Here is a 53,867-nt window from a genome sequence, read left to right as displayed (position 1 = left end):
AGGGCGGGCAGGATGGCGACAGCGGTATAGCGCAAGTGGCGCAACAGCCAGGGAGGCATCGGGCGATCCCCGACGAGGCCGATAAAGACAAACCGCAAACTATAACTGCCAATGGCAAGTCCAATGATGATGGACCAGATCGTGACCGGATCAACAGGGGTCATGATGCGGCCTTTCTGCGTTCGGCGAACAATTCGGCCTGAGCACCGGCCATCATGCCGGCACATCCGGCAATCAGCAGGCCCAGATTGTATGGGATGCCAGCGGTCATCAAAGAAACGACAATGGCGACCAGCGCAGCCACCACATGGGGCAGGGTGCGCATCATTGGCCCGATCATTGCCAGAAATGTAATCGGCAAGGCAAAGTCAAGCGCCCAGCTTTCGGGAATGCGCGTGCCAAGAACCGCGCCCAGATAAGTCGCAAATATCCATAGCGGCGTGATGGGGGTGACCGAGCCCACGAAATAAGCCATGCGCTGGGGCACTGTCATCCTGGGTTCTTTTTCAAACTGCACAATCGAACAGGCATAAGACTGATCGACAGTCAGGTAGGCGGCACAGGCCCGCTGCCACATCGGCGCAGCCCCCAGATAGGGCGTCAGTGACGCTGAATACATCGCCATCCGCAGGTTCACCGCCAGGGCAGAGACAAGAATAATGGCCGTCGGCGTCTGATCCTGCAGCAATTGCAGCGCGGCAAACTGCGCAGCACCCGCAAAGACAGTGGACGTGAAGGCCATGGTTTGCACGATATTCAACCCGGCCTCGGTCGCGAAGACGCCGAACAGGGTGCCAAACGGGATCGCCACAAAAATGAACGGGGTCCCGTCGCGAAAACCCTTCCAGAAGTATGACTTGGATGTGGTGTCTGCCATGGCTAAATCCTATGGTGATCCCCGCAGCAGTAGCGGTCTTGGGAAAGGGTTGCAATTGGCCACGGAACAGAACCAGTCAGGCTACATCATCGCCCCAGATCCCGGTGCGCCCCGCCTGACCCGCGCCGTTGAAGGCGTGGACCAGAATGGTGAGGTCAGCGAGATCTCGGTGGTCGAGGAACGCCCGCTGACGATTTTCTTGAATTCGCAAGAGATCGTGACGGCGATGACGATCGGTGACTACCCCGAGTATCTGGCGCTGGGGTTCCTGCGCAATCAGGGGATGCTGCTGGTCGATGACGAGATCACCCGCGTCGATTACGATGAAGATCTGGAAACCGTAGTGGTACGTACCGCGCGCGAGACCTCGTATGAGGACAAACTGAAGAAAAAGACCCGTACCAGCGGCTGTGCAGTCGGCACGGTGTTCGGTGACATGATGGAAGGATTGGAGAACGTGCGCCTGCCGCAGGTCTCGGTCCGCACGTCGTGGCTCTATGATCTGGCGGCCAAGATCAACCGTACCCCGTCGCTGTATCTTGAGGCTGGGGCGATCCACGGCACTGTGCTGTGCCGCGAGAACCGCCCGTTGGTCTATATGGAAGACGTGGGCCGCCACAACGCTGTCGACAAGATCGCGGGTTGGATGCTGTCCGAAGGTGAGGGGGCTGAAGACAAAATCCTCTACACCACCGGACGCCTGACCTCGGAAATGGTGATCAAGACCGCGATGATGGGCATACCAGTTCTGGCGTCGCGATCGGGCTTCACCGCATGGGGCGTAGAGATCGCTCGCGAAGTCGGACTGACACTGATCGGTCGGATGCGTGGGCAGCGCTTTGTATGTCTTTCAGGTGAGGACCGTCTGGTGCGTGATGTGGATCCTGCTACTGTGGCGGTCGAAGATAAGAAGCACAAAAGGAAAAGTTCCCAGTCCTGAAATCCGTTGGGTAACCAGTCGTTCTGAGAAAACTCTGCAAGTTCCAGAAGATATACACTAAGGTGGAGCAACTCAGAGTGGAATTTTGGATGGTTGCCACGTAGGGAAGCTATGGAATTAATCAGTTTAATAGCACCGGTCTTCGCGGTGATCTTGACGGGGTACGTGTTTTCTTGGACGAAACTTCTGGGTGAAGACACGTCAGAAGCTCTGGTGCAATTTGCGGTTTACGTCCTGATCCCCGCCATCATGTTTTACCTGATTGGTCAGGAGGAGTTTGAGAACCTTCTAAACTACGGTTTCTACGTGTCGTATGGCGGTACGATACTGGCTCTTTTTGCCGTCCTGTTCATCGGTTTGAAGGCGCTGACGAGTTTTCAGGTCGGATCAGCAACCGTTTTGGCCTTTGCTGGCGTTGCTTCGAACACAGCGTTGGTTGCGCTACCCATCCTCCATGCGATTTTTGGATCAAAGGGGGCGCTGCCGGCCGTATTGGCAAATCTGGTGGTCGCCATTTTGCTGTTGATCATGACCACCATTCTAGAGACCTCGGCCGGGCACAAGGCAAGCGCCAAGACACCCATTTACAAGATCCTTCTGAATGTTTTGAAAAACCCGATAATCGCTGCAACGTTGTTGGGCGTTCTTTACTCTTTCACAGGTATTGGGTTTTCTGACGCCGTCTCGGATTATTTAGAGCTTATGAGCCAGGCGCTTGCAGCTGTTGCGCTGTTTGCGATCGGGTTTACCACAAGTGTTCGCACAATTGTTCAGACTGGACCGATGATCCTGTTCTTGACGGTAGTAAAACTTCTCGTTGTTCCGGGGGTGGTGCTGCTTGCTGGGCATTTGATTGGGCTGGATCCGCTTTGGATCATTGCGGCGACGGTCTCTGCAGCAGCGCCCACGGCAAAGAGCATCTTTTTGCTGGCCAAACATTATGATCAGGAGCCGCAACTCGCCGCTCACATCGTGTCGGCGACCTCGTTCCTGGCGGTCGGGACTTTGATCCTGTGGCTGTTTGTCCTGCATCATCTGCATCCTACCGCGTTCCAATTGAATTGAGTTCGCTCTACAAAGTTGCGATCTATTGATCACTTGGACGCAAGCAACAAGGTGCAGCAATGAACACCCCTTTGGGCGTAATCCTCGCAGGCGGCCTCGCCACCCGTATGGGCGGCGGCGACAAGGGTCTGTTGCAGATCGGGGGGCAAAGCCTGCTGTCTCATGTCATTGACCGGTTCGGCCCGCAGGTAGACGGTCTGGCGCTGAACGCCAATGGCGACCCCGAACGGTTCGCCGATCTGAACCTGCCGGTTCTGCCCGATACCATCGAAGGTTTCGCCGGGCCTTTGGCGGGTGTGCTGGCGGGGCTCGACTGGGCTGCTAAGCAAGGCGCCTACAGCATAGTCACAGCCGCCGCTGACACGCCGTTTTTTCCACGCGATCTTGTGGCACGGCTGACCGACGCTGCCCAAGGGCAAACACATCCTCTGGTGCTGGCCACCACGCCGCGCACCGGGGATGAAGCTCTAAAGTCCGGCGGCGGCAAGCGGGTCAACAGGCATCCGACATTTGGGCTCTGGCCTGTCGCCCTGCGCGATGATCTGCGGGATGCCTTGAATGACGGGCTGCGCAAGGTTGTGCTGTGGACCGACAAACATGACGGTCGTGAAGCTTTGTTTCCCGCGGAACCTTTCGATCCCTTCTTCAACGTCAACACGCCCGACGATTTGGCGCGGGCGCAAAAGCTGCTGGAACAGGCATGAGGGTCTTCGGCGTCACCGGCTGGAAAAACGCAGGCAAGACCGGCCTAGTGGAGCGGTTAGTGACCGAGATTACAGGGCGCGGCTTTTCAGTTTCGACGGTCAAACATGCCCATCACGCGGTCGATGTCGACCAGACCGGAACCGACAGCTTCCGCCATCGAGAAGCCGGTGCGTCCGAGGTGCTATTGGCATCCGGCAAGCGTATTGCCGTGATGCAAGAACTGCGCGGGGCACCTGAGCCGCCTTTGGCTGATCTTCTGGCTCGGCTGCTCCCGGTCGATCTCGTACTGATCGAAGGGTTCAAACGAGAAAGCCACCCCAAGGTCGAAGCGTTTCGTGCCGAGGCCGGCAATGCGTTGATGGCCCCGGACAACAGTACGATCCGCGCTGTCGCCAGCGATACGCCCCTGCAGGTACAGGTTCCGGTGTTTGATCTGGACAACACCGCCGCAGTCGCGGATTTCATCTTGAAAGAGGTCGGATTATGACGCCGCCAAACATCACGCCTCCGCCCCTGCGAAATGATTGTTTTGCCTTGCCTGCCGGGGTCAACTGGACACCTGTGGACGACGCGCTGGCCTTGTTGCGATCTCGGTTGACGGTGGTGACTTCGGTCGAAACGGCTCTGATCGGGCAGGCTGTGGGGCGGATACTGGCAGAAGACGTTTTTGCGAAACGTTCAAACCCGCCGCAACCGAACACGGCCGTGGATGGTTATGGGTTTTCCGGGGCCGCCCCCGAGGGTCCCCAAGTGATGCCGCTGCAGGATGGGCGCGCTGCGGCTGGTATTCCGTTTGATGGCGCGGTGCCACACGGCAAGGCACTGCGCGTGTTGACCGGCGCAGCGCTGCCTACCGGTGTGGATACGGTCATACTGGAAGAAGACGTGACCGTTCAGGATGGTCACATCGCCTTTCACGGCCCGCTGAAACAGGGCGCCAATACCCGCAAAGCTGGCGAAGACGTTGCCGAGGGCGATTTGGTTCTGCCTACCGGGCGCAGATTGACCCCTGCTGACATGGCCCTTTTGTCGGCCACCGGGATATCCGAGGTCGCGGTACGCAAGACGCTGCGCGTTGCGGTTCTCTCGACCGGGGATGAGCTGGTCGAGCCTGGAAACTCTGCCGGACCCGGCCAAATATTTGACGCCAACCGTCCGATGCTGTTGTCGATGATCGCGCGACTGGGCTATGAGCCGGTGGATATGGGGCGCGTGTCCGACGACCGGGAAGATCTGCGTGACAGGCTGGACAAGGCGTCAGAACAGGCCGACGTCATTCTGACCAGCGGCGGCGCGTCCGCCGGGGATGAGGATCACGTCTCGGCCCTGCTGCGAGAGGCCGGTGCGATGCAGGAGTGGCGCATTGCGCTAAAGCCCGGCCGCCCCTTGGCGTTGGGTATGTGGAACGAAACGCCCGTATTTGGCCTGCCGGGTAATCCCGTCGCTGCCAAAGTCTGTACGTTGATCTTTGCCCGCCCTGCGCTGGGTCTGATGGCGGGCGAGGGCTGGTCTCAGCCGCTGGGGTTCGACCTGCCAGCCAATTTCGAAAAGCGCAAAAAACCGGGGCGGCGCGAGTACTTGCGGGCCCGTGTCCGAGACGGTCGGGTCGAGGTTTTTGCCTCGGAAGGGTCGGGTCGAATCAGCGGCCTTAGCTGGGCCGAGGGGTTGGTCGAGATTCAGGATGGCGCATGTCACATCAGACTGGGCGATCTGGTGCGGTTTATTCCCTATGGCAGCTTTGGGCTGTGATCAATCGAAGGTACCTGCGACACGCCCCAGCAGCATGAACGCACGGGCAGTTCGCGTGTCGCCCAAAGCGGTCAGGTCCGCGTCGCTGGCAACCGGTTCGAATTCAACGATCATGTGATCAAAACGGCGTAGGAAATGATGCACGGCGTCCCGGAATATCGGGTCCTGCTTCATCCGCGCTGCCGTCAGTGCCAGCGAAGACCGGTCCCTGATCCCGCCCAACGCGGCAACCGCGCGGCCGCGCGCGCCCTGTGCGAACTGTCGCCAGATTTCGGGACGCGCCATATCCGGGCGCAGATCGTCCATATAGATGCCTTCCTGGCTCAGCAGTGTAAGCACGTCCTGCGAAGCCTGCACCAGTTGAGCGGTCTTGCGATCTCGTAGCGCCAGCCTAAGGGCGTCGAACCCTTCAGCATCATCCTGCGTTTCCGGGAAATTCAGCGCTCGAATGAAGGTATCGGTCGTCAATGGTGGCGCGATTTCTTCGGCCGGGGTGCCCAGTTCCAAAGACGTCTGGTCGCCTGTGGCAACAGATGCTTCGCCGCGAACCGGCTCGGTCCGTTTCGACGAAAACGTCGCCAGCGCGGTTTCTGCTTTTTTGGTGGCCTCGGCGATTTCGTTCAGCTTTTTGCTGACACCGGGTTCTTGCAAGCTGGCGGCGCGCTGTTGCTGAATCACGTAAGCCTGACGGATCGCATCTATCGCTGTCTGCAGCCGAGCGCTTTCCTCGCGCATGACGCGACTGGCACGCATCGCCATAGCGGCGACCCAAATCATCGCCACCGGCATGAAAACAGCCAGCAGAGTCACGACGAATCCGCCGCCATCGACCTCGTCGGGAAGCACCAGAAACACAATCGACACAATCAGCCAAACCACGCTAAGCGCGACGGCAACGATCTCGATCTCGGTTACCGAAGGATGTGAAGGCTTATCATATATACCCAAAGGGGTCGGCCGTTCGGGATCTTGTTCGGGATTGGGCTCTGACATGGTCAAGGCTCCGGTCAGGCATACTCGATACTTAGAACTTCATAGGACCGCACACCGCCGGGGGTGCGTACTTCGACACTGTCGCCTTCTTCCTTGCCGATCAATGCCCGCGCGATGGGGGATTTGATATTCAGCAGGCCGTTTTCAATGTTGGCTTCGTATTCGCCAACAATCTGCCAGGTCTTTTCCTCGTCAGTGTCTTCATCCACCAGGGTGACCTTTGCGCCAAATTTGATCGCGCCGTTCAGTTTGGCCGGGTCGATCACATCGGCAAGCGACAGAATGCCTTCCAGCTCTTTGATGCGACCTTCGATGAAGCCCTGCTTTTCGCGGGCCGAATGATACTCGGCATTCTCTTTCAGGTCGCCCAGCTCGCGCGCTGTTGCGATGGCTTCGATGATCGCCGGGCGCTCGACGGACTTGAGGTTTTTGAGCTCCGCCCCAAGCGCGGCATTACCCGCAGGCGTCATTGGAATTTTTTCCATGTTCTTGTCGTCCACGCATAAATTGGTTCGCCCCGCCGCATGAGACACGCGTCGGGGCGATTTGATGGGTCGTCAATTAACTGACCCAAATGAGGCGTGAATTGCAAGGGGGCTTGGTCGCACAACGCGCGGATTACGGCCTATGGTATTCGGGAAAAGTTTGAATCGCCAATACCCTGCCACGCTCGTGGCTCTCGGGGCATTGGCAATGAAGAATCTATCGGGTGTTTCCCAGAACTCCTTAATCGTAGCTAATCACTTCGAATTCGATGTCATTGTCGTCATTGAAATAGAACCGCCGACCCGGTTCATAATCAGCATGGGACTTGGGCTTAAAACCGGCGTCGATCACCTTCTGCTCGGTCGTGTCGATGTCTTCGACCAGAACGCCCACGTGGTTCAGCCCTCCGACGATGTCATAGCTGCTTTCCCCGGACGGTTGTGGATCGCTGGGCGCGTAAAGCGCCAGATAGGTGTGCTTGGAGCCCACGTGAACCGTGTAACCGCCTGCAATTGCCGGGCCTTCCCAGCGTGTTTTCCAACCGAACACCTTGTGCATCCACGCAGCCGAGGCCTGCGGGTCGCGAACGGTGAAGTTGGTGTGTTCAAGTGTCGCCATCATGGGATCTCCTTCGTGTTTTGAGGCTTGTCCCGACTCACCATAATTCCTAAACCTAACTTTAGATCAAGGGATTTTTCAGGAGGATGTGATGGCGGCTTCGGAAGGGTTGGCAATTGGCGCATTGGCCCGACGCACAGGCTTGGCCGTTTCGGCGATCCGGTACTATGAGGCGCAAGGTCTGATATCGCCCTGGCGCAATGCGGGCGGGCAGCGGCGATATCAGCGCGCAGATATCAGGCGCCTGAGTTTTGTGATGATTGCGCAGCAGTTCGGCCTGACCTTGCCCGAGATCCGCGAGGTCCTGTCTGGCCTGCCTGGAAACCGCACGCCAACACCGCAGGATTGGCAGGACATCAGCAAGGGGCTAAGGGCCCATCTGGACCAGCGAATCGATACCCTGACGCGCTTGCGCGACAATTTGGATGGCTGCATTGGCTGCGGATGTCTAAGCCTGCCGAAATGCGCCCTCTACAACCCGGATGACCGCGCAAAATCCAATGGTAGCGGTCCCAGGTACCTGATGGGGGACTCACCAGAGGCATAACTGCCGCATTGCAGCAAAGTTACGCCGTGTTTTGATTGACCAAGGTGTTTGCGACCATGTAATCAGCCGTGAAACAAAATTGCGCAGAGCATGCAGTGAAAGCGCCAATTCGGAAAGTTAGCTAGGGAGCCCGCGATGGCCGAGATTGAACGCGAAGCGATGGAATACGACGTGGTGATCGTGGGCGCAGGCCCCGCGGGCCTGTCGGCGGCCATCCGTCTGAAACAGCTGGATGCCGACCTGAACGTCGTGGTTCTGGAAAAGGGCTCGGAAGTGGGCGCGCATATCCTGTCGGGCGCGGTTCTGGACCCTTGCGGGCTGGACGCACTGATCCCGGACTGGAAAGAAAAAGGCGCGCCGCTGAACGTGCCGGTGCACGAAGACAACTTCTACATGCTGGGCGAGGCGGGCAAGATTCGCATTCCCAACTTCCCAATGCCGCCGCTGATGAACAACCACGGCAACTACATTGTTTCGATGGGCAATGTCTGCCGCTGGATGGCTGAACAGGCGGAAGAGCTGGGCGTGGAAATCTTCCCCGGCATGGCGTGTTCGGAACTGGTTTATGGCGACAATGGCGAAGTCAAAGGCGTCGTCGCCGGTGTCTTCGGCCTAGAGCCTGATGGATCATACGGGCCGCAGACCGAGCCAGGTATGGAACTGCATGGCAAATACGTCTTCCTGTCGGAAGGTGTGCGCGGTTCGCTGTCCAAGGAAGTGATCGCCAAGTATGACCTCTCTGCTGGCAAAGAGGTGCAGAAATACGGCGTCGGCATGAAAGAGATCTGGGAGATCGACCCGGCCAAGCACAAGGAAGGCTCGGTCACGCACACCATGGGTTGGCCGCTGGGTAGCAACGCGGGCGGCGGGTCGTTCATCTATCACCTTGAAAACAATCAGGTCTATGTCGGTTTCGTGGTTCACCTGAACTACAAGAACCCGCATCTGTATCCGTACATGGAGTTCCAGCGCTTCAAGCATCACCCGATGGTGGCCGAGCTGCTGAAAGGCGGCAAGCGCGTCGCTTACGGCGCCCGTGCAATTACCGAGGGTGGCTATCAGTCGATGCCCAAACTTGTCGCGCCGGGGGTGGCTCTGTTGGGCTGTTCCGCAGGCATGGTCAACGTGCCGCGCATTAAGGGCAACCACAACGCGATGTTGTCGGGCAAAGCGGCGGCTGAAGCGGCATTTGACGCGATCAAGGCCGAGCGTTCGGGTGATGAGCTGACCGCCTATGAAACCGACGTGCGCGAAGGTGCAATCGGCGCAGACCTGAAGAAGGTGCGCAACGTTAAGCCGCTGTGGTCAAAATACGGTCTGACCGCCAGCCTGATGCTGGGCGGTATGGACATGTGGACCAACACGCTGGGCTTTTCGCTGCTGGGCACGCTGGGTCACGGCAAGAACGATGCTGAATCGACTGAAGAGGCCAGCAAGCACAAGCCCATCGATTATCCAAAGCCCGATGGCAAGCTGTCCTTTGATCGTTTGACCAACGTGTCCTTTGCGATGACCAACCATGAGGAAAGCCAGCCTTGTCACCTGAAGCTGGCCGATCCGGAAATCCCGGTCAAAGTAAACATGCCCAAATACGATGAACCGGCGCAGCGCTATTGCCCGGCGGGCGTGTACGAGATGGTCGAGGATGAAGATGGCGCGCGATTCGTCATCAACTTCCAGAACTGCGTCCACTGCAAAACCTGCGACATCAAGGACCCCAGCCAGAACATCACATGGACCACGCCGCAGGGCGGGGATGGACCGAACTATCCCAACATGTAAGCGAAAACATGGGCAATGGCGGGGTCGTGAAGGCTCTGCCATTGCCTCTTTCCGGTCAAAGCCCTAGCTTGTTGTCCAGTCAACGATAGCAAGGCAGGATTTTGGTGGCTTCCCTCGTTCGTCGCGCGGCATTTGCCGCGCTGTTAACCTCGTCATTTGCATTCCCGGCGCTGTCGGACTCTGGCTCTGGGTCGTATCTGGCCGGGCGTCAGGCAATTTATCAAAGCGATTATATTTCTGCCGAGAAATATTATGCGCAGGCCCTGCGCGCCGACCCTGAAAATGGCAAACTTCTGGAAAACGTCGTCGTAGCGCGTCTTGCATTGGGTGAGATTGAGCGCGCGCTGCCGGTTGCGCAGTCAATTGAGGCGCTCGAACTGCCAAGCCAGGCGGCAAAGATGGTCATCATGGCCAACCTGATCGACGACGGAAAGCTGGATGAACTGCTTGCACGTGATCCTGAAACTCAAGGCGTTGGGCCACTAGTAGATGGTTTGGTTCTGGGTTGGGTCTATGTGGCGCAAGGTGCCATGACCAAAGCGATGGAAAAGTTCGACGAAGTCGGCACCCAAGAGGGGCTTCTGGAATTCGCGCTTTACCACAAGGCGTTGGCGCTGGCGTCGATTGGTGACTTCGAAGGGGCCGAAGAGATTTTTGCGGCAAACAACGGAGCGGTGTCGCGGTTTTCGCGCCGTGCGGCCTTGGCCCGGACCGAAGTATTGTCGCAGCTGGACCGCAACGAAGACGCCCAGCAATATCTGAAAGACGTATTTGCGGCGGGCAGTGACCCATCCATTGAAGGTTACGTGGCGCGTTTGAAGGCGGGTGAAACGTTGCCGTTTACACACATACAGTCGGCGCAGGACGGTATGGCTGAAGTGTTCTTTTCTGTCGGCGCCGCGCTCAGCAGTGAGGCGTCACAGGATTATGTGCTTCTCTATGCCCGGATTGCCGCGTTCCTGCGCCCGGACCACGTGGACGCAATCCTTCTAAGTGCCGAATTGCTGGACGCGCTGGAACAATATGACCTGGCCGTCGAAGCCTATCGTATGGTGCCGTCCACCAGCAGCGATTATCACGCGGCCGAGTTGGGCCGGGCCGAGGTTCTGAGCCGTTCGGGAAAAACGGACGCTGCGGCCGAAGTTTTGCAGAACCTCGCGGCGCAAAGCCCCAGCCTGCCCAGTGTGCATGTGGCCCTGGCTGATTTGCAAAGACGGCAAGAAAACTATGTCGATGCCGTTGGGACCTATGACACTGCTATCGAACTGACCGAGCAGGGTGTCAGCGGCAACTGGTTTTTGTATTACGCCCGCGGTATCTCGCATGAACGTCTCAAGCACTGGGAAGCGGCTGAGGCCGATTTCCGTCGCGCGCTGGAACTGAACCCCGATCAGCCACAGGTTTTGAACTATTTGGGCTATTCGCTGGTCGAACGGCAGGAAAAGCTGGACGAAGCACTGAACATGATCGAACGCGCTGTCGCGGCGCGCCCTGACAGCGGCTATATTGTCGACAGTCTTGGGTGGGTTTTGTTCCGACTGGGCCGCTATGACGAAGCCGTCGCGCATATGGAGCGCGCGGTCGAGCTGATGCCGGTTGATCCCGTAGTAAATGACCACCTTGGCGATGTATATTGGGCCGTGGGCCGCGCGCGTGAAGCTGAATTTCAGTGGAAGCGTGCTCTGTCCTTTGTTGACCCCGACGACACGGATGGTGAAGCCGACCCCGAGCGCATTCGTCGCAAGATTGAGGTGGGCCTGGACGCGGTCTTGGCCGAAGAAGGCGCCGATCCCCTGAAAGTCGCCAATGGCAATTGAGGGTTTTGCGCCCGCCAAGATCAACCTGACCCTGCATGTGACCGGCCGACGCGATGATGGATATCATCTGCTGGACTCTCTCGTCGTGTTTGCAGATGTCGGGGATAAGCTGGAATTCACGCTGGGGTCAGAGCTGTCGATGTCAGTGGCCGGTGAACACGCCAAGGGCGTTCCGGCGGACGACCGAAATCTAGTCTGGAAAGCTGCCGCCGCCGCTGGATGGACCGGGCATATCAACCTGAACAAAGCGCTGCCCCACGGTGGTGGCATTGGCGGCGGATCATCCGACGCCGCGGCGACACTGCGCATGATCGTAGATCAGGGTGTGGCTATCCCTAGCGAAACTGCCCTGACCCTTGGTGCGGATGTGCCGGTATGCATGATGGCAAGAGCCACCCGGATGCGCGGCATCGGCGAACGTTTGCAGCCACTCTCACTGCCGCAATTGCCAGCGCTTTTGGTCAATCCTGATGTCGAAGTCCCAACCGGCGCCGTATTCTCTGCCTTGCAGAGCCGCGACAACCCGCCAATGCCTGATGAAATCCCGGTCTTTGAAACGCCCAAGGCATGCGCGGATTGGGTGCAGGAACAACGCAATGACTTGGAGCCACCGACAAAGGGCATCGCACCCGAGGTTGCCCGGGTGCTGGATGATCTGTCGGATACGAAAGATGTTCTGCTGGCTCGGATGTCAGGTTCGGGTTCGACCTGTTTTGCGCTCTACCCAACCATGAAAGCCGCCCATTTCGCAGCTTACGAGATTGGCGCGGCGCACCCCGATTGGTGGTGCCGCGCCACGCAGCTTAATTGAGGCGCGAAACCACGTAGTCGGCCAGATCGCGCAGCAACGACCGGATCTCGTGATCCGGCAGCGCGTCCAGCGCGGTCTTGGCTTTGGTGGCCCAGCCAAACGCGTCCGACCGTGTTGCGTCCAGCGTGCCGTATTTGTTCATCAGGCTCAGCGCATGGTCCAGATCGCCGTCTTCCTGACGGCCTCGACCAATTGTACGCTCCCAAAAGGCGTGCTCTTCCGGGGTGGCCTGTGCGATAGCCTTGATGACGGGCAAGGTCAGTTTGCGCTCGCGGAAGTCGTCGCCGACATTCTTTCCGGTCGCCTTGCTGTCACCCTGATAATCCAACAGGTCATCGGCAATTTGGAACGCAATTCCCAGCGCATCGCCGTATTCGTATAGCGCTTTAACCTGATCCTCAGCCGCGCCAGCAATCACGCCGCCCACTTCGGTTGCGGCGGAAAACAGCGCGGCGGTCTTGCCGCGCACGACCTGCAAATAGATTGCCTCGGTAGTGCCCAGATCGGTGGCAGCGGTCATCTGCAACACTTCGCCCTCGGCAATGGTGGCCGAGGCATTGGCCAGAATGTCCAGCACCCGCAGCGAACCGGTCTCAACCATCAGTTGGAAACTGCGAGAAAACAGGTAGTCGCCGACAAGAACGCTGGATTTATTGTCCCACAACAAGTTCGCCGTGGGGCGGCCACGCCGCTGTGCGCTTTCATCAACGACATCGTCGTGCAACAGGGTCGCAGTGTGGATGAATTCAACCGTCGCGGCCAGGCGCACGTGATGATCACCCGGATAGTCAAACATCCGGGCCGCCGCCAGCGTCAGCATTGGGCGCAGACGCTTGCCGCCTGCTTCAACCAGATGCGCAGTCACTTCCGGGATGCGCGGAGCGTGTTCCGAGGCCATGCGCGTGCGGATCAACTGGTTTACGGCGTCCATTTCGCCGTCCAGAATCTCGGCCAGGCGCTCATGCGGTTTCGAGATCGTGTCGATGTTCATCACTCTCCTGATACAAGGCTCGACTTCCGCCTTGCCTTGCCCTTACATCCATCCCCATGAAAGAACTTTTGCGCAGCACCGATCCGACGATTCTGGCCTTTGCTTCCGCCCTTCTTGAGGGCGAGGATATAGACTGCTTTCAGATGGACGTAAATATGAGCATCCTCGAAGGAGGCATAGGAATCTTTCCGCGCCGCCTGATGGTGCGGGCCGATGACCTGACCCGCGCAGAACGGGTAATGCGTGACAACGAAATCCCGCTGGGCAGATGAACCTGTTTTCCGATAGTGAATTGACCCAAAATGATTTTCTGGGCGGGCGTGTGCGTTTGTTGCAGCCGCGCGCAGGATATCGCGCGGGGGTTGACCCGGTCTTGCTGGCAGCGGTCGTCCCGGCGACACGTGGTCACACCGTGTTGGAACTGGGCTGTGGCGCGGGTGCCGCGATTCTGTGCCTGCTGGCCCGCGTGCCGGGTCTGCAGGCCGTTGGGGTCGAGTTACAGGCAAGCTATGCAGAATTGGCAAGCCGAAACGCCGCGGAAAATGACGCGCCGCTGGAGGTAGTCGAGGCCGATATCAGTGCATTGCCAGCTACGCTCAAACAGCGGCAATTCGATCATGTACTCGCAAACCCGCCTTATTACCGTGCTGGCGCGCATAGCCCGGCCGATGACACGGGGCGTAGTATTGCGTTGGGCGAGCAAACGCCTTTGGAGACATGGATTGACTGCGCGGCCAAGCGCCTCGCGCCTCGCGGGTACTTGCATATGATCCAGAAAGCCAACCGTCTTCCCGACATATTGATCGCATGCGAAGGGCGGTTGGGATCGGTTGAAATTCTGCCACTGGCCGCCAGAGCCGGTCGCAAGGCAGAATTGGTAATTTTACGGGCCAGAAAGGGTGGGCGCGCCGATTTTCAGCTGCGTGCGCCAGTCGTATTACACGACGGGGATCGGCACGAACGTGATGGGGAAAGCTATACGCCACGGGTCTCAGACGTGTTGCGCAAAGGGGCCTCGCTGCCTGGGTTTTCTGATCAATAGGCATTAACCAGCCGAATTTGTCGGATTTATTACAGATTCTGTGCGTCTGCGGCGTGACAGGCTGGAAACGATGTGGTCAACTTCTTACGTGAACCTGAGACACCAACGAAGGAGTATCGCCATGAGCGTGAGCGCACATCTGACCGAACTGAAGAAAAAGCACGAAACTCTCGGTCTTGAAGTTGAACAAGCCCAACGCGCGCCAGGTATCGATGATCTCCATATCGCTCAACTCAAAAAACAAAAACTAAGGCTAAAAGAAGAGATCGAACGCCTGTCAGCCTAGGTTTTCATACTCGCCCGCGCGGCAATGGCCGCGCCGCCAGTAATCAATAGGGCCGCGATCGCCAGACCCCAGGACGGGGCGGCGATCCCGGCCACAACCAAAGCTAGCGTAGACAACAAGGGTGCCGCGTACGACGCCGTCCCCAAGAGTTGTATGTCGCCTTGCTTGACCCCAATATCCCAAACATAGAACGCCAACCCCACCGGTCCCAGGCCCAGTGCGATCACGGACGTCCAGCTAAAGGCGCTGTCAGGCCAGACGGTGTCTTCGACAGCAAGGTGCAGCAAACCGGATGCTATGGCGGTCGCAATGCAGAAAACGGCGACTGAGCTGGTTGGTGTATCGCCCAGCCGACGCGACAGGACCGAGTATCCAGACCATGTCAGCGCGCATAACAAGGCCAACGCGTAGCCGGGCATGTGGTCGGTCTGAAACCCGGTGCTGCCACCCCCGGCGATGATCACGGCAGCCCCTGCAAACCCAAGGCACGCGCCGAATAAATGACCGATGCGCAGGTGTTCGCCCGGCAATAGTCCGGAAAACAACACGATGAGCAATGGCCAGAGATATGCGATCAGACCAGCCTCGGCCGCCGGGGCCATGCGCAGGGCTGAGAAATATAGCGCGTGATAGCCGAACAACCCGACTGTGCCGAACAGATAGGTGGTCCACGGCACGTCCCGCAATTGCTGCAACCCTCCGCTGCGCCAAGTCCAGATCAGGCCAAGTGTTCCACCAATCGAAAAGCAGATTGCATTCAGCAACAGTGGCGGCGTGGGGGATGACCCGACGGTGAACAAGGCCAGCAGCGACCACAGCAAGACGGCGGCAAACCCGATGGCTGTAGCGCGCGATTTGGTCATGGGCTTTGAATCTCTTCGACCGGGATGATGTTGAAATCGTCCGAGATATGCGCGGTCTTTTCGATCTCAGCCATGAACCAGTCGCGGAAAGCGGCGATTTGGGGCCTGTTTTCTGCACCTGGCAAGCACAGAAACCGAAACCGGCCTTGTGTTTCGATAGCCGTTTTGAACGGAGCAACAAGACGCCCCTCGGTAAGGTCCTTCAAGATCATAGCCCGACGACCCAGTACCACGCCCACGCCCGCAACCGCAGCATCAATTGCGTGGTCTGCGTTCGAAAAATGCGCTCCATGTGTTGGGGCATAATCCACTCCGACCGCGCGGAACCAGGTTGGCCAATCGCTGGGCGGTTGCAGGAACGCAATCGAATCGTCAAAGATCAATGGTGCGTCCCGCAGGCTGTCGGGGGTGGGGAATTGCTCGGCCAGATCTGGTGTCATTACCGGGGTCAGCCATTCCTTGCGAACTTGTAGGGAATACAGCCCTTCATCGCCACCGTAACCAAACCGAATGGCGACATCCACGTCATCACGTTCAAGGTCCATAATCCGCAATGTTGCCGAGAACTTGAGATCAATCTCGGGATGCGCCCTTGCAAATTCATACAGGCGCGGTGCCAGCCACTTGGCTGTCAGCGCCGGGCCTGCTGTCACGGTCAGCGAGGTATCGTTGCCCTGTCGGCGCGCAGCTTGCCACGCCGTCTGCAATGCGGCGAATCCATCGGCCGCGCCGGGGGCAAGGGCGCGTCCGGCCTCGGTCAGCTCAACAGCGCGGTTCAAGCGGTGAAACAAGGGCCGGCCCAGATGTTCCTCCAGTGATTTGATCTGGAAAGACAGGGCTGCCGGGGTCACGCGCAACTCCTCTGCGGCTTTGGCAAAGGACATGTGGCGTGCTGCGGCGTCAAAGGCACGCAGGGCGGTGAGTGGGGGAAGATAGTTGCTCATCAATACACAAGAATATCTTAACTGAAACCCAAAGAAAGCTCGTTTGCCGTCTTGATTGATAAGGCGCATATTGGGTTCAAGTCAAACACAGCTGAACTGAAAGGAAGACTGCCATGATCGAAATGACGACCAACCCCGCAGCTGCCCGAGCCTTTCAGCGGGCGCATGCCGAACGCGGCAAGATGATCAAACACGCCATTATGTGGCTATTCGGTTCCCGCTGAGCGCCGCGCGCGCGTTCTTACGGGATAAAAAAGGGCCGGTCCGAAATGGACCGGCCCGTTGTCTTTTCTACGCTTCAGATCAGACGAAGAATTGCGCACCGTTGGCCGAGATGGTCGAGCCATTGATGAACTGAGAATCGTCGGATGCCAGGAACGCCACGCAGCGCGCGATTTCTTCGGGCTCACCCAGGCGACCTGCTGGGATCTGGCCGATAATGGATTCGCGGACTTTTTCGGGAACAGCCATCACCATCTCGGTTGCGATGTAGCCGGGGCAGATCGCGTTGGCGGTGATACCAGCGCGCGCGCCTTCCTGGGCCAGCGATTTGACGATGCCCAGATCGCCTGCCTTGGTCGCGGCATAGTTCACCTGAGCGAACTGGCCCTTCTGGCCGTTGATCGAGCTGATGACAATGACGCGGCCAAACTTACGCTCGCGCATGCCGTTCCAGACGGGGTGCACGGTGTTGAACACGCCGGTCAGGTTGGTGTCGATGACCTGGTGCCACTGTTCCGGGGTCATCTTGTGGAACGGTGCATCGCGGGTGATGCCCGCGTTGGCGACCACGATGTCGATGGGGCCGACTTCAGATTCGACTTTTTCAATTCCGGCTTTGGATTCGTCGTAATCAGCGACGTTCCACTTGTAGGTGGCGATGCCGGTCTCTTCGGTGAACTTCGCGGCGGCTTCGTCGTTCCCCGCATAGGTGGCTGCAACATTGTACCCTTCGGCCTTGAGCGCCTTGGAAATTGCTGCGCCGATGCCGCGGGAGCCGCCGGTAACGAGTGCTGTACGTGCCATTTAGGAATCCTCCAATTTAAGTCGTCTTGGTAATGCTGTTACTTTGAGAGGTGATCGTGCGCAATATTGTTTCGTCATGAAATTTGATTTTCCGCTTGGCAATATCGTCGCATCTTTGGGTTAAGGACCCAATGTAACAAAAAAGGGCGCCCAATGGACGCCCTTTTTTATTTGGTTATCAACGCACTTAGTCGCGCTCCACGCACAGGGCGACGCCCATGCCGCCGCCGATACACAGGGTCGCCAGACCCTTTTTCGCGTCGCGACGCTTCATTTCGAAGAGCAGCGTGTTCAGAACGCGGCAGCCCGAAGCGCCGATCGGGTGACCGATGGCAATGGCGCCGCCGTTCACGTTCACGATCGATGGATCCCAGCCCATGTCCTTGTTCACGGCGCAAGCCTGTGCGGCAAAGGCTTCGTTCGCCTCGACCAAATCCAGATCGTCAACGGACCAGCCCGCTTTTTCCAGCGCTTTGCGCGAGGCGTAGATCGGGCCCACACCCATGATCGACGGGTCCAGACCGGCAGTTGCATAGGATGCGATACGGGCCAGGGGCTCGATTCCGCGCTTTTCAGCATTCTCGGCCGACATCAGCAGCGTCGCCGCCGCGCCGTCGTTCAGGCCAGAAGCGTTTGCGGCCGTGACCGAACCGTCCTTTGCGAAGGCCGGACGCAGCTTTGCCATCGCTTCCATGGTCGCGCCGTGACGGATGTATTCGTCGGCGTCCATCACAATATCGCCCTTGCGGGTCTTGATGGTGAACGGTGTGATTTCGTCGGCGAATTTACCGGCCTTTTGCGCGGCTTCAGCTTTGTTCTGCGAGGCGACAGCGAATTCGTCCTGCATATCGCGGCTGATCTGCCATTTCTCGGCGACGTTTTCAGCGGTCTGGCCCATGTGATAGCCATTGAACGCATCCCACAGGCCATCGCGGATCATCGTGTCGATGTATTTCATGTCGCCCATCTTTTGACCGGCACGCAGAGCGGCCGCATGGGGCGAAAGAGTCATGTTTTCCTGACCACCGGCAGCAACGATATCGGCGTCGCCCAGTTGGATGTGCTGTGCGCCCAAAGCAACGGCCCGCAGACCCGAGCCGCAAACCTGATTGATACCCCATGCCGCACTTTCCTGCGGCAGACCGGCGTTGATATGTGCCTGACGGGCGGGGTTCTGACCCTGAGCTGCCGTCAGCACCTGTCCCAGAATGGTTTCGCTGACTTCGCCCTTTTCCACGCCTGCGCGTTCGACTACGGCCTCCAGTACGGCGGCCCCGAGATCATGCGCGGGTGTGTTTGCAAACGAGCCGCCAAAGCTACCCACTCCGGTGCGCGCGGCGGATGCGATTACTACGTTGGTCATTTAGACAATCCTTTACCGTCAAGGTCCTGCGGGATATTCGACGGCGCGGATCGCACAGAGACAACTCTGTGGCAGTAAGAGCGCCTCATGTTCCCCGCTCCAACTCCACATGGCATAGCGCAACGCTGCAGTTGCAGCAACGGTCAGCTTGCCTCAGGTCGGGCGTGGACCGGATAAATCACTCTAACTGGCTGTATGTTTGCGCTTTTCCGCCCTCCACGGGGCGGAAACGGTAGGGGCGCCAAACAGGAACCCCTGCAGGCAGTCGACGCCGTTGGCAATTAGGAATTCGGCATCCTTCTGTGTTTCGACTGATTCGGCGGTCACCAGAATCTCGAATTCTCGCGCCACGGCGATCAGAGCCCGTACCAAAGCCTGATTGTCCCGATTTTCGCCGATTCCGTGGATGAACTGGCCGTCGATCTTGGCAGCATCAAAGAAAAACTCGCGAAAATTGCGAAAGCTGAAATTGCTGGCCCCAAAGTCGTCAAGCGCAAAGGCGATGCCGCGCGGCTGCAGCCGGTCCATGAAATCGATCACCAGCTCAGGCACCGTCATAGCCGAGCTTTCTGAGATTTCCAAAATCAGCCTTTCGCCAATATTGGGGTCTTTCTTCAGAAACCGCTCCAGCACACGTGACCATCGCGCGTAACCGATCGAACGGGCAGACATGTTGATGGACAGGCGAATGTCGGGGTTTTTGGTCAGCGTCCGCAATCCCATTTCAAGCGCGACACAGTCCAGTTCGCGCCCGATTGGAGTGTTTTCCAGTTGTGGCATGAACTCGCGCGCGGGGATGACCCGACCGGTTTCATCCAGCACTCTGATGAACCCTTCATAGAAAGCGACGTCATGCTGCCTGTTCGCTTGCATCACAGGTTGAAAGGCCAGTTTGCACTGTTTGTGCTTCACCGCCTCGGTCGCCATTTCAATCGTCGAGGCATCGCGGGATTTGACAGCCGCGTTCAAGGGGCTGTCCCCACCTTCGGGCAAATCTGCCAGTACCTTCTTCCGCATGTGCAACCCGTTTCCCTTAACGCCGCCGGTCCGGTGACGATTTCAGAGGAAAGGTGTGAATCTGCGGTTAAGACAAACGCAATTGATTGAAGTCAGGTTTGGGTCAACGAGTCGTTTCCCAGATGCGTCCCAGCGCTGCAAAGCCGCCGACCACCGCACCCATGAACCCCAAAAGCATCATACCAAAACCCAACGCGACAATCCCGGTCGCACCGCCAGCCAGCGCTGTCAACATAGCGAGCACCACTCCGGTAAGACCCATAACGGTGGAAAGGGTTGTCAGTCTGGTCATGTTGCCTCCGGTTACTCGCACTGCACACATCGATTTGATATGGGACGCGAGGGCCGGATTTCAAGAAACGGGTCGATTGGGTCGGCGGTATCAGGCCTGTTTTGCTTGCGTATTAGGCTGTTTGGTGTCGAATTGTTCGAATCCGGGCGTTCCACGATCTTCCGGGTGGCGGTCCAGATGCTTGGCCTTGATCTGTTCGGAATTGTCCCGGCTGCCATCATGGCTGTAGCCCGGCGGTGCAAAGCAATAAGCCAGTCGCTGACGTATTGTCAGGCCCGGTTGTGTCGCGTCGCGCCAGATTCCAACCCATTCGTGAAAGGCCACGCGCAGCGGGTTGAAGGTGCCGATATTGTGCACCAGCCCATAGTCGACGCGGTCATCTTCCTGTTCGGGGACAAATGTTCCGAACAGCTTGTCCCAGATGATGAAAACGCCGGCGTAGTTGCAGTCCAGGTAGCGTGCATTGCGACCATGATGGGCGCGGTGGTGGCTGGGCGTGTTCATCACCGCCTCGAACCAGCGGGGCATCTTGCCGATGGCTTCGGTATGAATCCAGAATTGGTAGATCAGGTTCAGACCACCGACGAACAGCACCATCGCCGGATGGAAACCCAATAGGATCAAAGGCGCGCGAACCACCATCATGAAGGTAAACGTATAGGTCCATGTCTGACGCAGGGCGGTGGTCAGGTTGTAGTGTTGCGAGCTGTGGTGGTTCACGTGGCTGGCCCAGACCCAGCGAATGCGGTGACCAAAGCGGTGCACCCAGTAATAGCGGAAATCATCCAGCACAAAACACAGAAGGATAATAGGGATAGAGGTGCCCAGGTTCAGCGGCGTGATCTGCCACAGCCACATGAAGAATGCATAGGCGATGAATCCCAACAGAAAGCCGGATGCGATGTTGCCTGCCCCCATGATCAGCGATGTGACAGCGTCCCGCGTCTCATAGCGGCCACCGCGTCCTTTGACGGCGATCCACAGAAACTCGGCCAGAATGGCAGCTATGAAAAAGGGGACGGCCCACTGCACGGCGTCCGGGAAAGTCACGTGGTCGGTCATGCGGGCTCCATCAGGTGCTGCCAGTGGCGGCGTTCGCGTTCATCAAGGTGGATTATGGCTTTGGGCGTTCCAAAGTCGTGGAATTGAACCTCGAACCCTTGCGGGTGATCCAGCAGATCAAAGTCCAGCAGGTGCCGGGCGACGGTGTCTGCGCCAAAAGACCACAGCAGACCATTTCCTGTTTCGGTTCGGATCAGGGCCGCGTGCCCGTCATGTGCAACGGTGACATCGATGATCGCATCATCCGGCGCATGGCGCAGCCATTCTGACCACGCCAATTCGGGCGATAGCACGCGCAATCGGGATCTACCTGACAGGTGCAGCAACAGGGTTATCCCGGCGATGCCTCCGACCACCAGAACCAATAGAATTTCAAGCGGCATTCCGTCCTCCTGCGCGGCAGAGTGCAAAGCGGCAGGCAGGCTGTCAAAGGTGGCGTCGCGTCAGCTATGTTCCAAACTGTCCAGAACCTCATACTGGACAACTCGCTGGACAAACGGCACCAACCCGTCCGGCCCCGAGGCGCGATCCTTTAGGTGAATACAGATATCGGGCCTGCGCGCCGCGATGATGCCCACCATCTCGCCGCGTATCCTGTCATCAAGACCGGCACCCATGATCGCGCAGGCGATGCGCGGCTCTTCGTCCAGTTGCCGTTTGACTTCTTCCTGATCATGCGCGCCAAGCCATTGGATCGGAAGGTGATCCAATTGACGCGCAACATCACCGATCACGTTGGGCAATTTTCCAATCAACAGAACTACCGGTTTCATCGTCGTCTCCCCTTCCTTCAGGTTGCAAACGAAAACCGGCCCATCTGGGCCGGTTTCAGCATAGCACAAAACGTTCAGGAAGGCCTGATGCTTCAGCTGTTGCCCTCGACAAGGGTTGAAACGATGGCCTTGGCGCTGTCCGAATTCCACTCGGCATCGCCAATCAATCGAGCAATCTCGTTGCCGTCGGGGTCCAGAATGACGGTAATTGGCAGGGCGATCACGCCCATTTTGCGTGCAACTGCCGATTGGGGATCCTGATGACGTGGCAGGTTGTCGATGCCGTTTTCCTCGAAAAACTTCTTGATCCCGGCTGGCGAGTTGCGCCCGGTGGCCAGTGTTACGACCTCGAACTTGTCGCCGCCGAATTCTTCTTGCAGTTCTGCGATCTGGGGCATTTCCTTGCGACACGGCGCACACCAGGTGGCCCAGAAGTTCAACAGAACATACTTGCCCTTGTAATCCGCAAGCGTCGCGGTGCCGCCGTCATCCTCAAGCTGAAATTCAACTGCTTCGACTGGCTTTGGCTCTTTGTGCAGGATCAGCCGTTTTAAGGAGTCCTCCCGCAGCGGTGCCAGAGTTTCGGCATCCGTGGCCAAAGCCGCGTTTGCACCCAACGCAAGGGCCATATAAAGGGGGATCAGACGAAATAGGCGCATATCAACTCCGGGTTTTCTTACATGACCGATCAATCTTCGAACCAGATGTGGGGCGGCCGCTTTGCCGCCGGTCCAGACGCGATCATGGAGGCGATCAACGCCTCGATCGGGTTCGATCAGCGGATGGCAGCCCAGGACATTGCAGGCTCGCGTGCCCATGCCGCCATGCTGGCTGCCACAGGTGTTATTACTGATAGTGATGCGCAGGCTATTCGGGAAGGGCTGCTCACCGTTTTGTCAGAAATCCAGAACGGAGAATTTCAGTTCTCGACCGCGCTGGAAGACATCCACATGAATGTCGAGGCGCGCCTGAAAGAGGTGATTGGCGAACCCGCTGGTCGTTTGCATACAGGCCGGTCGCGCAATGATCAGGTGGCGACCGATTTCAAACTTTGGGTCCGCGATCAGTTTGATGCGGCTGAATCCGGCCTGTTGGCTCTGATCCGCGCGCTTTTGGCGCAGGCTGAGGCTGGCGCTGATTGGGTCATGCCTGGCTTTACCCATCTGCAGGTGGCGCAGCCGGTGACATGGGGTCATCACATGATGGCCTATGTCGAGATGTTTGGCCGCGACCTGTCCCGCGTCCGCGATGCCCGCGCGCGGATGAACGAATCCCCTCTGGGGGCCGCCGCGCTGGCCGGCACTTCCTTCCCCATCGACCGGCACATGACGGCGGAAGCCTTGGGTTTTGACCGCCCCGCCGCCAATTCGCTGGACGCCGTCAGCGACCGCGATTTTGCGCTGGAGTTCCTGTCGACCGCCTCGATCTGCGCCGTCCATCTGTCGCGCTTTGCCGAGGAACTGGTGATCTGGTCCTCGGCCCAGTTTCGGTTTGTCACCCTGTCTGACCGGTTCTCGACCGGCTCGTCGATCATGCCGCAGAAAAAGAACCCTGATGCAGCGGAACTGATCCGGGCCAAGGTGGGCCGCATCTATGGCGCCAACACGGCACTGATGATGGTGATGAAAGGCCTGCCGCTGGCTTATTCCAAGGACATGCAGGAAGACAAGGAACAGGTCTTTGATGCTGCCGACAACTGGATGCTGGCGCTGGCGGCGATGGAGGGCATGGTCAAGGACATGACCGCCAACCGCGACAGCCTGGCCGCCGCAGCTGGGTCCGGGTTTTCAACCGCCACCGATCTGGCCGACTGGCTGGTTCGGGTGCTGGGCCTCCCATTCCGCGATGCGCACCATGTGACCGGATCGCTGGTGGCGATGGCCGAAAGTAAGGGCTGTGATCTGCCGGACCTGTCGCTTGAGGACATGCAATCGGTTCATGCGGACATCACGGATGATGTCTTTTCTGTTCTTACGGTCGAAAACTCGGTAAACTCGCGCCAATCCTATGGTGGCACTGCACCGGATCAGGTGCGTGCCCAGGTCAAGCGGTGGAAGGCGCTGGTGTGATGCAGATACTACGTGTGGTCCTACTATTCGCGGCCGGGGTTGCCCTGGCAGGCTGCGGAGCGGATGGCGAACCCATCCAACCCACGATGAGCGCAAATATCGGTGTCGGCAGCAGCGGCACGTATGGCGGTGTCGGGGTCGGCCTGCGACGCGGTGGGCTGGGCGTTTTCCTGGGGCTGTAATCGTCGATGGCAATCTCGCATAACCATGCCTATTTGAACGGCATATTGGCCGAGTGCCAAATTCAAAAAAGAAGTCAAGACAATGAAAATCATCGGCCTGATCCTCTCGCTTGTCGTACTGGCAGCTTGCGACCCCACATATAAACCCCGCCCCGAGCCCGCAGAGACATCAACCGGGAACGGCATCAAAATCTCGGGCTATGGCCGGGTCGGTGTTTCCACATCGAACTGATCTTGCGCGGAATCCATTGATCCGCGTAGCCATTTTGGTCTAAGCGCGCAGTCATGGATCACTTTCTCTACCGCGACGGCGCGCTATACGCCGAGGATGTCCCGATTTCCGAAATCGCAGCTGCGGTCGGAACACCATTCTATGTTTACTCCACCGCGACGTTATTGCGGCATTTCCAGCTTTTCGATGATGCGCTGGACGGCATGGATCATCTGGTCTGTTATGCGATGAAGGCGGCCAGCAATCAGGCGATCCTGAAGACGCTGGCACAGGCCGGTGCGGGGATGGACGTGGTCTCGGGCGGGGAATACCTGCGTGCCAAGGCGGCTGGCGTGCCGGGCGACAAGATCGTGTTCTCGGGCGTTGGCAAGACCGCGGATGAGATTCGCGCTGCGTTGAGCGGCGGTATCCGCCAGTTCAACGTGGAATCCGAACCTGAGATGGAAGTGATCAACGCCATCGCGTTGGAACTGGGTGTGGTCGCGCCGATCACCGTTCGGGTGAATCCGGACGTAGACGCCAAGACCCATGCCAAGATCGCGACTGGCAAGTCTGAGAACAAGTTTGGGATCCCGATCGCACGCGCATCTGAGGTTTATGCCCACGCAGCCAGCCTTCCGGGGCTGGAGGTGATCGGTATCGACGTCCATATCGGCTCGCAACTGACCGAGTTAGAGCCGTTCGAGATAGCCTACACCAAAGTCGCCGAACTTACCGAAAAGTTGCGGTCCGAGGGACACAATATCCGACGCCTTGATCTGGGCGGGGGATTGGGCATTCCATACACCCGCGCCAATGACGCACCACCGTTGCCGGTGGAGTATGGCGCGTTGATCAAGAAAACGCTGGGCCATCTGGGCTGCGAGATCGAGATCGAACCTGGCCGCCTGATTGCCGGAAACGCCGGTCTGATGGTCAGCAAGGTAATTTACGTGAAATCTGGCGAGGGTCGTGACTTCCTGATTCTGGATGGCGCGATGAACGACCTAATCCGTCCGGCTATGTACGAGGCACATCACGATATCGTTGCCGTGCAGGAACCCGCTCCGGGCGTTGAACAACAACCCTATGACATAGTTGGCCCTGTTTGCGAAAGCGGTGATACTTTTGCAAAGGAACGCAACATGCCGCCCCTTGCGCCTGGCGATCTGGTCGCCTTCCGCAGCGCCGGGGCCTACGGCGCAGTGATGTCCAGCGAATACAATACCCGCCCTCTGATCCCCGAGGTTCTGGTGCATGGGGATCAATTTGCAGTTATTCGTGAACGGCCAAGCTTTGACGAAATCATAAACCGCGATACCATACCTGAGTGGCTTTGACGCGATAGGCGCGTGGGCCCGATCAGGAGGCCCGCTTTGCGCGTAAAACACAACCTGCCGATCCCAAGACTGTCCCTGTGGCTGACGCACGCAGGGATGCTGGCCGAGCAGTTTTTGCGCGCGTTTTGGCCGTTTTTCTCGGTTTTGATGGCGATTCTGGCGGCTTTGATGCTGGGCTTGCAGGACGAGGTCCGCGTTGAAATCGTCTGGGGCGTGGGCGCTGTCGCACTGTTGGGGCTGGCCGCTACGCTGTTTGTTGGTGCAAGGCGATTCCATTTCCCTTCACGTGCCGAAGCGCTGATGCGGCTGGATGCGGCTATGCCGGGGCGGCCTATCCAAGCTTTGATAGATGATCAGGCCATCGGCGCGATGGACGCGGATTCTGTCGCGTTGTGGCGTGCGCACCAGAATAGGATGGCGCGACGTGTTGCGCAGGCCGAACCTGTCAAACCCGATTTGCGGCTGGCGGATCGCGACCCTTATGCGCTGCGTTATTCGGCGTTGCTGGCGCTGGTGATCGCGGCGATGTTCGGGTCGTTCTGGCGCATCGGCTCGGTGGCCGAGATGACGCCGGGCGCCGCCGTGGCAGGGCAAGGTCCAAGCTGGGAAGGCTGGGTTGAGCCGCCCCGTTACACCGGGCTACCGACACTGTATCTGGCTGATCAATCCGATCCGACGTTGTCCGTTCCGCAGGGCAGTCGTATCACTCTTCGCTTCTACGGGGAAATCGGCGCGCACAGTTTGACGGAAACCACCACGCCTTTGGGCACTGAGGCGGCCACCGAGCCGGAGCAGGATTTTGTCGTCGAACGCTCGGGCCAGTTCAAAATCGACGGCCCATCGGGCCGCGACTGGGCGCTGAACGTTATTGCGGATACCCGCCCACAGGTGGCCGTGGCCGGTTCCGCCGAGTCCGAGGCCGGCGGTCAGATGAAACTGCCATTTGCTGCCAGCGATGATTATGGCGTGGTATCCGGCTCGGCTGTGATCGAATTGGATCTGGCCTCAGTCGACCGGCAGTATGGTCTGACGGCTGCGCCTGAGCCGCGCGAGGTCATAACGGTTGAACTGCCCATGCCGATCACCGGCGACCGGGCGGATTTCACCGAAGATCTTATCGAGGATTTTTCACAGCATCCATGGGCGCATTTGCCGATAAAAATCACTTTGATGGCCCGAGACGCGGCGGATCAAGAGGGGCAATCCGAGCCTTATGCGACTGCGCTGCCCGCCCGTCGGTTCTTTGATCCGCTGGCGGCTGCCGTAATCGAACAGCGCCGCGATCTACTATGGACGCGCGAAAACGCGACCCGGGTTTCGCAGATGCTGCGGGCGGTATCGCACCTGCCCGAAGAACTTTTCCGGTCAGACACTGCCTATCTGCGCCTGCGCGTGATCCTGCGTCGGTTGGAGATGTTCAACGAGTACGGCCTGAAACCGGAACAGCAGGCAGAAATCGCCGAGGCGCTTTGGGAGCTAGGCGTTCTGATAGAAGACGGCACCCTTGCCGACGCGCTGGAACGCATGCGCCGCGCGCAGGAGCGCCTGACAGAGGCGATGAAAAACGGTGCCACGGATGAAGAGATCGCCGAGTTGATGCAGGAACTGCGCGAGGCAACGCAGGACTACATGCGCCAATTGCAACGTCTGGCGCAGGAAAACGGCGAGTTCGACGAGAACCAGCAAGGTCAGGACGGCGAGTCCATGCAAATGACGCAGGACGACCTGCAACGCATGATGGACCGAATTCAAGAGCTGATGGAACAGGGCCGCATGGCCGAGGCGCAGCAAGCGCTGGAAGAGTTCCAGCAGATGATGGAGAATATGCGCGTTACCCAGGGCCAGGGTCAGGGACAACAGTCCGAAGGCCAGCAGGCGATGGAAGGATTGGCCGAAACTCTGCGCGAACAGCAGGGTCTGAGCGATCAAGCCTTCCGTGACCTGCAGGAACAGTTCAACCCCGGCGCGCAAGCCGGCGAAAGCCAGGGCAACGAAGGCCGCTCGGGTGGGCAGGGCCGGGGCCAGAGCCACGAAGGACAAGGCGGTCAGGGTCAGGGGACTGACGAACAGGGCAGCGGCAGCCAGCAAGGCCAGGGGTCACTTGCAGATCGCCAACAGGCCTTACGCGACGAGCTGAACCGCCAGCAGCAAGGATTGCCCGGAACCGGAACGCCCGAAGGTGACGCCGCGCGCGATGCGCTGGACCGTGCCGGGCGCGCGATGGAGGGTGCCGAAGAAGCCCTGCGCGGCGATGATCTGGCCGAAGCAATTGACCAACAGTCCGAAGCGATGGAGGCACTGCGCGAGGGCATGCGATCCCTGGGCGAAGCGCTGGCACAAAACCAACAGAACCAGCCGGGCCAAGGATCGCAGGAAGGCGATATGCAAGCCGACAACCGTGACCCATTGGGACGTAGCCCAGGGGCCAATGGCACAATCTCGACCGATGAAAACCTGCTGCAGGGTGAAGATGTCTATCGCCGCGCCCGCGAATTGCTGGACGAAATCCGCCGCCGGACTGGGGAATCGGATCGCCCCCAGATCGAATTGGAATACCTCAAACGCCTGTTAGAAAGGTTCTGATCTAAGTCAGTTCTGAGAGGTGCCAGACCCGGTCTGTGCCTCAAGCCACAAACGCGCCTGATCCACCAGAGAGACATAGCTGTTGAGAACCGGATCAGCCTGCGGCACCGCTTCGGAAATCTTCTGAGAATTGCTGTAGATCAGCAACAGGATCACGCCGACAATCAGAATCAGCAGGAACCCGCGCCGGAACCCGCCAGACTTGGCGGGCGGGGGAATGTCCTCATCCAGCTTTGGCAGGGGGTCGTCGCTGCGCAGGCTGGAATTGATTGCCTCGACATCCGGCAGCGCGTCTTTCTGACCGAAATCCTTTGCTGTTTCTGTAGCGATCAGGTCCTTGGCGGCTTTTTCCACTTCGGGCGGCGCGTCGAGTGCCAAATCGGTCTGCGTCTCAAGGCTGCCGCCTTCATGGGCGCGCAGGTCTGCTTCGCGGGCTGCTTCTTCCTTGAGGATGTTGGCAACCGCCGGGTCGACATTCCCGGTCGAGGAAGCTGCGGCAGGTTCGGGCTCTGATTTGGGCTCTTCGACAGGTTTCGCGACAATCTCTGGCGTTTCCGCCTTTGCCGTGGGTTCGTTCGCGGGCGGTTCCGGCTTTACCGGTTCAGATACAGTTTCGGGGTATTTGGCCTGAAACCAAGTCTTTTCGCAGTTGGAACACTGCACATCGCGGCCTTCCTCGGGAATGACCTCGTCTGGCACTTCGTACTGAGCACCACAATTCGGACAAGTAAGACGCATGCTGCCTCCCGGTCGGGGGCCCGACCTGATAATAGTTTTTTCAGGGATGTTATTCCGTTAAGACCTGACCGCAAAGGGTGTTTTCGGTTTCACACGGCAAGTGTCACCAATTCGACCCGGTGCAGGCATTGAAACCACAACCGCGCTCGGGCAAGAAGGGCGGCAACAATAATTGGGGGCCCTTGTGATCGAGCTGGAAAACGTCAGCTACACCTATGGTGATGGTGAGTTGCTAAGCGACGTGTCGCTTCAGTTGCAGCCGGGGTCGTTCCATTTTCTGACCGGTCCGTCGGGTGCGGGCAAGACGACCTTGCTCAAGCTATGTTATGGCGCGTTGCTGGCCACATCAGGACGGATGACCGCATTTGAGCAGGACATTGCACGCCTGGACCGAGATCAGATGGCGCTGCTGCGTCGCCGGATCGGGGTCGTGCATCAGGATTGCCGATTTCTGGACCATATGACCTTGGCTGAAAACGTCGCTTTACCGTTGATGGTGTCCGGCAAAGGCGAGAATGCGCAGAAAGAAGACCTGCTGGAATTGCTGAACTGGGTCGGGCTAGGCACACGGCTCGATGCGCTTCCGCCGGAACTTTCCGGGGGTGAGCGTCAGCGCGCAGCTTTGGCGCGGGCGGTTATCTTGTCGCCGGACGTTGTGCTGGCCGATGAGCCGACCGGCAATGTGGATTGGGAAATGTCCCAGCGATTGCTGCGCCTGCTGGTCGAGTTGAACAAGATGGGCAAGACCGTGCTGATCGCGACCCATGACCTGAGCCTGATCCGCGCGGCCAAAAGCCAGGTTCAGGCCCGTGTCCTTCGGATATCGCAGCGCCAGATTCAATTGGCGGGGGCGGATCTATGAACAAGGGCACCATCCGCAGCATGCTGGTGCGCGACAAACGCGCAGATCGGGTTGTTCCACCATCCGGCTACACGGCGCAGCTGACACTGTTCGTTTCTGGCGCGATGGCCTTTCTGGCCGTTTTCGCGCTTGCCTTGTCGCTGGCATCAGGCCGGCTGGCCGACCGTTGGGCATCGGAACTAGCAGGGGCTGCCACTTTGCGTATAAACGCGCCCGCCGAACAGCTTTCCGCCCAGACCGAGGCCGCGCTGACCGTGCTGGCCCAAACCCCAGGCGTTGCGTCGGCACGCGCCCTGACCGCCGAGGAACAGGTCGCGCTTTTGTCCCCGTGGTTCGGTCCTGATTTGCCGCTGGATACGCTGCCTATTCCGCAACTGATAGAAATCATCGAGGGCGAACCGGGTCTAGATACCGCTGGCTTGCGCTTGCGACTTGGCGCCGAAGTGCCCGGCGCCGTGCTGGACGACCATTCACGCTGGCGCGAGCCGCTGGTCGAGGCGGCAAACTCGCTGCGGCGATTGGGCTGGGTGTCTATCCTGCTGATTGGCGGCGCAACGGCGGCGATGATCACGCTGGCGGCCAATGCCTCACTGGCGGCCAATGCCCAAATCATCGAAGTCCTGCGCCTTGTCGGTGCCCGTGATCGTTTTATCGCCAGCGCATTTGTACGGCGGTTCACATATCGCGCTTTCTTCGGTGCCCTCGTTGGCGTGCTGTTCGGCATGACCGGTGTTCTGCTGTTGCCCGAAGCCTCAGTTGAAGGCGGGTTTCTGACCGGATTGGGTTTTCGGGGGGTTGGCTGGCTGTTGCCTGCGCTGATACCTCTGCTGGGGGCTGCGGTGGCGTTCTTGGCCACCTGGACAGCGGCCGTGCGCAAATTGAAGGAGCTTTCGTGATGGTTACAGCGATCCAATGGGTGCGCTCTTTGATCTTCATGATCGTGATTTATGCGTGGATGCTGATCCTTGGTATCGTTTTCGCGCCCTACGCGCTGTTTACCAAACGCGGGGCATTGCAAGCCTGTAAAACCTACGCGCGATCGACGATCTGGTTGGCCAGCTGGATGGTTGGCATCCGTTGTGAGGTTCGCGGAAACGTTCCCGTGGACGAGGTCGTGATCGGAGCCAAACACCAGTCCTTTCTCGACATCATCATGATTTTCAGCGCCATTCCGCACGGCAAGTTCATTATGAAAAGGGAACTGCTGTATACCCCGGTTATCGGTCTCTATGCCCGCCGCCTTGGGTGTATACCGGTTGATCGCGGCAGAAAGGGTGCTGCCGTCGCCAAGATGGTCAAAGACGTGGCTAAAGAGTTCTCTGAGCCCGGGCAGCTTGTGATTTACCCGCAGGGCACGCGCGTCGCACCGGGGGCGAAGAAACCCTACAAGGTCGGGACAGCGGTTCTGTATGAAGGACTGGGCTTTCCTTGTGTGCCGGTTGCGACGAATGCCGGTGTCTTCTGGCCGCGTACCGGGGTTATGCGCAAACCTGGTCTTGCAATCGTCGACTTTCTTGACCCGATCGAACCGGGTGTGGGGCGGGATCAATTTCTTGGACGTCTGGAAGACGTGATCGAAACACGATCCAATGCATTGATGCGAGAAGTGGGGTTTGAACCGGATGGAGCTCATTAAGAACATCGAAACGCTTGAGGCGCTCTACGGCACACCGGGCGCGCCTTCACTGCGCAAAGTGGCCAGACAGCTCACTCCGCTTTATCGCAAATGGATCATGGCGTCGCGCCTGTGCATCCTCAGCACCGTTGGGCCCGAGGGGGTCGATGGCAGCCCGCGAGGTGACGACGGCCCGGTTGTACTGGAACTTGATCCGCACACACTGGCGATGCCTGACTGGCGCGGAAATAACCGGCTGGACAGCCTGCGCAATATCGTGCGCGACCCACGAGTGTCGTTGATGTTCATGGTGCCGGGGTCCAACAGTGTCGTGCGATTGAATGGCACGGCGCATGTGACAGCTGATGAAAATTTGCGCGCGCAGTTCGAAAAGCAGGGCAAAAAACCAGCAACAGTAATCGTTATAGAAATCACTGAGATTTACACCCAATGCGCCCGTGCCTTGATGCGGGCCCGTACCTGGGTCAGTGGCGACGAGACCGCGCATGTGCCGACCGTCGGTGAAATCCTCGCCGAGGCGTCGGACGGCGAGGAAGGCGGCACGCAATATGATCAGGAATGGGGTGTGCGCGCCGCGAAGACGATGTGGTAGGCGCGGGATCAGGCTGCCGCGGCACCGATCCGGGCTACCTTTGATATCCAGCGGTCCACGCTGCCGGGTTTGGGATAGCTGGCGCCCGAAAAGTAAGTGAACCGGGTCGGTTTGAAACCGACAAATCCCAGAATCTGATCGCGGATCTGGCGGATCAGTGCTTGCCTGTAGATGAAACGCATGAACCAACCCGGCGTGTCAGATGTAAGGATGACCCGCGCCGTGCGCCCTGTCAGCATAGGTGCTGGAAAGCCGATCCTTGTAGTATTCCGCGTGTCGAAGGTGCGTCCGGGGATGAATGCCCGGTCAATCAAACCTTTCAGCTTGGCCGGTAAGCCGCCCCACCACATCGGCGCCGTCAGGACAAGGTGTTCGCTCCATTCAAAATCCTGCAGCACTTGTTCCAATGCGGGTTCTAACGGTTTGAAGTCCTCATAGTTTCCCTGACCGAAATCATGGTCAAATTGCAGGTCGCTTAGGTGAATCATGCGAACGTCGTGCCCCTGTTGTTTGGCCGCGCCGGCATAGGTTTCTGCAAATGTTCGGGACAGGCTGGTTTCTCCTGGGTGTCCGTCGAGGATCAGGATTTTCTTAGGGTGCATCGCGAATCTCCAAAAATGACCGTGGTCAGTTTATTATTGGAAAAAATGACCACGGTCAATTACAAATTTGACCACGGTCAAAAAACATGCGAACAGAGCATATGCAAAAGACAGTTCAAAAGAGAACCCTCAAAACGCGCGCCCGATTAATCGAGGCCGCAGAGGACGTTACCGAAAGAAATGGCTATCAGGCTTTGCGAGTGGAAGACGTGGTTCAGGCAGCCGGGGTCGCAAAGGGAACCTTTTTTGCGCATTTCCGGGACAAAGACGCGCTAATGGAAATGCTGATTGGTGAGAGGCTGGTTGCCTGTTTCGATCAGGTCGAACAGGGCCCCGCCCCACACACGGCCCCCGAAATCGCCGATGCGCTGCAACCGATCCACGCCTTCATGACGTCCGAGCGCTATGTGTTCGATCTGATCATCCGGTACTCAGGCGCTACCGCAATCACCGAGATCGGGCCCATAGCACGCTGCTTCGAACGCTATGTCCGACTGGTCGCTGGTTGGTTGGAAACCGCGAAGGTGCGCAAGGACATTTCCCCCGACCTGCTGGCCGAGGGGGTTCAGGCTTTTGCTATTCAGTCAATGTCACTGAAATTCTGCGCTCTGCATGAAGCAGAGAGTTTTTCAGACAGGTTGGAAATCTATCTGGACGCGTGGTTAACCCCGGCAGCCTGACGGCGGACGGGTTTCCTATTAACTGTGAATCGGTCCGTCGCCACAGGCCAACGCAGCCTCACGCACGGCTTCCGAATAAGTTGGGTGGGCGTGGCAGGTCAGGGCCAGATCCTCGGCCGAGGCGCCGAACTCCATCGCCACACAGACTTCATGAATCAGATCGCCGGCACCGGGGCCGATGATGTGGCAGCCCAGAATGCGGTCGGTTTCCTTGTCGGCCAGGATTTTGACAAACCCATCGGTCATTAAGTTCGCCTTGGCGCGGCCGTTGCCCATGAACATAAACTTGCCGACCTTATAGGCGCGGCCCTGTTCTTTCAGGGTCTCTTCGGTTTCGCCAACATTGGCGACCTCGGGCCAGGTGTAGATCACACCCGGGATGACGCCGTAGTTCACGTGCCCATGCTTGCCCGCAACCTGCTCGGCTGCGGCCATACCTTCATCTTCGGCCTTATGCGCAAGCATGGGGCCTTCTGTTACGTCACCGATGGCGTAAATGCCCGGCACGTTTGTCTGCCAATCGACCCCCACTTTGATCTGACCACGCGGTGTCATTTCAACACCCAACGCTTCCAGACCCAAACCATCCGAGTACGGTTTGCGTCCGGTGGCGACCAGTACTGTATCAGCCTCGATCACATGTTCGCTGTCATCCTTGCGCAGTTTGTAGGTCACCTTTGCCTTGGTCTTGGTGGCTTCGGCCTTTTGGACCGCCGCGCCCATGACAAATTTTAGGCCTTGTTTCTTGAGGATGCGCTGGAAGGTTTTCTGAACTTCGGGGTCCATACCAGGGGTGATCGCGTCGAGGAATTCAACCACAGTCACCTCCGCGCCTAGACGCTGATAGACCGAGCCCAGCTCCAGCCCGATCACGCCCGCGCCGATCACCACCAACTTCTTTGGCACCTTGTTCAGCGACAGAGCGCCGGTCGAAGTCACTACAACCTTTTCGTCAACGTCGACACCGGGCAGCGAGGACGGTTCGGACCCAGATGCGATAATTATGTTCTTGGCGGTGTGAATCTCGTCGCCCACTTTGACCTGACCTGCGGCAGGGATCGAGCCCCAGCCTTTCAACCAGTCGATCTTGTTTTTCTTGAACAGGAACTCGATACCCTTGGTATTGCCGTCGATCGTTTCCTGCTTGTAGCCCTGCATCTGTTTCCAATCGACCGAGGGGCTTTTGCCCTTCAGGCCCATCTTGGCAAAGTTATGCTCGGCCTCATGCAGTTGATGGCTGGCATGCAGCAGCGCCTTCGAGGGGATACAGCCCACGTTCAGGCACGTGCCGCCCAGAGTTTCACGCCCTTCGACGCAGGCAGTCTTCAGACCCAGCTGAGCGCAGCGGATGGCGCAAACATAGCCGCCGGGGCCTGATCCGATTACGATAACGTCATAATTTGCCATGTGTCAGGTCCTTATCGTTTACGGGGATGGCGGCAATTTCCTGCACGCCGGGGCGTTTCCCCATTACATTATCCATGCCAGCGACTGAATCAAAAGACAGCCGCCAACAACATTACGGTGTTGGCCAACAAGCCAACGATCCAAATCACGGTTCGCCAAGGCGTCCAGCCCATTGCGTAGGCTGGAACATATAGGATGCGGGCGATCAAATAGATCCAGCTACAGGCCGCAGTGAGCCCGTTCGACTGGCCCGAAACCGTCACGACAAGCGCCGCAATTGCGAACAGAACCAACCCTTCGGTGTGGTTGCTGAGGGCACGGTGCAGACGCCCCGAAACCCCCGGTTTGTCAAAAGGGATATCTCGCGGGCCAACCGCAAGACTAAGGTCAATCTTACCGTGCCCGGCAGCCAGGTAGACTACGAATTGTGCGACCCAAAGTAATGCGGCAAGGGTCAGGACGGTTAGTTCCGTGGTCATCCAGTGGTTCCCTTTGAGCAGTCGAAAGTCATCGCGTTACCCGTTCGTGCCGCGCCCCCAATGGGCAGGCGCAGCTTCATGCTTTCAGACAGGGTCCAGAACCTTGGTCTGGATATGTGCCACGCCACCACGTTCGTGGTGCATGGCCAGCTCTTCGGATTCGATGAAGCTCTGGGCCCGGTCGAGATCGGTGATCTCGAACAAGGCGACCGCGTGGTCCTTGCGATCAGGGTCTTTCCAGATATGGAGGTCGCGGATGCCCGCGGCCTCCCTCATCGGTTTGTCTTCTTCAAACACCTTCAGCCAGACATCAAAGTCGGCCACGTCGGCTTGCCAGAGTACATGTGTCGCCATGATTACAGATCCATCAGCAGACGGCGCGGGTCTTCCAGCGCCTCTTTCACACGTACAAGGAACGTCACCGCGCCCTTGCCGTCAACAATCCGGTGGTCATAGGACAGTGCCAGATACATCATCGGGCGGATCTTGATCTCACCATTGATGACCATCGGACGGTCCTGGATCTTGTGCATGCCAAGGATACCCGACTGCGGTGGGTTCAGGATCGGCGAAGACATCAGCGAGCCATAGACACCACCATTCGAGATGGTGAAGGTGCCGCCCTGCATCTCTGCCATGGACAACTTGCCGTCGCGGGCGCGCTTGCCCTTTTCGGCGATAGCCTTTTCGATATCCGCGAAGGACATGCTGTCGGCGTCGCGGATGACAGGAACAACCAGACCTTGCGGCGTACCGGCGGCAACGCCCATGTGCACGAAATTCTTGTAGACGATGTCCGTGCCATCGATCTCGGCGTTGACTTCCGGAACCTCTTTCAGCGCGTGACAGCATGCCTTGGTGAAGAAGGACATAAAGCCCAGTTTCACGCCGTGCTTTTTCAGGAACAGGTCTTTGTATTCATTGCGCAGGCCCATCACCTCGGTCATGTCCACCTCGTTGAAGGTGGTCAGGATTGCCGCAGTGTTCTGCGCATCCTTCAAACGCTTGGCGATGGTTTGGCGCAGGCGGGTCATGCGCACACGCTCTTCGCGGGCGGCATCCTGTGCTGCGACCGGTGCCCGAGGCGCTTGCGCCGGTGCCGGTGCTGCCGCCGTAGGTGCCGGGGCCGCAGCCGTAGCCGCTGCGCGGGCAACATCCTCTTTCATGATCCGCCCATCACGACCGGTGCCTGTGACCTGATCCGCGGACAAACCGGCCTCTGCCATAGCTTTTTCGGCGGATGGCGCGTTGGCGATGTCCTTGCCGGTGCTTGCTGCTGCAGCCGGGGTTGCCGCCGCAGCTGCCGGAGCAGCGACGGACCCTGCCGCTGCGCCGGAAATCACCGCCAGTTTGGCCGACGCCTCAACTGTTGCGCCTTCGGGGGCAACGATTTCTGCCAGAACACCCGCAGCCGGGGCCGGAACCTCGACCGAGACCTTGTCGGTTTCCAGCTCACACAGCATCTCGTCCTGTGCGACGCTGTCGCCGACCTGTTTGAACCATGTCGAAACGGTCGCTTCAGTCACGGACTCACCCAAGGTCGGCACCATGACGTCAACACTGCCGCCAGACGCCGCCGGAGCAGCCGCAGCCGCCGGGGCCGGTGCGGCTACCGGGGCAGGAGCTGCGCCTTCACCTGCAGCGATGGTGGCCAGCAGAGCGTCAACGCCAACGGTTTCACCTTCTGCGGCGACGATTTCGCCCATCACGCCAGCGGCAGGAGAAGGGACTTCGACGGTGACCTTGTCAGTCTCCAACTCACACAACATTTCATCAACCGCGACGGCGTCGCCGGGTTTCTTGAACCATGTCGCAACCGTGGCTTCGGTAACCGACTCGCCAAGCGTGGGAACTCGAACTTCAATGGACATCGATTATTTTCCTTCAATGCTCAGCGCTTCGTCGACCAGCGCTTCTTGTTGGGCTTTGTGTTGGCTGGCCAGACCCGTCGCGGGAGAAGCCGATGTGGAGCGGCCGACGTAACGCGGCCGCGTGTGCTTGGCGCCGATGCGGGTCAGAACCCATTCGATATTCGGTTCGATAAAGGTCCATGCACCCTGGTTCTTGGGTTCTTCCTGACACCAGATCATTTCGGCACCCTTAAAGCGCTCCAACTCATTAATCAGCGAATGAGCTGGGAAGGGATAGAACTGCTCAATCCGCATCAGGTAGACATCATCGATGCCGCGCGCATCGCGTTCTTCCAGCAGATCGTAGTAGACCTTGCCGGAACACATCACCACGCGTTTGACCTTGTCGTCCTTGACCAATTTGGTTTCCGAGTTTCCGTGCTGTGCATCGTCCCACAACACGCGATGGAAGCTTGAACCAGTGGTGAACTCTTCTGCTGTGCTGACCGCCAGCTTGTGGCGCAGTAACGATTTGGGCGTCACCAAGATCAGCGGCTTGCGGAAGGTCCGGTGCAGCTGACGGCGCAGGATGTGAAAGTAATTCGCAGGGGTCGTGCAGTTGGCCACGATCCAATTGTCCTGACCACACATCTGCAGGAACCGTTCCAGACGCGCTGACGAGTGTTCAGGCCCCTGACCTTCGAAGCCGTGTGGCAACAGGCACACCAGACCGGACATGCGCAGCCATTTGCTTTCGCCCGAGCTGATGAACTGGTCGAACATGATTTGCGCGCCGTTGGCAAAATCACCGAATTGCGCTTCCCACAGGGTCAGTGCATTTGGTTCCGCCAGTGAGAATCCATATTCAAAGCCCAGCACCGCATATTCGCTGAGCATCGAGTCGATCACATCGTATTTCGACTGGCCCTCACGTATGTTGTTCAGCGGGTAGTACCGTTCTTCAGTTTCCTGATGTATGAAACCCGAGTGACGCTGACTGAACGTCCCGCGCGTCGCATCCTGCCCTGAAAGGCGCACCGGATAGCCTTCGGTCAGCAGAGAGCCAAAGGCGAGGGCCTCACCAGTCGCCCAGTCAAACCCTTTGCCGCTTTCGAACATCTGTTTCTTTTGATCCAAAAGACGCGAGACGGTGCGGTGCACTGCGATATCGGCTGGTGTGTGGCTCAGCGCGTTGCCAATCTGCGCCAGCGTTTCCGGTTTAATTGCCGTGTCGCCGCGGACATATTCATCTTTGTTCTTGTCCAGATGCGACCAGCGTCCATCCAGCCAGTCAGCCTTGTTGGGCTTATAGTCTTTGCCCGCCTCGAACTCATCATTCAGATGCGCCTGGAAGGCGGCCTTCATATCCTCGATTTCGCCTTCGGGGATAAGGCCGTCTTTCACGAGACGCTCGGTGTACAGCGACAGCGTGGTCTTATGCGTCTTGATCTTCTTGTACATGATCGGGTTGGTGAACATGGGCTCATCGCCCTCGTTATGCCCGAACCGGCGATAGCAGAAGATGTCGATAACCACGTCCTTGTGGAACTTCTGCCGGAATTCGGTCGCAACCTTGGCGGCATGTGTTACAGCCTCGGGATCGTCGCCATTCACGTGGAAGATCGGTGCCTCAACCATCAGGGCGATATCGGTGGGGTAGGGGCTGGAGCGGCTGAAATGCGGCGCGGTGGTAAAGCCAATCTGGTTGTTCACCACGATATGCATCGTGCCGCCGGTCTTATGACCCTTAAGGCCGGACAGGCCAAAGCCTTCGGCGACAACACCTTGACCCGCAAAGGCGGCATCGCCGTGCAGCAGGATGCCCATAACCTTGGTCCGGTCTTCGTCACCCAACTGATCCTGTTTTGCGCGAACCTTGCCCAGAACAACCGGGTTCACAGCCTCAAGGTGGGAGGGGTTTGCAGTCAGCGACAGATGGACACTGTTGCCATTGAATTCACGGTCGCTGGACGCGCCGAGGTGGTATTTCACATCGCCGGAACCATCCACATCTTCGGGTTTGAAGCTGCCGCCCTGGAACTCGTTGAAGATCGCGCGATAAGGCTTGCGCATAACATTGGCCAGAATGTTCAGGCGACCCCGGTGAGGCATGCCGATGACGATGTCGCTGACACCCAGCGCACCGCCGCGCTTGATGATCTGCTCCATCGCGGGGATCAAGGCTTCGCCGCCGTCCAGGCCGAAACGTTTGGTGCCCATGTATTTAACGTGCAGGAACTTCTCGAAGCCCTCGGCCTCGACCATCTTGTTCAGGATCGCCTTGCGGCCTTCCTTGGTGAACTGAATTTCCTTGCCGTACCCCTCGATCCGTTCCTTCAGCCACGCGGCTTCTTCCGGATTTGAGATATGCATGTACTGCAGCGCGAATGTGCCGCAATAGGTCCGTTTCACGATCTCGACAATCTGGCGCATGCTGGCCATCTGCAAACCCAGCACGTTGTCGATAAAGATCGGGCGGTCCATGTCGGCTTCGGTGAAGCCATACGTCCTGGGGTCCAATTCCGGGTGGGTGCTGGCGGCGCGCATGCCCAACGGGTCCAGATTAGCAGCAAGATGGCCCCGGATACGATAAGCCCGGATCAGCATCAGCGCCCGCAGACTGTCCAGAACGGCGCGTTTGATTTGGTCTTCGCTGACCTGAACGCCCTTGGCCTCGGCCTTGTCCTTAATCTTGTCGCCTGCCGCCTTGGCGTCGATTTCGGCCCATTCGCCCGTCAACGCGCCAGTCAGGTCATCCGTCGGCATCGGAGGCCAGTCGGTCCGAGCCCAGGATGGCCCTTCGGCCTCGCGCTGGACGTCCGGCGTGGCGTCGCCCATCGCCCGGAAAAAATCGACCCAGGCCGCATCTACAGCGTTCGGGTCCTTGGCGTACTGGGCATAAAGCTGCTCCAGATATTCAGCATTATGCCCCTGCATAAAGCTAGAAGCATGAAAGGCAGAATTGGGCGTATGTTCGGTCATTGGGCTACCTCATGTGGGTTGGGACCGTATTGATTGGTGCCTGGTTGGCTGGGGCGGGTCAGCCACCACAGAACCAGGAGGGGCGACACAAACAAAACAAGCAGTGTCGGGATCACGACCAGCAACGTGGCGCGGGTGAATAGGATGTCCAGATTACCGCCATGCTGGAAACTGGAGGCAAGGCCGATGCCGAAGAACAGAACCGCCCCGGCACCGAGGATCAGCAGGATCGGTAGCAAGGCAAAAAGCCCACTGCGCCCGGTGTCATGCATCCGTCGCCACGCGACGGCCAGATGCGGGATGAACACGATCAAGCCCACGATGCTTTGCACCGGCTGGTTGGACGTTGCAGTGACTTGTTTGATTTCATCGGTCTGTGTCGTGGCGACCTGTGTGAAGAACTGCCAGTCGATGATCCCGGCGATGACGTTCCAGATCACGATGAACAGGAAAAAGAACCAGTACTCGGGCCGCGAGGCACGACCTGAGAAGGTGAAAAACTTGGAGAAACAAGTGCGCATGGCGTCGGAGAAGGTCATGGGGTCACTCCTAACTCGGGCGCTCCGAAACGATTGCTTTGCGGATCTGATGCTACAAGCATCATGCCAATAACGTTGGCGGCAATTAGCGCGCTTGAGATAAATCCAACAAGGAGCACAATTGCTACTAGCACCAAAGCGAATAACCCCAGAAAAAGGATTCCGAAACCGCTACTGGTTAGCAGCACCAACCCGAGCCAGTACATCATCTGATAACCGAGCCAGAGAGTAATCAGAGGCATGAAAGGATAGAATGCCTGACGACCCTCCTCCCCAGTGTCTTGTAACCGGCGGCTCATGGCCGATAGCAGAGGAACAGATGCTACCATTACTACAAACAGTTGCCAGATGCCCAAAATCTCGGCGTTCTGCCAGTTAAGTTGTGTAATCGCTAACATCGGAAAGACCAGCGCGACCGGCGCAAACCACCAGAATTCTGAGCGTGTGGCTCTGCCGGAATAAACCAAGGTTTTCCGCAGTCCGGTCGATATAGCCTGCACTGGTCCCATCAATATTGACCCAACCGGTGAGCATTGCCGGGCAGCGCCCGACCCGCCTCGTTTTGCCGAAGGCAAACCAATGTTTTGGTGGGCGGGCGCATTGCACCCACCCTCGGGCCGGGCGCTGCCCTCAGAACATATACCCGGCCCTCGGTCACTTACCCAATCGCTTCCAGAACAGCCTCACCCAGCTGGGCAGGGCTTTCGGCCACGACGATACCGGCCGAGCGCATGGCTTCGATCTTGTCTTCGGCACCGCCTTTGCCACCGGCGACGATCGCGCCTGCGTGGCCCATGCGGCGGCCCGGAGGAGCCGTGCGACCCGCAATAAAACCAGCGGTGGGTTTCGAGCGGCCCTTCTTGGCCTCATCTGCCAGGAACTGCGCGGCTTCTTCTTCGGCCGAGCCACCGATCTCACCGATCATGATGATCGAGTGGGTTTCGTCATCGGCCAGGAACCATTCCAGCACGTCGATATGCTCAGTCCCTTTGATCGGGTCGCCGCCGATGCCCACGCAGGTGGACTGACCCAGGCCTACGTCTGTTGTCTGTTTCACAGCTTCATAAGTAAGCGTACCCGAGCGGGAAACGACACCCACACTCCCGCGTTTGTGAATGTGGCCGGGCATGATGCCGATCTTGCAGGCATCGGGCGTGATCACACCGGGGCAGTTCGGGCCGATCAGGCGTGACTTGCTGCCCTCTAGAGCGCGCTTCACCTTCATCATGTCCAGAACCGGGATGCCTTCGGTGATGCAGACGATCACTTCCATCTCGGCATCAATCGCTTCGAGGATCGAGTCTGCCGCAAAGGGCGGGGGCACATAGATCACGCTGGCGTTGGCTTCGGTCACATGCTTGGCCTCGTGGACCGAGTTGAATACGGGCAGGTCAAGATGGGTCATCCCGCCTTTGCCGGGGGTCACGCCGCCAACCATCTTGGTGCCATAAGCAATGGCCTGTTCGCTGTGGAATGTGCCCTGTGAGCCGGTAAAGCCCTGACAGATCACTTTGGTATTTTCGTCGATGAGGACTGCCATTTGGCATTCTCCTGTTTTAAGCGGGCCTGAGCCTGCCTGAATTCGTCGGAAAGGTGGGCAAATCCCACCCCACGGAATTGGGATTAGCCTTTGACGGCCTTCACGATCTTCTCGGCACCGTCTTTCAGGTTGTCCGCCGCGATCACGTCCAGGCCAGAGGTGTTGATGATCTCTTTGCCCTTCTCGACATTCGTGCCTTCAAGACGCACAACCAGCGGAACTTTGAGGCCGACTTCTTTCACCGCGGCGACAACGCCCTCGGCAATCACGTCACAGCGCATGATGCCGCCGAAGATGTTGACCAGAATGCCTTTGACCTGCGGGTCCGAGGTGATGATCTTGAACGCTTCGGTCACTTTCTCTTTGGTGGCACCACCACCAACGTCGAGGAAGTTGGCAGGCTCGGCGCCATACAACTTAATAATGTCCATTGTCGCCATCGCCAGACCGGCACCGTTCACCATACAGCCGATCTCACCATCCAGCGCGATGTAGTTCAGGTCGTACTTAGAGGCTTCAAGTTCCTTGGGGTCTTCCTCGGTCGTGTCGCGCAGCTCGGCGATATCGGGGTGGCGGTAAACCGCGTTACCGTCAAAGCCGACCTTGGCGTCCAGCACCTTGAGGTCGCCCTTGTCGGACACGATCAGCGGGTTGATTTCCAGCATCTCCATGTCCTTCTCGATGAAGGCGGCGTACAGCTGGCTCATCAGTTTGACGCACTGTTTGACCTGCGCACCCTCCAGGCCCAGCGAGAAGGCGATGCGGCGGCCATGATAGGGCTGATAGCCTGTTGCCGGATCGACCGAGAAGGACAGGATTTTCTCGGGCGTTGCCGCGGCAACCTCTTCGATGTCCATGCCACCTTCGGTCGAACACACGAATGAGATGCGGCTGGTCTGGCGATCCACCAGCAGGGCAAGGTACAGTTCACGCTCGATGCCGGAACCGGCTTCGATGTAGATGCGGTTGACTTGCTTGCCCGCAGGGCCGGTTTGATGCGTGACCAGCGTTCGGCCCAGCATCTTCTTGGCTTCCTCGGATGCTTCTTCCACCGACTTGGTCAGACGAACACCGCCTTTTTCACCGGCATCAGCCTCTTTGAAGGAGCCCTTGCCACGGCCACCCGCGTGGATCTGTGCTTTGACAACCCAGAGCGGGCCATCCAGCTCACCGGCTGCGGTTTTGGCTTCCTCAGCGCGCAGAACCGCGCGACCTTCGGAGACCGGAGCGCCATAGCTGCGAAGAAGCGCTTTGGCCTGATATTCGTGAATGTTCATCGAAACTGTCCTGTCTGACTGCGTTACACCGTTATAGGGGTGTCTAGGGGGCAAGTTTAAAGGGTTTTTTGACAGGGGAGCAGTTTTTCACGAAGATTTTCATTATTTGTGATCACGGTTTTTTTGGGTGTGATCACAAAATGCAATGAAGGTTGCCCGTTTGATTCGTCGTCGTTGACGGCCTTTAGAATAAAGAGAGAATTCAGCTAGCGCTAAACCTAGCCGGTCCGCCGAGATGGCGGATTCAAACGATTACATGGCATCTGTGCCGGGGAAATGTCGATTCAATGGCGCCGCAATCGTTCAAAGAAAAACCCGGCTCACCAAAGGTAAACCGGGTTCTGAATTACCGCTCAAGAGGGATCAGGCCAGCGAGCTGTCGATGCCCTTGCAAGCTTCGATCAGGCCTTTGACGGCGTTGACCGAATTGTCGAACCCGGCCTGTTCGTCTTCGTTCAGCTTGATGTCGACGATCCGTTCGACGCCACCGGCACCGATCACGGTAGGTACGCCTACATAGAGACCGTCAACTCCCAGCTCGCCGCTGCAGTATGCGGCGCAAGGCAGTACGCGCTTCTGGTCTTTCAGATAGGCTTCGGCCATTTCGATCGCCGAAGTGGCAGGCGCGTAGTAAGCCGAGCCAGTTTTCAGCAGGCCAACGATTTCGGCACCGCCATCACGGGTACGCTGAACGATGGCGTCCAACTTATCCTGCGTGGTCCAGCCCATCTCGACCAGATCGGGCAGGGGGATACCGGCAACGGTCGAATAACGCACCGACGGCACCATTGTGTCGCCGTGGCCGCCCAGAACAAACGCGGTGACGTCGCGCATCGAGACGTTGAACTCTTCCGACAGGAAGTGCGCGAAACGGGCCGAGTCCAGAACGCCAGCCATGCCGCAGACTTTGTTGTGCGGCAGGCCCGAGAACTCACGCAGAGCCCAGACCATCGCGTCCAGCGGGTTGGTGATGCAGATCACGAACGCGTCGGGCGCGTGGGCTGCAATGCCTTCGCCAACCGACTTCATGACTTTCAGGTTAATGCCCAACAAGTCATCGCGGCTCATGCCGGGTTTGCGGGCGACGCCAGCGGTGACGATGCAGACGTCTGCGCCTGCGATATCGGCATAATCGCTGGTGCCGGACATGGCTGCGTCGAACCCTTCCGAAGGGCCGGATTCAGCGATGTCGAGCGCTTTGCCTTGCGGCAGCCCGTCTGCGATGTCGAACAGGACTACGTCACCCAGTTCTTTGACAGCTGCGAGGTGCGCAAGCGTGCCGCCGATGTTCCCAGCGCCGATAAGCGCAATCTTGGGTCTGGCCATTTGGAAAATCTCCGGTCGGAATTGAAATCGCGGCTGTGCTAGTCGCTAAATGGCTTTCGCGCAAGTGTTCAGCGGCGCGGCATGCAACCGCATACCGTTTGCACTGCCTGTGCTGATTGCGCTAAACGGCCAAGGATACAGGCCGAAACCGGGGCGCTGCATGTTCGAATTGAACCTGATGTTTTTTGTTGTAGCGATCCCGGCTGTGATCTTTGCGGGTATTTCGAAGGGTGGCTTTGGCTCGGGCGTGGCCTTTGCGTCCTCATCGATTCTGGCGTTGATATTGGAGCCGGGGCAGGCACTGGCGCTGATGCTGCCGATTTTGATGGTGATCGACGTTGCAACTCTTGGGCCCTATTGGAAACGCTGGAGCTGGCCGGATTCGCGCCTGTTGATCCTTGGGGCCGTGCCTGGCGTGGCGTTGGGCGCATGGCTTTATCGCGCCACCGATGATGATCTGCTGCGCCTACTGATCGGGGGGATTTCCATTGGTTTTGTCGTTTGGCACGTCAGTCAATCCAAAGGCTGGGTGCGCGGCTTTACAAACAGACTGCCTGCCCCCGCCGGACTGTTCGCTGGACTGGTTGCTGGCTTCACCAGCTTTGTCAGCCATGCGGGCGGCCCGCCAGCCGCCGTTTACCTGCTGTCGCAACGCCTGTCGAAGACCGAGTTTCAGGCCAGCACTGTATTGGCCTTCTGGGTCATCAACATCACGAAATTTGTGCCTTACGCCTATCTTGGCCTTTTCACTTGGCACACCGCGTGGGCCGATCTGCTTTTGACACCATTTGCGATTCTTGGTGCCTGGCTGGGCGTCCGGGCGCATTTCATGCTGTCCGAGCGCCTGTTCTTTGGCATCGCCTATGTGCTGCTGACGCTCACGGGCAGTAAACTGATCTGGGACGCTTTGACCTGATCAGACGTTGGGCGGCAGGGCATCGGCGATCATTTCATAAGCCTGACCCGAGGCAACAAGGCAGGTCATTCCATCCGGCAATGTCACGGTGATCGTCCAGCTGCCGCTTTGGTCCGACGCATAGAGCTCCATCACCGCGCCTTGACGCGCGATGCCGATCCCCTGGCGCGTTTCGCCGTAAGTTTCGGTCAGCCGTTTTATCACCTCGTCACGTGGTGCGCAGTTGCGGGCGTGGGCCTGTTGCGCAGCCAGAACCATGATTCCGAGGCCCATCGTCATCTTCAGCAGTGTCTTGTGCATCTTTGACCCTTTTCGATTTCTTTTGCCGGTCAGGGTGCCGCCGTTGGACCGAAATCCGGTTAAAGGAACGCACGTTGCGTCGCAAATGCTGCGATGCGGCGATTTTGCGCTTGAACTTTCCGACAAAAAATGCCCCATTCCGCGCAACTTTATTTCTTCGGGAGAAGCCAATGGACTCGCGCCAGCGCCCCTATCGCTCTGTTCTCTATATCCCTGGTTCAAAAGACCGGGCGTTGGACAAGGCACGCACTTTGCCTGTGGACGCGATCATTTTTGATCTTGAAGACGCGGTGTCTGCCGATGAGAAGGGCAATGCGCGCGAAACGCTTAAGGCGGCTCTGGCCGCGGGCGGCTATGGCGAACGGGTCAAGATCGTGCGCATCAACGGTCTGGATACCGAATGGGGCCGTGCCGACGCCGAGGCCGTGCGCGAGATGGATGCTGATGTGGTCCTGCTGCCCAAAGTGAATTCAGCTGCGGACGTGGACGCATTGGCCGCGATTACCGGTGACCTGCCAATCTGGGCGATGATGGAAACCCCGCGCGGGATGCTCAATGCGGCCGAGATTGCCGCCCATCCGCTGATGGCGGGGTTTGTCATGGGTACAAATGATTTGGCGAAGGAGCTGCAAACCCGCTTCCGTCCGGATCGCCTGCCCTTGATGACTTCGCTGGGCCTGTGCCTGCTAGCCGCCAAGGCCGAAGGGCTGATCGTTGTGGATGGTGTCTACAACGCATTCAAGGACGCCGAAGGTCTGGCCGCCGAATGTGCGCAAGGCCGCGACATGGGTTTTGACGGTAAAACACTGATCCATCCCGCGCAGGTCGATGTTACCAACGCAGCCTATGCCCCGTCGGAGACTGAGATCGATCTGGCCCGTCGCCAGATTGCCGCTTTCGAAGAGGTTGAGGCGCAAGGACAGGGCGTTGCCGTTGTCGACGGCAAGATCGTTGAAAATCTGCACGTTGTAACTGCCCGCGAAACTCTGGCAAAAGCGGAGGCAATTATAGCTTTGCAAGCGGGGTAAGCCAGCATGGGCTTTGTTCTTCTGATTCTCGGTGTGGCACTTTGGTGGGCTGCACATCTGTTCAAACGCGTGATGCCAGAGCGTCGCGCTGCGATGGGCGACGCCGGCAAGGGCGCGGTCGCGCTGGCCTTGGTGGCGTCGATCTTGCTGATGATCTTCGGCTATCGCATGACCGACTTCATCTATGTCTGGGCCCCGCCTGCCTTCATGATTCACATCAACAACCTTCTGGTGTTGATCGCGATCTTCATGTTGAGCCCAGCCGGAACCAAAGGGCGGATTCTGAATAGGTTTCGCCACCCGATGCTGGGCGGGTTCAAGCTGTGGGCTTTCGCGCATTTGCTGGTGAATGGGGATCTGGCCTCGATCATCCTGTTCGGCGGGTTGTTGGCTTGGGCTGTGGTCGAAGTGATCGTGATCAACAAGTCGCAGCCTGACTGGACCCCCGGTGAACCCGGAACCTATGGGAAGGACGCGATGTTCTTTGTGGCCTCGATCGTCCTGCTGGGTGTCATCGGTTACATTCACGGGCTGGTCGGCCCGTCGCCGTTCCCCTCGTAAGGATCTGACATTATGACAAAACTCTACCGTTTGTTGACCGAAGAAGACACATCGGCCTTTTGTCACAAAGTGTCAGATGCTTTGGCAAAAGGCTGGGATTTGTATGGCGACCCGTCCTATGCCTATGACGAAAACAGCCGCATGATGCGTTGCGCACAGGCCGTGACCAAAGAGGTCGAGGCCGACTATTCACCTGACATGAAACTGGGACAGCAATAATGGCAAAAACCAATCCGGGCCGCTTTTTTGAGGACTATTCCATTGGTCAGGTGTTGCACCATGCCGTGCCGCGCACGGTGACCAATGGCGAGCGGGCGCTGTACCACGCGCTCTATCCGGCGCGGCATGCGCTGTATTCCTCGGACGAGTTCGCCCGGAATTGTGGTCTGCCGCAAAGCCCGATTGATGATCTTGCTGCATTCCACGTCGTGTTTGGCAAGACTGTCCCTGATGTGTCGCTGAATGCGGTCGCCAATCTAGGGTATGCTGAAGGGCGCTGGCTTAAGCCGGTCTATCCCGACGATACCTTGCGTTCGGAATCCGAGGTTATTGGTCTCAAACAGAACTCGAACGGCAAGACCGGTGTTGTCTGGGTGCGCACGCGCGGTCTGAACCAGCGCGATGAGGTTGTCATCGAATACGTGCGTTGGGTCATGGTGCGGAAATCGGATCTGGATGCGCCCGCGCCCGAGACTTTGGTGCCTGAACTGAAAAAGGCGCTGGACGCGAAGGATCTGATCGCGCCCGAGGGCCTTGATTTCTCTCAGTACGATTTTGCTCAGGCTGGTGAGGCGCATCGCTGGGGCGACTATGAGATTGGCGAGAAAATCGATCACGTCGATGGCGTCACGATCGAAGAGGCCGAGCATATGCTGGCCACTCGCCTGTGGCAGAACACCGCCAAGGTGCATTTCGATCTGACCTTCCGCCCCGAAGGGCGGCTGATCTATGGCGGACACGTGATTTCCATGGCGCGGACCCTGTCGTTCAACGGGCTGGCTAATGCACAGATGATCGTTGGCCTGAACGGTGGCGCGCATGCGAACCCCTGCTTTGCCGGCGATACGATCAAGGCCTGGTCCGAAGTTCTGGACAAGGCGGAAACTGCCATTCCGGGCGTCGGCGCCGTGCGCCTACGGTTGGTCGCAACCAAGGGCGGCGAGCCGTTTGAGTTGAAAAACGAAGACGGTCGTTATCTGCCCAATGTTCTGCTTGATCTGGATTACTGGGCTTTGATGCCGATCTGATACTCGTGGTGACATTCATTTGATCGCAGCCAGCGCCAATCGTGTTAGGCTGCGGTCATGACCTTGCTTCGCACAATAGCTGCCTGCGTCTGTCTGACGCCACCTGCATATGCTTGCGATTTGGCATTGGCACTCGCTGTAGACGTCTCGGGGTCGGTCGATTCGACTGAGTATCGAATACAAATGGATGGCCTAGCAGCCGGTTTGCGTGACCCGATCGTGTCCGAGGCATTGGTGCGCGGGAAAGCCCGCGTGATGCTGGTGCAGTGGACAGGGTCCTCTCGTCAGATGGTCACTGTTCCGTGGACACATATCGACAGTTTCGAGGCAATTGATCAGTTTGCTGTAAAAGTGGCCAACGATCCCAGGGTCTGGCGCAACTTTTCCACCGCAATTGGCGAGGCGCTGGAATCGACCATGTCCTATTTCGATACGGTGTCGGATTGCAAACGCCACCTGATCGATATCTCTGGCGATGGGGTGTCGAACGAGGGGATTGAACCATCGGACGTCCACAGAATTCTGCGGACACGCGGTGTGACGGTGAACGCGATTGCAATCGAAGAAAGCGAACCGGATCTGACCGCGTATTTCTTTGAAAATGTGATCGTGGGCGAGGGGGCGTTTGTCGTCTCAGCCTCAGGGTTTGCAGACTATCCCGAGCGGATTCGTAAGAAACTGCTGCGCGAGGTGACCCAGCAAACCGCTGATTTGAAATAGCCGCACAACAGAATCGAATCTGCAGGCGCTAACATCGTGATGGATGGAAAACAATTTGTGATCACGAGCTTATTTTGTGTGATCACATAATGCAAATATCCGTCATTTTGCGCCAATTGTGAACTTTTTTGCATCTGCAGCACGTGACAGAACCGCAAAAAACAGTAAAACCTTCGGAAGCCAACCGTAAAGGAGCCAACATGGCCGATGTAAATCGGGGCAACCGCCCTCTTTCACCTCACCTCACGATCTACCGCCCCCAACTGACTTCGATGACATCGATCCTTGTGCGCATCACGGGTATTGCGTCGCTAGCGATCGCATTCTTTGTCGTCTGGTGGTTCCTGGCGGCGGCAACATCCGAAACGGCATTCAACTTCATCGATGGGCTGATGAGAAGCTGGCTAGGTGATCTGGTGATGTTCGCTGCGACCTGGGCGATCTTCTATCACATGCTGGGTCGTCTGCGTCACGTGATCTGGGATCTGGGGTATTGCGTAGATGTCGGTATCTCCGAAAAGATGGGGATCGGCATGCTGGTGTTGGCCACCATCCTCGCCTTCATCACGGCAATTGCGGTTTAAGGAGATTGGCCATGAATTACCTCACTGACCGCAAACGCGCGCAGGGTACCGGTGCCGGAGGCGAAGGTACACATCATCACTGGCAGATGATGGTCAGCTCGGCCGCTCTGGTCGTTCTGGTGCCACTTTTCGTTTTTGTCTTCGCAAGCGGCTTGGGCAGATCATACGAAGAGGTTCTGACCTACTACAGCCGCCCATTCCCGGCGATTGTAACTGGCCTGACTTTGGTCGTCGTAATCATCCATCTGGTACGTGAGACGCAGGTTGCGATCGAAGACTATGTCCATGGTGTCGCAGAAAAGCTGAGCCTCATGGCCGTCGCGGCGTTTGGCTACACATTGATAGCTGCCGGGCTGTTTGCCCTGATCAAGCTGGCTCTGTGAAACGCGCGGTAAGGAATTAACAAAATGACAGCTGCATACGAATACGAAACACACGAATATGACGTGGTTGTTGTCGGCGCTGGCGGCGCTGGTCTGCGCGCCACGCTGGGCATGGCAGAACAAGGTCTGCGCACGGCATGTGTCACGAAGGTGTTTCCGACACGCTCGCACACGGTTGCCGCGCAGGGCGGGATCGCCGCATCTCTGTCCAATATGGGACCGGACCACTGGCAGTGGCACATGTACGACACCGTTAAAGGCTCGGACTGGCTGGGTGACACCGATGCAATGGAATACCTTGCGCGTGAGGCACCCAAGGCCGTGTATGAGCTGGAACACTACGGTGTTCCGTTCAGCCGTACTGAAGAGGGCAAGATCTACCAACGCCCGTTCGGTGGTCACACCACCGAATTCGGCGAAGGTCCTGCCGTGCAGCGGACCTGTGCTGCTGCGGACCGGACCGGTCACGCGATCCTGCACACGCTCTATGGTCAAAGCCTCAAGAACAACGCCGAGTTCTATATCGAATACTTCGCCATCGACCTGATCATGTCCGAAGACGGGCAGTGTCAGGGTGTCGTCTGCTGGAAGTTGGACGACGGCACGATGCACGTCTTCAACGCCAAGATGGTTGTTCTGGCAACCGGCGGCTATGGCCGCGCCTATTTCAGCGCAACATCGGCCCATACCTGCACCGGCGATGGTGGTGGCATGGTGGCCCGCGCGGGTCTGGCCCTGCAGGATATGGAATTCGTTCAATTCCACCCGACCGGCATCTACGGCTCTGGCTGCCTGATCACCGAAGGCGCGCGTGGTGAGGGCGGTTACCTAACCAACTCCGAAGGCGAACGGTTCATGGAGCGTTATGCGCCCCAGTACAAGGACCTCGCACCTCGCGATTACGTCTCGCGGTCGATGACAATGGAGATCCGCGAAGGTCGTGGCCATGGTGACGGTGGCGACCACATTCACCTGAACCTAAGCCACCTGCCGTCCGAAGCGCTGGCAGAGCGCCTACCAGGTATTTCGGAGTCGGCGCGGGTTTTTGCGGGCGTAGACGTCACCAAGGAACCGATCCCGGTTCTGCCGACTGTGCATTACAACATGGGCGGCATTCCGACCAACTATTGGGGTGAGGTTCTGAACCCGACCGCTGACAACCCGACGGGCGTTGTCCCCGGCTTGATGGCTGTCGGTGAAGCAGGCTGTGCCTCGGTCCACGGGGCGAACCGTTTGGGCTCGAACTCACTGATCGACCTCGTAGTGTTTGGCCGCGCTGCCGCAATCAAAGCGGGCAAGGTTGTGGATGCCGAGGCACCGAACCCGGTGCTGAATCAGGCGTCCGTCGATAAGGCGTTCGACCGTTTCGACGCGGTACGCAATGCCAGCGGTGCAATCGCTACGGCCGATCTGCGTCTTGAGATGCAGAAGACCATGCAGGAAGACGCAGCGGTCTTCCGCACAGCAAAAACCATGGCCGAGGGCGTCGACAAGATGACGGCGATCGCCGCCAAGATGGACGACCTGAAAGTCAGCGACCGCTCGCTGGTCTGGAACAGCGACCTGATGGAAACGCTGGAGCTGACCAACCTGATGCCAAGCGCCTTGGCGACCATCGTCGGCGCTGAGGCGCGCAAAGAATCCCGCGGCGCACACGCGCATGAAGATTTCACAGAGCGTGATGATGAGAACTGGCGTGTTCACACAGTGTCGCGTGTTGATGGCAACAAAGTCGATCTCAGCTATCGCCCGGTCATTGCCGATCCGCTGACAACCGAAGCCGAAGGCGGCATCAGCCTGCAGAAAATCGCGCCCAAAGCGCGGACGTTCTGATGTCGTAAAACCTAAAGACGCGACAGAGACCGAGAGGCGACGCGGTGATTAGTATCGTTGAGAGAAAAGGACCATACGCACTCAAAGACTGTGGAACCCGTTTCTGCGGCCCCGCCAGTGTCGATGTGCGAGCATGAGTAATTTTTCCTCAAACGAATACTGGACCAATCGTTACGCGCAGGGCAAAAACTCTGGCGCTGGGTCTTATGGCCGGTTGGCGGTTTACAAGGCCAATTTCATCAACACCCTAGTCGAAGTTGAAGACGTACAATCGGTTGTCGAATTGGGCAGTGGCGATGGCAATCAGGCAAGCCTTTTTGATATCCCTCAATTCACAGGTCTGGATATCTCGGAAGACTGCGTGCGCAAGTGTAATGCCCAATTCAGCGAGCGTTCAGGCTGGACGTTTCTTCCGGCAGATGCGGAGGTCGAGCCGCACGACGCTGCATTGTCTCTGGACGTCATTTATCATCTGGTCGAAGACGAAGTTTTTGAGGCCTATATGCACCGGCTGTTTTCTTTGGCAAAACGGTTTGTGGTGATTTATTCGTCCGATTTCGTCTTTGACCCAAACAACGCTCATGTGCGCCATCGCGAGTATTCGAACTGGGTCGCAGACCGGTTCTCAAATTGGAAGATGTATTGCGGTGAGACAAACCCGTTCAATCGGGACGGCCACGGCAATTCCCGCAGATACAGTTTCGCTTCGTTTAAAGTTTTCGAAAGGTTGAGTGATGGCGGTTAGAGCACATATGGCCTCGTACCCTTTACGAGAAAAAATGTTGCTGCAGGCGGTGCGCTCGATCCTTGATCAAGTCGATATGCTACACTTGTGCATGAACGACTGGAAAGAGGTTCCGTCGGAATACCAGGATCATCCCAGGGTATCTGCATTTGTGCCCGAGGAAGATCAAAAAGACGTCGGCAAGTTTGTAACGACCCCAGATCCAGATGATATCGTTTTTTTGGTCGACGACGATTTGATCTACAGCGATGATTATGTTCAGCGCATGGTCAAATGCCTGGGAAACCACGACGCTGACAAAGTGGTCATCGGCACGCATGGGTCCACTTATTCCAGTACGGCTCCGGAAAACGTTCATCAAAGAACGGCAATTAAATTCGGCCAGCCGCTGCAAAACATGCAGCGTGTGGACCAACTGGGAACAGGTGCATTGGTTGCCCTTGGCCGTAACATTGCGCCTTACGAGTACATGAAAACCAGCCAAAAATTCGTCGATGTGCGTTATGCGCGTTGGTTGTATGAAAACGGCATTGAAAGCTGGGTCATCGATCGCGAGGACTGGGGATTTGTCCGGCGCGTGCCCACCGAAGGTGAGCACGAAACAAT

62 protein-coding genes (2 of these 62 cut by a window edge) are annotated in these 53,867 nt (G+C 58.1%); 33 read left to right on the top strand and 29 right to left on the bottom strand.

Annotated features, from left to right (window positions below; all coding sequences use genetic code 11):
• On the bottom strand, positions 1-164 hold the 5' portion of the coding sequence (locus AC2FD9_RS15645) for an AzlD domain-containing protein (protein WP_496837725.1). Its footprint begins 169 nt before the window's first position; the window shows 164 of its 333 coding nt (coding positions 1-164); the start codon lies at positions 162-164; the stop codon falls past the left edge of the window.
• Entirely contained in the window at positions 161-877 is a 717-nt protein-coding gene (locus AC2FD9_RS15640; protein WP_282169831.1) for an AzlC family ABC transporter permease, read from the bottom strand. The genes AC2FD9_RS15645 and AC2FD9_RS15640 overlap by 4 nt, the downstream gene beginning before the upstream one ends.
• On the opposite strand from AC2FD9_RS15640, the gene AC2FD9_RS15635 reads away from it, so the two are divergent.
• The 5 genes from AC2FD9_RS15635 (at position 876) to AC2FD9_RS15615 (ending at position 5,336) form a co-directional block, all read left to right on the top strand.
• Complete coding sequence (locus AC2FD9_RS15635; protein ID WP_496837723.1) at positions 876-1,817, top strand: formate dehydrogenase accessory sulfurtransferase FdhD; 942 nt, start codon at positions 876-878, stop codon at positions 1,815-1,817. The genes AC2FD9_RS15640 and AC2FD9_RS15635 overlap by 2 nt on opposite strands.
• Positions 1,818-1,928: 111 nt before the next feature.
• Entirely contained in the window at positions 1,929-2,882 is a 954-nt protein-coding gene (locus AC2FD9_RS15630) for an AEC family transporter (RefSeq protein WP_496837721.1), read from the top strand.
• A gap of 59 nt (positions 2,883-2,941) precedes the next feature.
• Entirely contained in the window at positions 2,942-3,586 is a 645-nt protein-coding gene (gene mobA, locus AC2FD9_RS15625) for a molybdenum cofactor guanylyltransferase MobA (protein ID WP_282120084.1), read from the top strand.
• Positions 3,583-4,074, top strand: a complete 492-nt coding sequence (mobB, locus tag AC2FD9_RS15620; protein ID WP_282169830.1) for a molybdopterin-guanine dinucleotide biosynthesis protein B — start codon at positions 3,583-3,585, stop codon at positions 4,072-4,074. Before mobA ends, mobB begins: the two co-directional genes overlap by 4 nt.
• Complete coding sequence (locus AC2FD9_RS15615; RefSeq protein ID WP_282169829.1) at positions 4,071-5,336, top strand: molybdopterin-binding protein; 1,266 nt, start codon at positions 4,071-4,073, stop codon at positions 5,334-5,336. The genes mobB and AC2FD9_RS15615 overlap by 4 nt, the downstream gene beginning before the upstream one ends.
• Here the strand turns inward: AC2FD9_RS15615 and AC2FD9_RS15610 are convergent, their stop codons facing one another.
• The 3 genes from AC2FD9_RS15610 to AC2FD9_RS15600 form a co-directional block, all read right to left on the bottom strand.
• Positions 5,337-6,329, bottom strand: a complete 993-nt coding sequence (locus AC2FD9_RS15610) for a hypothetical protein (protein ID WP_496698718.1) — start codon at positions 6,327-6,329, stop codon at positions 5,337-5,339.
• Positions 6,330-6,343: 14 nt separating this feature from the next.
• On the bottom strand, positions 6,344-6,814 hold the full coding sequence (gene greA, locus AC2FD9_RS15605; protein WP_058278909.1) for a transcription elongation factor GreA: 471 nt from the start codon (positions 6,812-6,814) through the stop codon (positions 6,344-6,346).
• 241 nt (positions 6,815-7,055) lie between these two features.
• Positions 7,056-7,436, bottom strand: a complete 381-nt coding sequence (locus tag AC2FD9_RS15600) for a VOC family protein (protein ID WP_496837718.1) — start codon at positions 7,434-7,436, stop codon at positions 7,056-7,058.
• Positions 7,437-7,524: 88 nt separating this feature from the next.
• Here AC2FD9_RS15600 and soxR point away from each other — a divergent pair, with 88 nt between their 5' ends.
• From soxR to AC2FD9_RS15580, 4 genes are all read left to right on the top strand, one after another.
• Complete coding sequence (gene soxR / locus AC2FD9_RS15595; RefSeq protein ID WP_058278822.1) at positions 7,525-7,980, top strand: redox-sensitive transcriptional activator SoxR; 456 nt, start codon at positions 7,525-7,527, stop codon at positions 7,978-7,980.
• A 135-nt stretch (positions 7,981-8,115) separates the two neighbouring features.
• Positions 8,116-9,762, top strand: a complete 1,647-nt coding sequence (locus tag AC2FD9_RS15590) for an electron transfer flavoprotein-ubiquinone oxidoreductase (RefSeq protein ID WP_282152499.1) — start codon at positions 8,116-8,118, stop codon at positions 9,760-9,762.
• 104 nt (positions 9,763-9,866) lie between these two features.
• Positions 9,867-11,579, top strand: a complete 1,713-nt coding sequence (locus AC2FD9_RS15585; protein ID WP_496837715.1) for a tetratricopeptide repeat protein — start codon at positions 9,867-9,869, stop codon at positions 11,577-11,579.
• Positions 11,569-12,390 (top strand): 4-(cytidine 5'-diphospho)-2-C-methyl-D-erythritol kinase, encoded by an 822-nt coding sequence (locus tag AC2FD9_RS15580; RefSeq protein WP_496837714.1) that lies wholly within the window; start codon positions 11,569-11,571, stop codon positions 12,388-12,390. Before AC2FD9_RS15585 ends, AC2FD9_RS15580 begins: the two co-directional genes overlap by 11 nt.
• Here AC2FD9_RS15580 and AC2FD9_RS15575 read toward each other — a convergent pair.
• On the bottom strand, positions 12,383-13,381 hold the full coding sequence (locus AC2FD9_RS15575) for a polyprenyl synthetase family protein (RefSeq protein WP_108860731.1): 999 nt from the start codon (positions 13,379-13,381) through the stop codon (positions 12,383-12,385). The genes AC2FD9_RS15580 and AC2FD9_RS15575 overlap by 8 nt on opposite strands.
• Positions 13,382-13,437: 56 nt before the next feature.
• Between AC2FD9_RS15575 and AC2FD9_RS15570 the strand changes: the two genes are divergently transcribed.
• The 3 genes from AC2FD9_RS15570 (at position 13,438) to AC2FD9_RS15560 (ending at position 14,709) form a co-directional block, all read left to right on the top strand.
• A complete protein-coding gene (locus AC2FD9_RS15570; RefSeq protein ID WP_037316655.1) occupies positions 13,438-13,653 on the top strand; it encodes a putative signal transducing protein in 216 nt (71 codons plus the stop codon).
• Positions 13,650-14,423 (top strand): tRNA1(Val) (adenine(37)-N6)-methyltransferase, encoded by a 774-nt coding sequence (locus tag AC2FD9_RS15565; protein ID WP_282169823.1) that lies wholly within the window; start codon positions 13,650-13,652, stop codon positions 14,421-14,423. Before AC2FD9_RS15570 ends, AC2FD9_RS15565 begins: the two co-directional genes overlap by 4 nt.
• A gap of 121 nt (positions 14,424-14,544) precedes the next feature.
• Complete coding sequence (locus AC2FD9_RS15560; protein WP_082649277.1) at positions 14,545-14,709, top strand: YdcH family protein; 165 nt, start codon at positions 14,545-14,547, stop codon at positions 14,707-14,709.
• On the opposite strand, the gene yddG is transcribed toward AC2FD9_RS15560, so the two are convergent.
• The 10 genes from yddG to AC2FD9_RS15510 form a co-directional block, all read right to left on the bottom strand.
• Positions 14,706-15,572: an aromatic amino acid exporter YddG gene (yddG, locus tag AC2FD9_RS15555; RefSeq protein ID WP_496837710.1), complete on the bottom strand. Its 867-nt coding sequence runs from the start codon at positions 15,570-15,572 to the stop codon at positions 14,706-14,708. The genes AC2FD9_RS15560 and yddG overlap by 4 nt on opposite strands.
• Positions 15,569-16,516 carry a transcriptional regulator GcvA gene (locus AC2FD9_RS15550; protein WP_496837708.1) on the bottom strand — a complete coding sequence of 316 codons (948 nt, stop codon included), beginning with the start codon at positions 16,514-16,516 and terminating at the stop codon, positions 15,569-15,571. Before AC2FD9_RS15550 ends, yddG begins: the two co-directional genes overlap by 4 nt.
• 303 nt (positions 16,517-16,819) lie before the next feature.
• Positions 16,820-17,542, bottom strand: a complete 723-nt coding sequence (gene phbB, locus AC2FD9_RS15545) for an acetoacetyl-CoA reductase (protein WP_496837706.1) — start codon at positions 17,540-17,542, stop codon at positions 16,820-16,822.
• 187 nt (positions 17,543-17,729) lie between these two features.
• Positions 17,730-18,905 carry an acetyl-CoA C-acetyltransferase gene (locus AC2FD9_RS15540; protein ID WP_496837704.1) on the bottom strand — a complete coding sequence of 392 codons (1,176 nt, stop codon included), beginning with the start codon at positions 18,903-18,905 and terminating at the stop codon, positions 17,730-17,732.
• 183 nt (positions 18,906-19,088) lie between these two features.
• Positions 19,089-19,922, bottom strand: a complete 834-nt coding sequence (locus AC2FD9_RS15535) for an EAL domain-containing protein (protein ID WP_496837702.1) — start codon at positions 19,920-19,922, stop codon at positions 19,089-19,091.
• 103 nt (positions 19,923-20,025) lie between these two features.
• On the bottom strand, positions 20,026-20,214 hold the full coding sequence (locus tag AC2FD9_RS15530; RefSeq protein WP_282120095.1) for a hypothetical protein: 189 nt from the start codon (positions 20,212-20,214) through the stop codon (positions 20,026-20,028).
• Positions 20,215-20,304: 90 nt separating this feature from the next.
• A complete protein-coding gene (locus AC2FD9_RS15525) occupies positions 20,305-21,276 on the bottom strand; it encodes a sterol desaturase family protein (RefSeq protein WP_496837700.1) in 972 nt (323 codons plus the stop codon).
• Entirely contained in the window at positions 21,273-21,659 is a 387-nt protein-coding gene (locus AC2FD9_RS15520) for a hypothetical protein (protein ID WP_058273554.1), read from the bottom strand. Before AC2FD9_RS15520 ends, AC2FD9_RS15525 begins: the two co-directional genes overlap by 4 nt.
• Positions 21,660-21,719: 60 nt before the next feature.
• Entirely contained in the window at positions 21,720-22,049 is a 330-nt protein-coding gene (locus AC2FD9_RS15515) for a hypothetical protein (RefSeq protein ID WP_058278908.1), read from the bottom strand.
• A 92-nt stretch (positions 22,050-22,141) separates the two neighbouring features.
• Entirely contained in the window at positions 22,142-22,708 is a 567-nt protein-coding gene (locus AC2FD9_RS15510; RefSeq protein ID WP_058273552.1) for a TlpA disulfide reductase family protein, read from the bottom strand.
• A 21-nt stretch (positions 22,709-22,729) separates the two neighbouring features.
• Between AC2FD9_RS15510 and argH the strand changes: the two genes are divergently transcribed.
• From argH to AC2FD9_RS15485, 5 genes are all read left to right on the top strand, one after another.
• Positions 22,730-24,118 (top strand): argininosuccinate lyase, encoded by a 1,389-nt coding sequence (argH, locus tag AC2FD9_RS15505; protein WP_496837697.1) that lies wholly within the window; start codon positions 22,730-22,732, stop codon positions 24,116-24,118.
• Positions 24,118-24,300 carry an argininosuccinate lyase gene (locus AC2FD9_RS15500; RefSeq protein ID WP_496837278.1) on the top strand — a complete coding sequence of 61 codons (183 nt, stop codon included), beginning with the start codon at positions 24,118-24,120 and terminating at the stop codon, positions 24,298-24,300. Before argH ends, AC2FD9_RS15500 begins: the two co-directional genes overlap by 1 nt.
• Positions 24,301-24,382: 82 nt before the next feature.
• Positions 24,383-24,532 (top strand): hypothetical protein, encoded by a 150-nt coding sequence (locus AC2FD9_RS15495; RefSeq protein ID WP_186437433.1) that lies wholly within the window; start codon positions 24,383-24,385, stop codon positions 24,530-24,532.
• A 53-nt stretch (positions 24,533-24,585) separates the two neighbouring features.
• Positions 24,586-25,851, top strand: a complete 1,266-nt coding sequence (gene lysA, locus AC2FD9_RS15490; protein WP_496837695.1) for a diaminopimelate decarboxylase — start codon at positions 24,586-24,588, stop codon at positions 25,849-25,851.
• A gap of 36 nt (positions 25,852-25,887) precedes the next feature.
• On the top strand, positions 25,888-28,434 hold the full coding sequence (locus AC2FD9_RS15485; protein ID WP_496837693.1) for a TIGR02302 family protein: 2,547 nt from the start codon (positions 25,888-25,890) through the stop codon (positions 28,432-28,434).
• Positions 28,435-28,440: 6 nt separating this feature from the next.
• Here the strand turns inward: AC2FD9_RS15485 and AC2FD9_RS15480 are convergent, their stop codons facing one another.
• The gene (locus AC2FD9_RS15480) at positions 28,441-29,172 is read right to left on the bottom strand and encodes a zinc-ribbon domain-containing protein (protein WP_496837691.1); all 732 of its coding nucleotides are present in this window, start codon (positions 29,170-29,172) and stop codon (positions 28,441-28,443) included.
• A gap of 184 nt (positions 29,173-29,356) precedes the next feature.
• On the opposite strand from AC2FD9_RS15480, the gene AC2FD9_RS15475 reads away from it, so the two are divergent.
• The 4 genes from AC2FD9_RS15475 to AC2FD9_RS15460 are packed head-to-tail and all read left to right on the top strand — an operon-like array spanning position 29,357 to position 32,262.
• Positions 29,357-30,034, top strand: coding sequence for a cell division ATP-binding protein FtsE (locus AC2FD9_RS15475; RefSeq protein WP_058273548.1), 678 nt, complete (start codon positions 29,357-29,359; stop codon positions 30,032-30,034).
• Positions 30,031-30,930: a cell division protein FtsX gene (locus AC2FD9_RS15470; protein WP_496837689.1), complete on the top strand. Its 900-nt coding sequence runs from the start codon at positions 30,031-30,033 to the stop codon at positions 30,928-30,930. The genes AC2FD9_RS15475 and AC2FD9_RS15470 overlap by 4 nt, the downstream gene beginning before the upstream one ends.
• On the top strand, positions 30,930-31,670 hold the full coding sequence (locus AC2FD9_RS15465; protein ID WP_496738902.1) for a lysophospholipid acyltransferase family protein: 741 nt from the start codon (positions 30,930-30,932) through the stop codon (positions 31,668-31,670). Before AC2FD9_RS15470 ends, AC2FD9_RS15465 begins: the two co-directional genes overlap by 1 nt.
• Positions 31,657-32,262, top strand: coding sequence for a pyridoxamine 5'-phosphate oxidase family protein (locus AC2FD9_RS15460; RefSeq protein ID WP_282169813.1), 606 nt, complete (start codon positions 31,657-31,659; stop codon positions 32,260-32,262). The genes AC2FD9_RS15465 and AC2FD9_RS15460 overlap by 14 nt, the downstream gene beginning before the upstream one ends.
• Positions 32,263-32,270: 8 nt before the next feature.
• Here the strand turns inward: AC2FD9_RS15460 and AC2FD9_RS15455 are convergent, their stop codons facing one another.
• Positions 32,271-32,864 (bottom strand): NAD(P)H-dependent oxidoreductase, encoded by a 594-nt coding sequence (locus AC2FD9_RS15455; protein ID WP_496837687.1) that lies wholly within the window; start codon positions 32,862-32,864, stop codon positions 32,271-32,273.
• Between the two features lie 101 nt (positions 32,865-32,965).
• On the opposite strand from AC2FD9_RS15455, the gene AC2FD9_RS15450 reads away from it, so the two are divergent.
• The gene (locus AC2FD9_RS15450; protein WP_496837686.1) at positions 32,966-33,544 is read left to right on the top strand and encodes a TetR/AcrR family transcriptional regulator; all 579 of its coding nucleotides are present in this window, start codon (positions 32,966-32,968) and stop codon (positions 33,542-33,544) included.
• An 18-nt stretch (positions 33,545-33,562) separates the two neighbouring features.
• Here AC2FD9_RS15450 and lpdA read toward each other — a convergent pair whose 3' ends face one another.
• From lpdA to mdh, 10 genes are all read right to left on the bottom strand, one after another.
• Positions 33,563-34,951, bottom strand: coding sequence for a dihydrolipoyl dehydrogenase (gene lpdA, locus AC2FD9_RS15445; protein ID WP_496837685.1), 1,389 nt, complete (start codon positions 34,949-34,951; stop codon positions 33,563-33,565).
• Positions 34,952-35,040: 89 nt separating this feature from the next.
• The gene (locus AC2FD9_RS15440) at positions 35,041-35,430 is read right to left on the bottom strand and encodes an MAPEG family protein (RefSeq protein WP_496837684.1); all 390 of its coding nucleotides are present in this window, start codon (positions 35,428-35,430) and stop codon (positions 35,041-35,043) included.
• An 84-nt stretch (positions 35,431-35,514) separates the two neighbouring features.
• Positions 35,515-35,784 (bottom strand): hypothetical protein, encoded by a 270-nt coding sequence (locus AC2FD9_RS15435; RefSeq protein ID WP_058273540.1) that lies wholly within the window; start codon positions 35,782-35,784, stop codon positions 35,515-35,517.
• A 2-nt stretch (positions 35,785-35,786) separates the two neighbouring features.
• Positions 35,787-37,301 carry a 2-oxoglutarate dehydrogenase complex dihydrolipoyllysine-residue succinyltransferase gene (odhB, locus tag AC2FD9_RS15430; RefSeq protein ID WP_109312907.1) on the bottom strand — a complete coding sequence of 505 codons (1,515 nt, stop codon included), beginning with the start codon at positions 37,299-37,301 and terminating at the stop codon, positions 35,787-35,789.
• 3 nt (positions 37,302-37,304) lie between these two features.
• Positions 37,305-40,262: a 2-oxoglutarate dehydrogenase E1 component gene (locus AC2FD9_RS15425; protein ID WP_058278793.1), complete on the bottom strand. Its 2,958-nt coding sequence runs from the start codon at positions 40,260-40,262 to the stop codon at positions 37,305-37,307.
• Complete coding sequence (locus AC2FD9_RS15420) at positions 40,259-40,801, bottom strand: DUF805 domain-containing protein (protein ID WP_282120106.1); 543 nt, start codon at positions 40,799-40,801, stop codon at positions 40,259-40,261. The genes AC2FD9_RS15425 and AC2FD9_RS15420 overlap by 4 nt, the downstream gene beginning before the upstream one ends.
• The gene (locus AC2FD9_RS15415) at positions 40,798-41,310 is read right to left on the bottom strand and encodes a DUF805 domain-containing protein (RefSeq protein WP_282120107.1); all 513 of its coding nucleotides are present in this window, start codon (positions 41,308-41,310) and stop codon (positions 40,798-40,800) included. The genes AC2FD9_RS15420 and AC2FD9_RS15415 overlap by 4 nt, the downstream gene beginning before the upstream one ends.
• A 149-nt stretch (positions 41,311-41,459) precedes the next feature.
• Positions 41,460-42,341, bottom strand: a complete 882-nt coding sequence (gene sucD, locus AC2FD9_RS15410) for a succinate--CoA ligase subunit alpha (RefSeq protein ID WP_058273535.1) — start codon at positions 42,339-42,341, stop codon at positions 41,460-41,462.
• 83 nt (positions 42,342-42,424) lie between these two features.
• Positions 42,425-43,618 carry an ADP-forming succinate--CoA ligase subunit beta gene (gene sucC, locus AC2FD9_RS15405; RefSeq protein ID WP_496837291.1) on the bottom strand — a complete coding sequence of 398 codons (1,194 nt, stop codon included), beginning with the start codon at positions 43,616-43,618 and terminating at the stop codon, positions 42,425-42,427.
• A gap of 363 nt (positions 43,619-43,981) precedes the next feature.
• Positions 43,982-44,944: a malate dehydrogenase gene (gene mdh, locus AC2FD9_RS15400; RefSeq protein ID WP_058273532.1), complete on the bottom strand. Its 963-nt coding sequence runs from the start codon at positions 44,942-44,944 to the stop codon at positions 43,982-43,984.
• A gap of 160 nt (positions 44,945-45,104) precedes the next feature.
• Between mdh and AC2FD9_RS15395 the strand changes: the two genes are divergently transcribed.
• Complete coding sequence (locus AC2FD9_RS15395; protein ID WP_058273684.1) at positions 45,105-45,860, top strand: sulfite exporter TauE/SafE family protein; 756 nt, start codon at positions 45,105-45,107, stop codon at positions 45,858-45,860.
• On the opposite strand, the gene AC2FD9_RS15390 is transcribed toward AC2FD9_RS15395, so the two are convergent.
• On the bottom strand, positions 45,861-46,160 hold the full coding sequence (locus AC2FD9_RS15390) for a hypothetical protein (RefSeq protein ID WP_282120109.1): 300 nt from the start codon (positions 46,158-46,160) through the stop codon (positions 45,861-45,863).
• 170 nt (positions 46,161-46,330) lie between these two features.
• On the opposite strand from AC2FD9_RS15390, the gene AC2FD9_RS15385 reads away from it, so the two are divergent.
• The 10 genes from AC2FD9_RS15385 to AC2FD9_RS15340 all read left to right on the top strand — a co-directional run.
• Positions 46,331-47,188 carry an HpcH/HpaI aldolase/citrate lyase family protein gene (locus AC2FD9_RS15385; protein ID WP_496837682.1) on the top strand — a complete coding sequence of 286 codons (858 nt, stop codon included), beginning with the start codon at positions 46,331-46,333 and terminating at the stop codon, positions 47,186-47,188.
• 6 nt (positions 47,189-47,194) lie between these two features.
• Positions 47,195-47,749, top strand: coding sequence for an NnrU family protein (locus tag AC2FD9_RS15380; protein ID WP_496837680.1), 555 nt, complete (start codon positions 47,195-47,197; stop codon positions 47,747-47,749).
• A gap of 12 nt (positions 47,750-47,761) precedes the next feature.
• Complete coding sequence (locus AC2FD9_RS15375) at positions 47,762-47,968, top strand: DUF1737 domain-containing protein (RefSeq protein WP_496722954.1); 207 nt, start codon at positions 47,762-47,764, stop codon at positions 47,966-47,968.
• Positions 47,968-48,996, top strand: a complete 1,029-nt coding sequence (locus AC2FD9_RS15370) for a MaoC family dehydratase (protein WP_496837678.1) — start codon at positions 47,968-47,970, stop codon at positions 48,994-48,996. Before AC2FD9_RS15375 ends, AC2FD9_RS15370 begins: the two co-directional genes overlap by 1 nt.
• A gap of 57 nt (positions 48,997-49,053) precedes the next feature.
• On the top strand, positions 49,054-49,716 hold the full coding sequence (locus tag AC2FD9_RS15365; RefSeq protein WP_496756433.1) for a DUF1194 domain-containing protein: 663 nt from the start codon (positions 49,054-49,056) through the stop codon (positions 49,714-49,716).
• A gap of 200 nt (positions 49,717-49,916) precedes the next feature.
• Positions 49,917-50,300 carry a succinate dehydrogenase, cytochrome b556 subunit gene (gene sdhC / locus AC2FD9_RS15360; protein WP_058278905.1) on the top strand — a complete coding sequence of 128 codons (384 nt, stop codon included), beginning with the start codon at positions 49,917-49,919 and terminating at the stop codon, positions 50,298-50,300.
• A gap of 11 nt (positions 50,301-50,311) precedes the next feature.
• Positions 50,312-50,683, top strand: a complete 372-nt coding sequence (gene sdhD / locus AC2FD9_RS15355; RefSeq protein WP_170562777.1) for a succinate dehydrogenase, hydrophobic membrane anchor protein — start codon at positions 50,312-50,314, stop codon at positions 50,681-50,683.
• 24 nt (positions 50,684-50,707) lie between these two features.
• Positions 50,708-52,516 (top strand): succinate dehydrogenase flavoprotein subunit, encoded by a 1,809-nt coding sequence (gene sdhA / locus AC2FD9_RS15350; RefSeq protein ID WP_496837676.1) that lies wholly within the window; start codon positions 50,708-50,710, stop codon positions 52,514-52,516.
• Between the two features lie 133 nt (positions 52,517-52,649).
• Positions 52,650-53,261, top strand: coding sequence for a class I SAM-dependent methyltransferase (locus AC2FD9_RS15345; protein ID WP_496837674.1), 612 nt, complete (start codon positions 52,650-52,652; stop codon positions 53,259-53,261).
• A 151-nt stretch (positions 53,262-53,412) separates the two neighbouring features.
• Positions 53,413-53,867, top strand: partial view of a hypothetical protein gene (locus AC2FD9_RS15340; RefSeq protein ID WP_496837672.1) — the 5' portion only. It continues 85 nt past the right edge of the window; 455 of the gene's 540 nt are visible here — the first part of the coding sequence; the start codon lies at positions 53,413-53,415; the stop codon falls past the right edge of the window.

The sequence above is a fragment of the Ruegeria sp. YTSC230 genome, from assembly GCF_059609665.1.
The sequence above is the reverse complement of the archived record's forward strand: the minus strand, read 5'-3'. Positions and strand labels throughout refer to the sequence as shown.

What these genes read in the sequence shown, in the direction of transcription:
- AC2FD9_RS15635 (WP_496837723.1), top strand. Translation starts at nt 876, where the DNA reads ATGGCTAAATCCTATGGTGATCCCCGCAGCAGTAGCGGTCTTGGGAAA.
- AC2FD9_RS15640 (WP_282169831.1), bottom strand. Translation starts at nt 877, where the DNA reads ATGGCAGACACCACATCCAAGTCATACTTCTGGAAGGGTTTTCGCGAC.
- AC2FD9_RS15630 (WP_496837721.1), top strand. Translation starts at nt 1,929, where the DNA reads ATGGAATTAATCAGTTTAATAGCACCGGTCTTCGCGGTGATCTTGACG.
- mobA (WP_282120084.1), top strand. Translation starts at nt 2,942, where the DNA reads ATGAACACCCCTTTGGGCGTAATCCTCGCAGGCGGCCTCGCCACCCGT.
- mobB (WP_282169830.1), top strand. Translation starts at nt 3,583, where the DNA reads ATGAGGGTCTTCGGCGTCACCGGCTGGAAAAACGCAGGCAAGACCGGC.
- AC2FD9_RS15615 (WP_282169829.1), top strand. Translation starts at nt 4,071, where the DNA reads ATGACGCCGCCAAACATCACGCCTCCGCCCCTGCGAAATGATTGTTTT.
- AC2FD9_RS15610 (WP_496698718.1), bottom strand. Translation starts at nt 6,329, where the DNA reads ATGTCAGAGCCCAATCCCGAACAAGATCCCGAACGGCCGACCCCTTTG.
- greA (WP_058278909.1), bottom strand. Translation starts at nt 6,814, where the DNA reads ATGGAAAAAATTCCAATGACGCCTGCGGGTAATGCCGCGCTTGGGGCG.
- AC2FD9_RS15600 (WP_496837718.1), bottom strand. Translation starts at nt 7,436, where the DNA reads ATGATGGCGACACTTGAACACACCAACTTCACCGTTCGCGACCCGCAG.
- soxR (WP_058278822.1), top strand. Translation starts at nt 7,525, where the DNA reads ATGGCGGCTTCGGAAGGGTTGGCAATTGGCGCATTGGCCCGACGCACA.
- AC2FD9_RS15590 (WP_282152499.1), top strand. Translation starts at nt 8,116, where the DNA reads ATGGCCGAGATTGAACGCGAAGCGATGGAATACGACGTGGTGATCGTG.
- AC2FD9_RS15580 (WP_496837714.1), top strand. Translation starts at nt 11,569, where the DNA reads ATGGCAATTGAGGGTTTTGCGCCCGCCAAGATCAACCTGACCCTGCAT.
- AC2FD9_RS15575 (WP_108860731.1), bottom strand. Translation starts at nt 13,381, where the DNA reads ATGAACATCGACACGATCTCGAAACCGCATGAGCGCCTGGCCGAGATT.
- AC2FD9_RS15570 (WP_037316655.1), top strand. Translation starts at nt 13,438, where the DNA reads ATGAAAGAACTTTTGCGCAGCACCGATCCGACGATTCTGGCCTTTGCT.
- AC2FD9_RS15565 (WP_282169823.1), top strand. Translation starts at nt 13,650, where the DNA reads ATGAACCTGTTTTCCGATAGTGAATTGACCCAAAATGATTTTCTGGGC.
- AC2FD9_RS15560 (WP_082649277.1), top strand. Translation starts at nt 14,545, where the DNA reads ATGAGCGTGAGCGCACATCTGACCGAACTGAAGAAAAAGCACGAAACT.
- yddG (WP_496837710.1), bottom strand. Translation starts at nt 15,572, where the DNA reads ATGACCAAATCGCGCGCTACAGCCATCGGGTTTGCCGCCGTCTTGCTG.
- AC2FD9_RS15550 (WP_496837708.1), bottom strand. Translation starts at nt 16,516, where the DNA reads ATGAGCAACTATCTTCCCCCACTCACCGCCCTGCGTGCCTTTGACGCC.
- phbB (WP_496837706.1), bottom strand. Translation starts at nt 17,542, where the DNA reads ATGGCACGTACAGCACTCGTTACCGGCGGCTCCCGCGGCATCGGCGCA.
- AC2FD9_RS15540 (WP_496837704.1), bottom strand. Translation starts at nt 18,905, where the DNA reads ATGACCAACGTAGTAATCGCATCCGCCGCGCGCACCGGAGTGGGTAGC.
- AC2FD9_RS15535 (WP_496837702.1), bottom strand. Translation starts at nt 19,922, where the DNA reads ATGCGGAAGAAGGTACTGGCAGATTTGCCCGAAGGTGGGGACAGCCCC.
- AC2FD9_RS15530 (WP_282120095.1), bottom strand. Translation starts at nt 20,214, where the DNA reads ATGACCAGACTGACAACCCTTTCCACCGTTATGGGTCTTACCGGAGTG.
- AC2FD9_RS15525 (WP_496837700.1), bottom strand. Translation starts at nt 21,276, where the DNA reads ATGACCGACCACGTGACTTTCCCGGACGCCGTGCAGTGGGCCGTCCCC.
- AC2FD9_RS15520 (WP_058273554.1), bottom strand. Translation starts at nt 21,659, where the DNA reads ATGCCGCTTGAAATTCTATTGGTTCTGGTGGTCGGAGGCATCGCCGGG.
- AC2FD9_RS15515 (WP_058278908.1), bottom strand. Translation starts at nt 22,049, where the DNA reads ATGAAACCGGTAGTTCTGTTGATTGGAAAATTGCCCAACGTGATCGGT.
- AC2FD9_RS15510 (WP_058273552.1), bottom strand. Translation starts at nt 22,708, where the DNA reads ATGCGCCTATTTCGTCTGATCCCCCTTTATATGGCCCTTGCGTTGGGT.
- argH (WP_496837697.1), top strand. Translation starts at nt 22,730, where the DNA reads ATGACCGATCAATCTTCGAACCAGATGTGGGGCGGCCGCTTTGCCGCC.
- AC2FD9_RS15500 (WP_496837278.1), top strand. Translation starts at nt 24,118, where the DNA reads ATGCAGATACTACGTGTGGTCCTACTATTCGCGGCCGGGGTTGCCCTG.
- AC2FD9_RS15495 (WP_186437433.1), top strand. Translation starts at nt 24,383, where the DNA reads ATGAAAATCATCGGCCTGATCCTCTCGCTTGTCGTACTGGCAGCTTGC.
- lysA (WP_496837695.1), top strand. Translation starts at nt 24,586, where the DNA reads ATGGATCACTTTCTCTACCGCGACGGCGCGCTATACGCCGAGGATGTC.
- AC2FD9_RS15480 (WP_496837691.1), bottom strand. Translation starts at nt 29,172, where the DNA reads ATGCGTCTTACTTGTCCGAATTGTGGTGCTCAGTACGAAGTGCCAGAC.
- AC2FD9_RS15470 (WP_496837689.1), top strand. Translation starts at nt 30,031, where the DNA reads ATGAACAAGGGCACCATCCGCAGCATGCTGGTGCGCGACAAACGCGCA.
- AC2FD9_RS15465 (WP_496738902.1), top strand. Translation starts at nt 30,930, where the DNA reads ATGGTTACAGCGATCCAATGGGTGCGCTCTTTGATCTTCATGATCGTG.
- AC2FD9_RS15460 (WP_282169813.1), top strand. Translation starts at nt 31,657, where the DNA reads ATGGAGCTCATTAAGAACATCGAAACGCTTGAGGCGCTCTACGGCACA.
- AC2FD9_RS15455 (WP_496837687.1), bottom strand. Translation starts at nt 32,864, where the DNA reads ATGCACCCTAAGAAAATCCTGATCCTCGACGGACACCCAGGAGAAACC.
- AC2FD9_RS15450 (WP_496837686.1), top strand. Translation starts at nt 32,966, where the DNA reads ATGCAAAAGACAGTTCAAAAGAGAACCCTCAAAACGCGCGCCCGATTA.
- lpdA (WP_496837685.1), bottom strand. Translation starts at nt 34,951, where the DNA reads ATGGCAAATTATGACGTTATCGTAATCGGATCAGGCCCCGGCGGCTAT.
- AC2FD9_RS15440 (WP_496837684.1), bottom strand. Translation starts at nt 35,430, where the DNA reads ATGACCACGGAACTAACCGTCCTGACCCTTGCCGCATTACTTTGGGTC.
- AC2FD9_RS15435 (WP_058273540.1), bottom strand. Translation starts at nt 35,784, where the DNA reads ATGGCGACACATGTACTCTGGCAAGCCGACGTGGCCGACTTTGATGTC.
- odhB (WP_109312907.1), bottom strand. Translation starts at nt 37,301, where the DNA reads ATGTCCATTGAAGTTCGAGTTCCCACGCTTGGCGAGTCGGTTACCGAA.
- AC2FD9_RS15425 (WP_058278793.1), bottom strand. Translation starts at nt 40,262, where the DNA reads ATGACCGAACATACGCCCAATTCTGCCTTTCATGCTTCTAGCTTTATG.
- AC2FD9_RS15420 (WP_282120106.1), bottom strand. Translation starts at nt 40,801, where the DNA reads ATGACCTTCTCCGACGCCATGCGCACTTGTTTCTCCAAGTTTTTCACC.
- AC2FD9_RS15415 (WP_282120107.1), bottom strand. Translation starts at nt 41,310, where the DNA reads ATGGGACCAGTGCAGGCTATATCGACCGGACTGCGGAAAACCTTGGTT.
- sucD (WP_058273535.1), bottom strand. Translation starts at nt 42,341, where the DNA reads ATGGCAGTCCTCATCGACGAAAATACCAAAGTGATCTGTCAGGGCTTT.
- sucC (WP_496837291.1), bottom strand. Translation starts at nt 43,618, where the DNA reads ATGAACATTCACGAATATCAGGCCAAAGCGCTTCTTCGCAGCTATGGC.
- mdh (WP_058273532.1), bottom strand. Translation starts at nt 44,944, where the DNA reads ATGGCCAGACCCAAGATTGCGCTTATCGGCGCTGGGAACATCGGCGGC.
- AC2FD9_RS15395 (WP_058273684.1), top strand. Translation starts at nt 45,105, where the DNA reads ATGTTCGAATTGAACCTGATGTTTTTTGTTGTAGCGATCCCGGCTGTG.
- AC2FD9_RS15390 (WP_282120109.1), bottom strand. Translation starts at nt 46,160, where the DNA reads ATGCACAAGACACTGCTGAAGATGACGATGGGCCTCGGAATCATGGTT.
- AC2FD9_RS15385 (WP_496837682.1), top strand. Translation starts at nt 46,331, where the DNA reads ATGGACTCGCGCCAGCGCCCCTATCGCTCTGTTCTCTATATCCCTGGT.
- AC2FD9_RS15380 (WP_496837680.1), top strand. Translation starts at nt 47,195, where the DNA reads ATGGGCTTTGTTCTTCTGATTCTCGGTGTGGCACTTTGGTGGGCTGCA.
- AC2FD9_RS15375 (WP_496722954.1), top strand. Translation starts at nt 47,762, where the DNA reads ATGACAAAACTCTACCGTTTGTTGACCGAAGAAGACACATCGGCCTTT.
- AC2FD9_RS15370 (WP_496837678.1), top strand. Translation starts at nt 47,968, where the DNA reads ATGGCAAAAACCAATCCGGGCCGCTTTTTTGAGGACTATTCCATTGGT.
- AC2FD9_RS15365 (WP_496756433.1), top strand. Translation starts at nt 49,054, where the DNA reads ATGACCTTGCTTCGCACAATAGCTGCCTGCGTCTGTCTGACGCCACCT.
- sdhC (WP_058278905.1), top strand. Translation starts at nt 49,917, where the DNA reads ATGGCCGATGTAAATCGGGGCAACCGCCCTCTTTCACCTCACCTCACG.
- sdhD (WP_170562777.1), top strand. Translation starts at nt 50,312, where the DNA reads ATGAATTACCTCACTGACCGCAAACGCGCGCAGGGTACCGGTGCCGGA.
- sdhA (WP_496837676.1), top strand. Translation starts at nt 50,708, where the DNA reads ATGACAGCTGCATACGAATACGAAACACACGAATATGACGTGGTTGTT.
- AC2FD9_RS15345 (WP_496837674.1), top strand. Translation starts at nt 52,650, where the DNA reads ATGAGTAATTTTTCCTCAAACGAATACTGGACCAATCGTTACGCGCAG.